Raw genomic sequence first — 57,671 nt, forward strand, 5'->3', positions numbered from 1 at the left:
TTTATATTTCGTTGTGCTATATTTCAATCTGTAATATTACAACTTGAAATATAAAGGAGAAATAACCATGTCAAATCCATTAATCATACGCTTCCTCAAGCAGCCTGCTACCATCATTGGAATTATAACTGCACTGTTGTTCCAAGTTTTTTTCAGCTTAATTTGGATTACAGGGTACGATCATGTAACGGATCGGGTAGATCAGTTGCCCATTGCTATTGTTAATGAGGATGGTACAAATGCCCAGCCTATAGTCGATGGGATTGCAGGATCACTTCAGTTCGTAACCAGACAGGATCTCCAACTAGAAAATGCAAAAGAAGCACTTGAGCATAGAGAAATCCGCATGATTATCAATATTCCCCAAGGGTTCACTGGACAGATCAGTAATCCATCTGCAAAGACTGAACTCCACTACTTCTTAAATGAATCTAATCCGCAGATGGTCAGCAATGTCATGCAGACGGTAGCACTTAAAGTCACGGCTGCAATGAACACTCAAAGCAGTAATTCAGCACTAAGCCACACCTTGGATGCTATGAATCTGCCGCAGGCACAAGCGGAGATCATCAAAAGTGCTGCAAGCAGCCGCATTTCCGCCAACGTCGAAATCATTAACCCTACAACTAATTTTGCACAAACTATGGTTCCCTTAATGATCGTTACCGCCTCATTTACCGGTGCTATGTTACTCGCGATGAATCTCCATAAAGCTTCCTCCAACTTGTCTGGACAATTTAGTAAATGGAATCGCTTTGCAGCCCGATTTGTCATAATGGGTGGAACGGCTGTGCTTATCTCACTAGTGGGAACTATCATGGTTAACTCACTCGGTATCCACTCTAATCGTGGCTTTCTGCTTATGTGGCTGTTCGAGTTCACGGTAATTCTCTCCTGTATGATCCTTGCTCAGTTTAGTCTGCTGCTCCTCGGGGATGCTGGCGGCTGGCTAAATATTGCCCTTCTCTCCATGCAAATGTTAGCGTCCGGAGCAACTATTCCACGCGATGTGCTTTCACCTTTTTATAACTGGATCGGTCCCTTTTCGCCCGCTTACTATGCAGTTAATGGTATGCTCGACCTGGTTATCGGGGGTAACGGGGTATGGAAAGATATGTTCTATTTACTCTGTATTGGGGCAACAATTGCTGTATTAAGCGTACTTGTCACTTTCCTTCGTAAAGAAACTCGGATCTCACGAGAACAAGAGCCCGTGTCAGTAAATGCGTAATTATACAGTTTGCCACTCCGGCTATGCCATTTCAAATTGAGAGCGATATGCAGTTGTGATATGGTAGGAAGTGAAAGAAAGGAGCGGCAATGATTTATGAACATACAAGATGTTATTCTGGGGATTTTAAGCGAAAAACCTCATTCTGGTTACGAGATAAAACGACATTTCGAGGAATACTTCTCATTTTTCTTCGATGCCAGCTATGGCACGATCTATCCTACCCTAAGCAAGATGGAAAAGCTGAATCTGATCACTAAAGAATCTGTGCGACAGGAAGGCAAACCCGACAAAAATGTATTCACCATTACCTCTGCCGGCTTGGATCAGTTCCACGCTTATCTACAATCACCAGCCGAAAAAGATGTTCTGCGTTCTGACTTTTTTATGCACCTGTATTTTGGGGAAAAGACGGACAAAGAGAACATAGATAATCTGCTTCGGCAAGCATTGATAGAAAAGCAGGCAATGTACGACGATCTGGAACAGAAGTTGAACCAGCTAGATTACAAGTTATCTTCCTACCAGAAGTTGTGCATGGAGCTAGGCCTCGTACAATATGATGCTTTTATCAAAAAAATCCAAAGTGTGCTAGAGTCTAAATAAAACCCGCTTTCGAAAGTACACCATAAAAAAAAGAACCGGTATTACAGGCACATCTTGTGCTTGTAATACCGGTTCTTTTTTTTGGAATCATATGTGGTATATGGATTATGCTCTATCAAAGCTTGCAATAAGTTCATCAAGAACATCTTTGCTTACCATTTTACCTTTGAAATTGATCAGGTTTTCTGAGCTTCCGGAGAAGATACAAGTTGGCTCATATTTTCTAAGGATAATCTTTTCAGCGTCTACAAAAATTTCGAGCGGGTCTTTTATGTCGATTCCCATTGTTCTACGCAGTTCAATAGGAATTACGATACGTCCCAATTCATCCACTTTTCTTACTATGCCTGTTGCTTTCATCATCGTACATCCTCCCTTGAAGTCACATTTATAATCATTCTTGCTAAAAGCTATGTACGCTTCTATATGATAGTAATGATTACGCTACTACCTAATTCTAAAGTTCTATTCATTTCCTGTCAATTATTTTTCTACATTATATGATATTATTCGACAAAATTTCGACAATGTATGATATCTGTTGAGCACCAAGATATGAAGCCGTGTCAGAACACAAAAAAATAGGGGCTTCTCTGGAATGTCGAAATCCACCCAGAATGTAACCCTACTTGATGACAATTCTACCCTAAAATACCTTCGTTAATCTATTTGTAAATCTTGTCACTCCGCTTATCCGCAATCACAAGTAGGAAATTGTCGAAAACTAGCAAGAACGCTACTCCGTCATTTACCCAGATGTTTAGTAAGTCAAACTTAAATAGGATCTATCATTGGAATAATAATTTCGCTATGAGTAGTGTGTGTATCGAATCCTCATGTAAATACAAGGCTGATGATATCACTGTAGTGTAAATACGATGAATCCGGAAGTCGACTAACGAGGGGCTAGCAAAGAAGTTATTAATGCAGGGTATTCTAAGTGTTTGATGATTTTTGTCCCCCATTAAGAGAGTAAATAAACTATAGAATTATAAAGTTCTCCGATAAAGGTTTCATCAATCTGTTTAATATTGATAATACGTTCCTGGCATAAGCCATTTACAGCAAAAGTTGCTTGAAAGTAACCGTTTAATGGTTCAATGTCTATTTCAATATCCGTTTCTATTTTATCCGAAATATCATAGCCATATAAGACATATATCGCGATATCGTAAGATTTCTTATTCAGAATTAAGGAAAAATAGGAAGATGTCTGCGCTGAGTTTGTCTCAGGAACATAGTCTATTCCGTATAAAACTCCGATAGGGTGATTCGATGCAAAATAACTGTTATAGTTATTATTTTTAAATTGCCCTTTTAACCAGAGAATAACTTCAAAGTCAGTGTCAGCAGGGATGTAAATAGAAACCATTGGCTCTTCGATCAGCAACGGGGTGCTGTTAAGTGTGTAAATGTTGTGTATTTTGAATAAGCTATGCCATAACTTAATGTTAGTACACTGATTGTTAACTATCTTGTTCATATCTTTTCCTTGGTAATTGTCAATAAACACTACATTTTTATTGTATTTCGAAGCAATCCACTGTAATTCAACATAAGCATCAGGGTAAAGATCTCTGCTGATCACAACGAGAGTCTCAATATTTTCATTGTAAGCCAATAGGGCTGCATCAACAGCATCATAAGCCGACTCAGCGGGAACGACAATTTCACCGTGTATGTTAACGCAAAGATTCCGATTGTCCAATTTGCATTTTCCGTTCACATAGCATACTAATATATCACTTATCCAATCAGGGTCAGCATAGCAAATAAACAAGTGTTTATCGTCCCTATAGTTATTTGCCATTTTCGACAACATGAGTTTTATTTGCTGCAAGTTAGTTAGGTGAGATTTACCAATGAGTTCACATACTTTGGCTGTAATCATGGGCGCGGCAAAGCTGTTCGAGTTGCTGCACTCTTTACCATTCAAATGATGTCTAGCAAAAGCCGTAAATTCTATACCGTCGATGATATTATCATTGAGATAAAACTCCCCTTCGTGCAGCGTGTTGCTTACCTCTCTCTTAACGCCTATAACGTTTGAAAAAGAAGCTGGATATGTAATATAATCATGATTACTTGCGGCACTTACAATAACTAAGCCTTGACCAGCAACCTTGTTTATAACTCTCTGCGTTTCTAATAAATCCGCTGAGCAATGGCTTCCCAAGCTGATATTTACAACTTGGATATCATTTTGAACGCACCATTCTAGTGCACTATACAACTTCTGGATATTTCCCCTTAAGGTATCAGACAATATCTTCAAGCTATACATATAGATTTCCGGATAATAGTGCTTAATTATGCCTGCGCAGATGGTGCCGTGAGTTATTCTTTCGGGACTGTCTATTGTATAAGCGTCTATTGTGAAATCTTCATTGAAGATCAACTGTTGAACAACCGGTTCACCTAGCAAATATTCGTTGATACCATCATCAATCACGGCAATTTTCACTTTAGCTTCGATGTTCATCATCTCCTTTTACAGATCGACAAAAATAAAACCGCCTCATTGGTCACAAATCCATTGACCCAGGCGGTAGTCATGATTAAAAAAGTGATTAATCATTTAATTAAACAGGTTCTTTTTCCGCAGCATCGAATCCAGACTAGCTTGTAGCACACTATTTAAATACATGCTATCTTCTTCACCATTATTGGAGTTGTCAATAAATAACCCGAATTGTGATAGGCTAGAGCTGCTACTTAATTTACTCAACGAGTCTAACTGCTCCGCCTTTCTTTTTTTTTCTGCCTCTACTTCTTTATTAATCTTCTCCCGCTCGGCAGGTGTTAAATAATCACCAATCACCCAAAAAGTAGCTGTTCCATCCGGATGTATAATGACGCCACTGGCATCACCGGGTTTATCATTAGCGCTGGAAGCAAAATGATCCTGAATAATTGCTTCTACCCTTTTTTGCATTTGTGGATCTGTTGCCGACTGATTCAGTATATTTGGAGCAATGGTTACATTCCCTTTGCCAACACTACCAGAGTATACACTTTTCACTGCTTCATTGTTCTTTGGTATGGCTTGAACGTTGATTTTAATGTCGAATTTTTTTTCCAATTCCGTCAAAACCGCTTCCGAACTCGATGTCGATAGCGCGTCTTGAAATGAAATCTCTGAACTCTTATTTTTCTGGATTACCATTGCAGCCCCCGCACGATTCAGGCTACTGAGTGAAGCTACATTCAACAACTTAAACCAACTCCCTTATTCTTTTTTCCTGTAGAATGCGGCAAACTGTATTATTAATTCGATCTAGGCTGTTGAAGCATCCATTTAATATATCGGTTTCCGGAATTTGTATTTTTAGTTTTTCCTCAATATGTACAAATAGAACCAACAAATCCCGTGGTGAGAACTGCATCGCCTCGCCCAATAAATCTTCATAGAAGTAGTTTTCATTAAGCTTGATCTTGTCCATTCCCATTACGTCGAATAATATTTCGTTTATCTGTTCACGCACTTGATCCAGATCCATAAATATCACCCTTCTTTTATACGATTTGCATATTTTCCTGTAACAATAGAGCTTCACAGCATTCTGCTAATTTCAAAGTGTCTGTCCCATTTAACGAATTAAACAGAGGAACCTTTGACTCTAGCGATATTTGTGCAATTTTTTCATCAACCAACTTAGAATCAACCGTAAAAAACTTCAATTCTTTATCCTGTTTGCTTCTGCCCGTATCAAATTTATGATTTGACATATTAAAACAATCAATATCAAAACCTAATTTATGCTTTGTTGACACACATATCTTATCGAGAAACTCTCCATTAAAATCATCATAGGTCAAGTTCATAATACCGACATCCGGATGGATTGCACTAGCCGCCTCGAATGCAGTAATACCAAATCTATTGGTAAACAGATTATTATATACCATTGTCCCGCCTGGAATTCCGATAATCATTACATCAGGTCGTTCGTTCAATTCAATATATTTACAGAAGTGATTAAAAAGAAATATTTTATCTATCTCCGCTTCTTTATGATTAAACATAAAATCAGGAAAAGAATGAAATCCCATAATCTCACAATAAGATTTTGTCCCAATTTGACTTACTTTGTACCCTTCTTTCAAGAAATAATCCCTTAGGCTAAGCTGAACATCAAATTTATTGGATTTTTCCATAAGACTCGCCACGCAGATTATCGGAACATTAATATCCAGCAGTATTTTCTCAACGAGTTCTACTTTCGTTCTGTCAATGTCAATTCCAAAAAAACTTGTGAGTTCCACATTATTTTTCAGGCATACCTTCTTTACCATTTCAACTTCATGATCAGCACATCTGTTAAGCAGAACAATATCTTTCCCCATCTCTGCGGCTTTGATAATTGTCGGGAACACCACTTTTTCAAAACTGCATTCAAATTCACAAATCATTAACACATCAAATTCATCATCTGAAAAAGAATCTTTAACTTTTATACCCACATCCTCACCATAATAGCTGTACGCTGCATCTTTTTCATTCAGTCCAAAACCTAAAGGTGCCATTAATGAAACAAGCTCAAAGTTGCCCAGTAAATTGGAGAATCTGACGACCGGACCGAAATCTGCATGATATGGATAAACAATTGCTCTTTTTTTCACCATTGTCTCCCCCATTACACTTTTTCTTTATCAAAGTCGTAGCCTAACTCTCTTAGTACGCAATAATCTTTAAACAAACTCTCAGTGTTTTCTTTAACTTTATTGCAGATACTTAATTTTTTGGCAGCAGAAAACTCACTGATATCATCGGCGGCCATTGCACAAGAAGTGCAATATCTAAAGGCCCAGCACTCTTTGCATTCTTTCTCCGTTATTGTTCCAATGTTTAGTATGTTCCGGATATTATCCAATTCAAAGCCTGTATCTATATGCCCAATCCTCATTACACTAGATGCTTCACTAACTCTTTCACAGGGATACAGAGCACCGTCAGCATTCACAAACAATCGTTGTACTCCTGGAACACACGGTCCGGAATGATGGTCTTTTTTTACATCATAGAAAGAGATTCTAAGCCTGTTATGGACATTCTCCTGGATTTGATCAAAGCTTTCCATCACCAGCTTGGATACATCATTTTTCTTAAGCCTATCAAATTTATAAAGAAATAATTTGAAAACTTCGTAATTATACATCTTGATAAAACTGTCATTGATTAAGGACTCACTTTTTTTGTAGCTACTTGCTATATCACTTGCCATAACAGCAAAGTCTTTTACGGTCTCATAGTTTGAAAAAAAGTTTGTGGAACAGCTAAAATCTGAATTTGGATCAATTACTGCATTGAACATCACTTTATCAACATAGTCTGGTGTTTTGTTTTTGATATTTTCAATATTATCCATAATAGTCTGAAAACTGCCTTTATTATTTACCGCAAAAACTCGGTTTCTATCATGCGCGACTTCATCGCCGTCCAGGCTGATCGTTAAATTAAAATCATTAGAAGATAAGAACTCTAAGGTTTCGTCGGTAATTAAAGTTGCGTTTGTAGTAAGGTTAAACGTTAGTTCTTTGCCCGCACTTTGTTCTCTGGCATAAGCAACACAAGCTTTTATTAAGTCCATTTCCAGTAAGGGCTCTCCTCCATAAAATCCAATATTAATAATTGGAGAATCTACGGAGTGCTCAATCAAAAACTTAATTGCTTTCAAAGCAACCTCTTTTTTCATTCTCTTATTGGTATGTACTCTGTGTAAGTAGCTCCCTGAATACGCGCAATAGCTGCATCTTAAATTACAGTTTTGCGTGACCTGCAAAGTTATCGAGCCAACGCTTCTGCTTAAATTGTGCTGCAAAGAGTCGCTCATGGGATGAATCATCTCAAAATCCTGTTTCTCCGCCAAAAAACCGGAATCAAATAAGTTTTGAATCTCCGGTTCCACTTGTTCAAAGTTTGAATTTCTATAGTTCAACAAAGCCTGATAAGATCTTTCATTTAATTTAAGAAATGTATTTGCATTCGCATCGAACATATATTTTCCCGTTACCGTGTCAAATAAATGAAATACTGGCACCTGAACTCCCCCCACTCTAAAAGTGAAGCAGGACAGCTTTTTTAATAAAGCCATTTAGCCATCCTGCTCTTAGCTATACTTAAGATTGCACTTACTACCCGATTCCAATAGCAGTCATCTTCATGGAGTTACCAGTATAGGTTACTTGTTTCATGGCTGCTTTGTTTGATCCGCTGGCATTGCATGTACATGCATAACAAGGACATGCACTGCAAGCTGCATATGCCTCCAACGTTTCATAATTTGCATTTGTTCTTTTTACAAGTTGTTTCATATGCCTATTCCTCCTTTCAAATCGTATTTATCTAAATATCAATATTTGATATTTAAATCACTCGAAGGGTAAACCCATTAAACGAATTGATGCTGTTGTGTGATGAGCCGATACCTTTCATTTGTATAAGACAACTTCTCATGAAGTCCAATAGCGGAGACCTGGCCTTTTTCTAAAAAGATTACTCTATCCACATGCTTCAGAATTTCCGGCCTATGACTGACTATAATCACTGTATTGTTACTGAGTGCTGTATCTAATAGATGGTTGATGGCTTGTTCAGAGTGAAGATCAAGGTTGGAGGTCGCTTCATCAAAAATCACCATAGGCCTGCTTTTTACTAATGCTCTGGCTATCGCGATTTTTTGTTTTTGTCCACCGGACAACTTGTTCCCATTAGAACCTACGACATAATCCTCAAACCGGCTTGTATCCTTCTCTAATAATTGGGTAGCCTCAATAGCCTGTCTATACTGCTCCTCATGGTTTTCACTGTAAAGTTTTATGTTATTTTCGATGGTTGTGTCAAAAAGATATATCTCTTGACTAACAGTCGAAATTAATTCCCGATATTCATTCAAATTAATAGCCTTAATATCCACTCCGTCAAATAAAATTTTTCCTGCAAGTGGTTCGTAAAACCTCTGGATTAAATTTAGGATTGTAGACTTCCCCGAACCATTCATTCCTACAATGGCCACTTTCTCATGGCTGCCAATCGTGAAATTCACATTTGACAAGATCAGTTCAGTATCATAAGCAAAGCTTACATTTTCAAACTGAATGCTCCCAAAAGGGTTGAGTCGCTTCATACCAATGTTGGCGGATTCTACATCACAAGCTTCGATTTCTTCCTCGAGCAATGAATAATACCTTCGGGCAGAAGGCATTATTCCCGACAATAAGTATCCAATATTCAACATCGATGAGATAGGAGTGGTCACATAAGCGCTATAGGTAATAAATGCAAATATACTTCCTACCGAAAGCTTTGAATCTAATATCATCGTCGATCCAGAAGCATATATTAGAAGAACTAGTCCTCCAATTAGAAATCTCTCCACAGTAATCCGCCAATTATCCAATAAACTGATTCCCATATGGGAGGTTATTACTTGATTCTGCTTGTCTGCAAATTCTTTTTCTTTGAAAATGAATAAATTAAAAAGCCTTGTTTCCTTCACACCATTCAAGCTATCCTCAAACCAATGCGAATATTCTCCATCCTTCGTGATGTATTTTTCCGCAAGAGACTTTCTTTTTTTAGCAAACGATTTCAAAATTAAATATTCTATAGGGATTAAAATAAGCACAATAAGTGTAAGTTCCCAACTTATGATAAAAAGTCCAATAACTCCTCCTACCAAACTAAAACACTGACTAACAATAAAAAGCATGCTACCATCCGTTATTTGCGAAATATTCGATATATCGGTGCTAACGCGATTTAAAATTTCACTGCAGTTTTTATCAGTGAAATATTTCACTTTCACTTTCATAAGTCGATCAAATGCAGCTTTATGCAAGGAGTAGATAATATTTGAAGCTATTTTTATTCTTCGTTTTTCTTTGAGCAAATCTAAAAAGCTACTGAACATAGACAAAAGAAAGATGTAGATTGCCGTTAAAATAATGGTTCTAACATCTGATTTCATAAATCCTTCATCAATAATAATTTTGTTGAACATCGGCAAAATGGAACTAATCAAAGTAGAAAATATTAAGAGCAGAAAAATAATACATAAATTCTTTTTATGCGCTTTAAATAATCCGATAAGTTTTTCAAGGGTATCCTTATCATTCATAGAATATATCCTCTTCTACTTTCAAGCTTCGGTTTGACATTGATAACGCTATCAATATATCATATAAAAGAATATTTGGGGTAATTTGGTAGCTAATGGTTGGAATAGGAGGCTGAATGACGTTTCGTGTCAGGTTTTGGTATCTCTGAAGATTAACAAATTTAATTATGGGGGGGATGGCTTTGTTACGCATAGCCGTATGCGATGACGAGAAAAAGGAACACGATTTGCTAAAGGAATATCTCCCAAGACTTATGAAAAGCACGGCTTACTCTTTCGAGACTCAATATTTTACCTCCGGTGAGGAATTGCTTCACTATTATAATCAACAGAGTAGTTATCCTTTTCATATACTTCTAATGGATATTGAACTGAGAGGATTAAATGGAATCGAGGTTGCAAAAAAAATCCGTGCACTTCCGGATCGGGAGGTTCAAATTATATTCTTGACAAACTATCCGCAGTACGTAATGAGCAGCTTTGATGTGCAACCCTACCATTATTTGATTAAACCAGTAAACTATGAGTGTTTTGAGGCAAAGATAATAAAGCTATGTAACTATATCATTTCTTCTGTAAATAGGTTTCTAATGATTAAAACTGAAGATGGACATATGGTGATCAAAAATTCTGACATTATTGCGATTGTTAAAATCAAACATTCCTTGGCTAAAAACCGACTAAAGATCATTACCTCTACGCAGCATTACATAATTCCAGGTACAATTTCAGAATATATAAGTAAACTAAACCGTCCATTTATGCTTATTCATCGTTCCGTTATTGTTAATCTGGAACATGTCCATAAGTTTACAGCTACTTCCGTAGTCATGCACAATCAAGAGCAGTTTCCTATTGGCCGTACTCAGGCAAAAGAGGTTAAAGAAGCCTACGCCTATTATATGATTGCACAATTCAAAGAACGAGGATGACTCTTTATCTATCAATGGTCATCATGATGTTGCTTATTCTGCTAATCAGAGAAACCATCCTTTTATTCGGTAAAATTAATGAAAACACCAAACTGACTAAAGAAAATCTGCAATTACATAAACAGATGGATTATCAACACATCAGCTATGAAAAAACCACACATTCCCTTACAAGCATCAAACAAGTTATCCATGATACGAACAAGCATTTGGTATATGTCCGGAATTGTATTCAGAACAATGAGATTCAGGAATCTATCCATCATATCAATTCAATGCTCGGTCAAATTCATCAGCCTTCTCTCAAACTATCAACAGGTAATTTGGTAATTGATTCTTTAATTGGCAACGCGCTAAATATTGCTTGTGAACACAAAATTGCTATTAAGTATGATATTCATATACACGCCGAAGCTATTGATATTGATCGGTTTGACTTATGTACCGTGATCGGGAATGTGCTGGATAATGCTCTAAACGCCGCTGCAAGAGTTCCAAAAAAAGAAGATAGATTTATTCAGCTGCTAATTTTCACTACCGATACTTCATTGTTTATCCAAGTCACCAACTCACGGAACAATTCTAGCACTATAGTGCAGCATAATTTTAAAGAGAATCCCGCTTTTCACGGATTCGGCTTAACAAATATTCAAAGTGTCACCGAAAAATACGGAGGTCATCTAGTTACTAACGCTCAAAATAATGAATTCGAAACAATCATTGTACTACCTTTTCTAAACATACTTTCAGCAGCTAAGCCAAACCTGACCGAATTAGAAAGGCAGTGAAAAAAACTATTTCCCTAGCAAGTACAGCGGCCGCTCCCCAACAGCAGACTGAAGGGGAGCAGGCCCGCCGCAAGCTTTACGAAGTAATCTCAAACAATCTCGCTGTTTTTCCTGGTGGGAGTGCCACCGTCAAAACCCCTGCCGATTGATCCCAATTCCAAGTTGAACTATGCTGCTGAGGATAGGCACAGGCGATCACTGGTTCAAATCCCTTCAGCTCTTCTATCGGCAATTGGACATTTGCAGCTTCTCCGTCAATCCGCCATACCGCGACATACCGTCGTTCGCCGCGCCGCAGGCCAAGGCTGACCCATTCGCCCTCACTGTCCGGCAGGCCGAGCGGCCAGAAAGGTGTGGCGTGTGGGATATCACTGCGAATGGTTTTGTAATAATCCAGCGCTTCTTTAACTAGACTTCTGCGGTGAGGTTCAAGCTCCGCCAAATGACCGCTCTGGTGTACACGAAGCAACAGCGCATTAACCATATTGAAGATGACTTCCTCATCGTCACCCTCGCGCAGCGGATAAGACCAAACTGCGGACTGCTCCGGTGTCAGTGCTGCCGGAGAACCTGCGGCAATGGCCGCATACTGTACATAATCCTCCTGGTCGCTAGTAGACTGGATGCTGTGTCGGCTGAGCATCGCATAATCCATGCGCATTCCCCCGCTGGAACAGTTCTCGATGACAAGGTTCGGATAACGAACAAAGATGCTGTCCAACCAAGCCAGATAAGCGCGGTTATGCTGTAGCAACCCATCTCCGAAGCTGTCCGCATCCGTTTCTGTCCCAATGCCTGCATTGATGTTGTAATCCATTTTAATGTATCCTACACCGTACTGCTTAACCAGACGCGCAATAACACCGTTTGCATGATCAATGACTTTCGGGTTGCGGTAATCTAGCTGATAGCGGCTACGGTCCTTAACCCTTTTACCATGCCGCATGAAAAACCAGCTGTCATCAGTCTCCGCAAGCTTCGGGCTGTTGATGCCCATAACCTCCAGCTCAAGCCATAGTCCGGGAATCATCCCTTTGCTGCGGATATAGTCGAGCACATATTTAATCCCTTCCGGAAACCGATCGCTGGAAGGCTCCCACTGGCCTACGCCATCCCACCACTCTCCGGGTGCATACCAGCCAGCATCAATACAGAAATATTCACAACCTACTTCTGCGGCAGCATCAATTAAAGGCAGTAGTTTCTCAGTCGTTGGGCTTCCCCATAAGCAATTCATATAGTCATTAAAAATAATCCGCAGCAGCTCATTATCCTCATTAGGTCTGCGGATCATCCGGCGATATACCGTAAGCTGTTCTGCCGCGCCCTGAAATCCTCCCTGCACAGCACCTACAGCTGCTGGCACCGAAGTAAACTCTTCACCGGGAGCTAGGTTCAGCCACCAATGGTTGTCATGTTCTGTAGGTCCGCTGACCAGCAGTGTAAGCTGATCGTATTGATCCGTCAGCTCCCAATGCCAAGAGCCGTTATGCTCAATCTGCCAGAACAAGCTTGTCCCGCTCTCCTTATTATGCAAAACCGCCATCGGTAGAAGTTCCGCTGCTGACCAAGAGCCTGTATTGCTTGCGGCAATTCGTTTGGAGCCACGGTCTGCCAAATGATACATCCCAAGCTCAGGCAGGCGGTAGGTCCGCCACTGAAGTTCACTCTGCCATCCACTGTGGGCAAGGGTTACTTCAATCTTATCATTGCGCTCCCCGCTCCCCTCTTTGTCTACACCTGTAAGAGCAAAGGAGGAGATGTATTCCACTGCCACCTCAGCTTCTCCAGCATTCTTTAGCACTGTCCAGCTTCGAACGATTTGCACGCCCTTGTAGAACTGAAAATGCTGCACTGCCTGGATTCCTGTAATCGGATCAGCCAAGCTAAGCTCCAATTTACGCCCGAGTGCATTCACTGTATCGCTGTGTCCCACATATACCATCCGAAGACCCGGAAAGGATGCTCGGTGTGTGCGCCCGTGATATTCGGCGCGGTCTTCGCCCGATAATTGCAGCTCCAGCAGCCGGAAGCCTTGCTTGTTCTTATCCGCTATGGCTGCTTCCAAAGGTGCCGCGCCAAAATGCAATAGCCGAACATCTTGATCTTCCGTAACTTCAATCGTAAGATATAGTCCATTTTCAATGATTTCAATCATTTTGCTATTCACAATAATGTACCTCCTGACTTTGTCTCAGTATCTTCTTATGATTATATAACATATAAAAAAGGGACGGTTCTCCAGTAAGTGAATCTTACCTTGGAGCCCGCCCCCTGATCTCAACCTAGTTATTCTGCCGATCCGAATTGAATCCAAGCTTTTTGAATTTCATCGATGGCTTGATCCTTAGTTTTGCTTCCGCCGATGTAAGCCTGCATGAGCTCACCAAATTTTTGGTGGAAGGTATCCAGAGAGTAGTTCACGGACAGGTCGCCGGATTTCTCTGTTTTGAGGATCTCTTCCATTTCTTTTGGCATTTGCAGGTCAGGCATTGGAGCATCCTTAATTGGAGGAATAACCTTAGCTACTGTAGAGAACCAGTTCTTACCGTATTCAGAAGTATACAGCCAGTTGAAGAATTCAATAGTCTCACCAGCTACAGCAGAATCCTTATTGATACGCAGGGCCTGATCCGCACCAGTAATGATCTGGGACTGTTCAGCCTTGTCGCTGACTGGGTAACCCATAATGCCCAGGTCGAAGTCAGGTGTGATTTTCTTAATGGCTTCTTCATCCCATGCGCCTTTACCAGTCATGAACGCTGTTTTGCCGGATGCAAAGTCGCTGACTTCAGCATTGCTGTCCCGTTCAAGCGGTTTGTCTGTGCCATGTTTAACAGTGGTATCAACGAAGCTGAAGAAGTTATTGTACAGCACCGGGTGATCCTTGATCGTGGTTTTTCCGGCAATAAAATCATTTACTAGTGTCTTAGCATCCGTACCTGCATCTTGGGCTGCCGCATCTACGAAGTGTTGGAAGATGTGTTTCCATACCCACCACTCTTTATAGGCGTTGGCAAAAGGAGTAATGCCTTTAGCTTCAAGCTTAGTAATCGCATCGTCCATTTGGGCTGTTGTCTTAGGAACTTCCGTAATCCCAGCATCAGCCAACAGTTTCTTATTGTACATCAGGACAAATAGATTCCCTTTTACCGGAAGACCGAGCACTTTACCGTCCGTAGAACTCATGTTAGAACGCACTGCATCGGTCATCGCCGCAGCCAGTGGCTCATTAGTTAGGTCAGCACTATACTCCGCAAAGGTATCAATATCTCCACCCGCTGTGGTCTGGAATACGTCAGGTGTACTTCCCGCAGCAATCTTCGATTTGAGCACCGTATTGTAGTCAGCCTGCATAATCTCCAGATTAATCGTCACATTCGGTTTAACTTTCTTGTACTCGGCAATATAAGCGTTAAAAGCATCAGTGTACTCGGGTGATGCGGTGAACATATTAATCGTGACCGGCTTGCCAGAATCTGTGGCAGGAGTATTCCCTGTTCCGCTATTGTCAGCGGCATTGTTGTTTCCGCCGCAACCCGCCAGTAATCCGCCGACGAGCAGCAGACTCGCAGATAAAGCCATAAATCTTTTTAACATGATGTTGCCCCCTTTTCCTCATGCATCTAGTGGTCTTGAGACAATTCTAAAGAAAAAGAAAAAGGATAAGAATGTACATAAGTGAACTTATTAGGGTAAAAAAGTGTGTTCATGTAACCGCTTCACTCATCCCCGTTCAATAGCAGAACCCGATATTCAGAAGGTGAACAGTCATAATAATTCCGGAACGCCTTGCTGAAATAATTTTTGTCCTTGTACCCCAACATCTCGGAAATGTCTTGGATTTTCAAGTCGGGGGTGGATAGCAGCTCCTTTGCCTTGTCCATTCTTACCTTTTGTACATACTCATGTATGCCATAACCATATTGCCCCTTAAAAAGTTTCATCAAGTATTCTCTGCTCAGGAAATATTTATCCGTGAACATCGATATTTTAATATTCTCAAAATAGTGATTATCAATGTATGCTTTAATATTTTCCAATACGCTGGGGCGATTGCCAGCAAGGCTTTTGCTGATTTCATTGCCATAGCAATCTAGAATCCCGCTCAGCACCCGCTCAAATTCGCCAAAGGAAGCAAAATCGCTCCCGATGCCTAGCCCACGCAATCCTTTATCTTTACCGCCACGGATACGTTCGGGGATTGCATCCAGCTCCGTCGCAATATCGTTCAGTAAAATAATAAATTCCTCTATCTGCCGGTCAGCCTCGCCCAGATTAAAACGTCCGGAAGCCTCCCATTTCTTCGTGAATTCGCTTAAAATACTTTTGGCATGATTGATGTTCCCGCTCTCCAGTGCGTTGCGAATCAAGGGCATACGTCCAGTCAAGGAAGGATTATCTTTCCCCTGGGAAGTATCGTTGCTGCTATTTGTGACAATCGCTCCCTTCAGCGTCAGGAGGTCAATCCCGTCGAGAGAGGCTTTGGCAGTCTCATAGGATTGAGCAAGCGCCATGATGTCACCATAGGGCTGTCCAATTCCTCCGGCAACAACAATTCCGAATAGCTCTTTCAGCGTCGAGACTAACTTCTTCATATGATGTAAAGAGCGGAAAGTTGCGTCCTCCTCATAGCCGCCTTTCATCGTGAAGATGGCGATAAACTCGCGTTCTCCCTTATGGCTGGCGAAGCTGAAGGCCTGAAAATGCTCATCGCTATTCTCATTAATCACATTTGTGACGGCAAAATGCAGCAAATCCCGGTCCTCATGGAAGCGATTACGACGCACTTGTTCCAAATTGAGCACCCGCAGTACACCCGCAGCAAAATAGTTTCCGGCCGTATCCGCGCCGATCAACGGCAGAAAAGCCTCGTTGGACTGATTTTTGAAGCTGCGCTCAATGATCGACAGATAGATTTTCTCCTTTAGCTTCGGCAGAGACATGTTGAGCGTAATGTTCCTGTTGATGAACTCACTTTCTTTCTTGCGTTTGGCCTCCAGCACATCTATAGCTTTACGCAAGGCCGCATTCAAATCCGCCCGGTTGACCGGCTTCAGCAAATAATCAACTACCTTAGAACGGATAGCCTGGCGGGTATATTCAAAATCATTGTAGCCGCTGATTACAATCGTCAGCAGTTCCGGGAACTCCTTCTCCACGATCTGCAGCAGCTCACTTCCGTTCAGCTCCGGCATCTTCATGTCAACCAGTACAAGGTCGATCTTTTGCTCACGCAGCATGGCTAGACCCATATTTCCATCCGTAGCCTCCAGTACCTGATCGACACCTAGTCCTTTCCAGTCTCCCAGGATGTTGATCGCCTCACGCAACGGTTCCTCATCATCTATAATCAGTACTTTATACATGGTTAATCCCTCCCCGCGGTAACCGCATGTCCATCTTTGTTCCGCCAGCATCACTGGTAATGGCCAAACCCGCAGCCTCACCATACAAAAGCTTCAGCCGCGTGTTCAAATTTTTCAGTCCAATGCTTTCCGTGTCACTTTCGGCAGCGTTTTCTCCGCCCTGATCCTCCCACTGGATTTGAAGAGAATTTCTCACTTGCTCCAGCCGCTCCCCGCTAAAACCCGGCCCATCATCCGTCACTGAAATAACAGTATGGCTGGGCGTCACATGCGCTTCAATAGTAATTGTGATCGTTGTGGATACTTTTTCCAGCGCATGCTTGATGCAATTTTCTACCAAGGTCTGAATGGACAGCTTCGGAATTTCCAGCTCCAGCAAAGGGTCTTCCCACTGGTAGGCCACCTGCATTCTGTTTCCGAAACGGGCCTTCTGCAGCGCTAAATAACGTTCAATATGCTTTAATTCCTCTCTGGCATGGACCACATCTTTACCGCTAATGCAGTATCTCAACGTCATAGCAAGATTATCGACCATATCGACAATATCATCATTGTTGTTTTTCAGCGCCTTGGTGGAAATGGCTTGCAGGGCATTATATAAGAAATGCGGATTGATCTCAGCTTCCAGTGCTTTGAGTACAGCATTTTTCTCGACAATTTTCATTTTGTACCGTTCATTGATCAGCTCATTCGTCTTTTCCACCATCTTATTGAAGTGGCGAGACAGATAGGCAATTTCATCCTTTCCCTCAACCTGTGCTTCAGCGTCAAAGCTGCCTGTACTGAACCGCTTCATCTGCAGCGACAGATTCTTTAGCGGGCTCGTTATTTTGTTCGAAATAAAGCTGACCAAGATGACCGAAACGATTAAAAATAACAGTCCTATGAAATAGTTCAATTTGCGTGTTGTCGTGGCCGCTTCATAAATTTCTTTGTAGGGAATCGGCTTAATCAGCTTCCAGCCTTCTTTTTTGCTGATGTCATAAATCACTAGATACTTCTCTTCTTTATCCGACCACGTCACGCGTCCTCCTGAGGCTGGTGTCAGCTCCTTAAGCAGTCCCTCTTGTTCGCCCTGTTGATAAAACCCGGGGTCATCCACCACAAAAGGTTCATTATCGGGACTGACGTACATTAGGTGCTGCCCTTTACTGAAGGGAATATCCTTCATAATCTCGTCCGTAACCGAGGAGTTGAAATAAAGGGAGAGCACCGCCTGTGGCTCTCTGGAAACTATGGAGCGCAGCAATCGATGGTAGCCCATGAAGCTTTTATCCTTATTTATAGGGTAGTCGGAGCTATTGATCATCGAGGATTGGTTTTTTACAAAAGACTGGTAAGAACGGTTAAACGGGCTGGCCAGCGCTTTTTTATACCAGGAAAGATTCTCAATCGACGGATGCTCGGCGACCCGCACGGTAATATTGTAGTTCTCTTTGGTGACATAATAATACTTGTGCTCCTTGATCACATACAGGTAGATAGCTTCCAGATCATTGCGGGAGAAGTACAGGTTCTTCAAGTAGTCCTCCACATACATCTTCGAGGCATAATCCTCCGATTCATGCAAAATCGCATAGGTGATCTCGTCATACGATATTTGCGGCAGGGATAATTGCTCGATGCCGTCCAAATAACTCTCCAGATTCCGGCCGACAAGCAACAGATTGTTGCTCGTACTGGCGATGCTGTTATCCACCGATTCTTTTCGCAGCATGCCGTATGAAATGAACGTCAGTGAGGTCACCACCAAAACAATGATGATTGTAAACAGCAAAATAAGCTTGTTCGCCAACCTGCGTGAGACAAGCTCCAGCACGGGTTCAAACCGCTTTATGATCCATTTTTTAATAATGACCGGCAACCTCCCCCACGATTTACAGGCTTAATTATAAATATTTCAGTTCACCTTTTTACCCCTAACTGTACTCTTAAATCCATTTTTGAGTATAGGGCACTGCTCTATAATACACAATATAGACTAACCGGAATGGTTATGTGTGGCAAGCCTAGTCGATATTACCACCCAACAAATCAAGAAGAGGTGCATCCATGTTAAAATCACTCGGCAAAAGATGGCGCGAGAAAACAGAATTCGGATTATTCACTCTCCCAGTCCTAATCTGTATCGCTGTAGCATTCTACATTCCGTTTGCCATGACTATCCGCTATTCGATGACCAAATGGAACGGAATTTCGAAACACCCTAAGTTTGTCGGACTTGATAATTTCAAACAAATCTTTATGGGCGACACCAACTTCGCCAATTCAGCCTGGTTCACCATAAAGTATGCGATTCTGTACATTGTTCTCGTTAACGTGCTGGCCATCTTGCTCGCATTAGTTCTGGACATGAAGCTGAAGAGCACCCCTTGGCTGAGAGCCGCTTTCTTTATTCCTTATATCCTCAGTCTTGTCATTGTCGGTTTTATCTGGAAATTTATCTTTATGCAAGGTTTCAACTCACTCGGAGAAAGTACAGGCTGGTCCATATTTGGTCTAAGCTGGCTAGGGACGCCAGGACTTGCTTTCGTCTCCATACTGGCCGTCTCCATCTGGCAGTCGATTGGTTTTTATCTGGTCATTTATATTGCCGGTCTGCAATCTGTACCTGAGGATCTCAAAGAAGCAGCCACAGTTGATGGCGCTGGTCCCATGAGAAAATTCTTCAGTATTACGCTGCCACTGCTCGCTCCATCCATTACGATTTCTGTGTTCATGGCACTGACCAATTCGATCAAGGTTTTCGATGTCATCCTGTCCTTAACCGGGGGCGGACCTGGCGGAACTACCTACAGTATCGCTTACGATATCTACCGTGATACCTTCCAGAACAATCTGTATGGATACGGTACAGCGAAAGCGCTTATCCTGTTCCTGGCCGTCTTGGTGGTAACCATTCTCCAGTTAGCATTCTTCAAACGAAGAGAGGTTGAGGCATAATGAATACAAACCGCAAAGCAGGACGAATCATTCTAGAGGTTGTTATGGTCATCCTCTCTCTTCTGTTTCTATATCCGCTATTTCTGACAATTATCAACTCGTTAAAAAGCTTTAGCGAAGTCATGACAGATGTCATCGCCCTGCCAAAACATCTGGTATTCGGCAACTATTCCTACGTGTGGAAGTTTATCAACTATCCGAAGCTGTTTCTGAACAACTTTGTCATTACCGGTGTAGGTCTTCTGGGTATTGTGTTCATTTCATCCATAGCAGCCTACAAGCTGGCACGGACGAAATCCAGACTGAGCGGGGTGATTTATTTCCTCTGCATTATGCCGATGCTGATTCCGTTCCAATCGATCATGCTGACCGTTCTGCAAACCGCTAAGACCTTAAATCTCTCTGAGAGTACTTGGGGACTTGGGTTGTTATATTGGGGTTTCGGTGCTCCACTCGCCGTGTTTATCTACCATGGATTCGTCAAGGGTATTCCGGTTGAAATTGATGAGAGTGCCACGATTGATGGAGCTTCCGGCTTCCGCCTGTTCTTCAGTGTCATCTTCCCACTGCTGAAATCGGTCACAACAACCATTGTCATTATCGACGTAATGTGGATTTGGAATGACTTCCTGCTCCCGCTGCTTATGGTCAACGGCTCCCCAGATACCAAAACGCTGACACTGGCTGCCTACACCTTTGTGGGCCAATATACCTCAGATTGGCAATATGCGATGACTGCTATGGTCATGGCGGTGTTGCCATCAATCGTAGTATTCATCTTCTTGCAAAAGTACATCGTTAAGGGTGTTGTTGCGGGGGCGGTGAAGGGCTGATTAACTGATTCCAAACCTAGCTTCTGCATAAAAAGGGGGAGATCCATATGGATCTCCCCCTTTATGCAGACGTTCCAATACTTTGCATACTGCTACAGTCTGCTTTTGATGCAGACGTTCCAATACTCTGCATACTGCTGCGGTCAGCTTTTGATGCAGACGTTCCAATACTAACTAGTAGTTTAACTGTATTTTGTACAACTATAACTCTGCAACTCGCTCGACCGATGGATATAGCTGTATTTCGTACAACTATTCTCTTGATTTAATGCCCTCTAGGCCGATTTTCTAGTTTTTAGTTGCATAGAATACACTTAAAAGCAAAATGGTCCGTTTTACATATAAAATAGGTGTATAGAATGCAGTTATTTCACAATTACAAAGATGATACTTCATGGGCACTCCATACGGACTCCATAAATACTCTCTTCATACTGCTTCAGTCAGCTTTTTATACAGACGTTCCAATACTAACTAGTAGTTTAACTGTATTTTGTACAACTATAACTCTGCAACTCGCTCGGCCGATGGATATAGCTGTATTTCGTACAACTATTCTCTTGATTTAATGCCCTCTAGGCCGATTTTCTAGTTTTTAGTTGTATAGAATACACTTAAAAGCAGAATGGTCCGTTTTACATATAAGATAGGTGTATAGAATGCAGTTATTTCACAAACACAACGGTGATCTTTTATAGGCACTCCATAGGTATTCCATACGCCACATCCTACGTACACCATACGTACTCCATACATACTCCATACATACTCCATACATTCTCCATTCGTACTCCATACGGACTCCATACATACTCCATACGTACTCCATTCGTACTCCATACATACTCCATAAGTACTCCACACATTTCGCATTCCAACGGGATCGGGCGCGATCCGTGAATAGTTAATCAGAGTTTGTATTTATTAAAGCTCCTTCTCCGTGACCCTGCCGTTAGCATCTATGTTGGCATTAAAAGATAGGGTGTTCATGAGCTTAATCGTTTTCCTATTGTAGGAATCATCCATGAAATTAGGCTGTCCGCCAATGATTTTGACAGGTGTAATCTTGCTGGTGATCTTGGAGTCCTTAATCTCAACATTCAACAGCATAGAATTAAGTGTTTTTTCCCCACCACGTGTGGAGCGATTAAACACAAAATTCCCAAGTGAATAATAAATGGGCTTGTGCTTATAGTATTCGATGCCCATAAGGCAGTGACTGTGTGCGCCAAGAATTAAATCCGCCCCGCTATCAATCATCTGTTTAGCTAGTGTGCGAGCGTACTTTTCAGGGAAATCCTTAAACTCTTCATTCCAGTGAATATATACGATCGTGTAATCATTCTCCTTGGACATCTTCTGAATGGCGCTAAGCATAGGCTGCGAGGTGTAAGCTGAAGCGGCTCCCGGTTTGTTTTTGCCGGCATACCACGAAGGATCTGAAAGCACACGGCTAACACCAAGGATGGCGATCTTTTTCCCTTTTACTGTCTTAGTATAAGGCTTGAACGCTTCATCTTCATCTTTGCCAGCTCCTGTATGGCCAATCTTGTTTCGATCCAAATGGATCAGCGTGTCGAGCATAGCGTCTTTTCCATAATCCAAAATATGATTATTCGCCAAGGACACTCCATCAATCCCGGCATAGGTTAAGCCACCTAACGTTGCTGGTTTGGATCTGAAGGCAAAGGTTTTCTCTGCCGCTTTCCCTCGGATAGACACAGGCGTCTCCAGATTGGCGAAGGCGATGTCAGCCTTTTGCAGCGTAGGTGCGACCTTTACAAACGGAAAGTTCACCCCATATTTAGCAATCTGATCGCCAACAAAACCATCCAAAAGGATATCACCCGCAAAAGCAAGCTTTATAGGATCTGAAGATAGTGAAGCTGCACTGGAAGCAGATGTCACAGGAACTATTAGTGATAACATAAGTGTAATAAGTGCTATTCTACGCAAAACCTTCGATCCTAATCTCAAAAAACACAGCCTCCTCTCATCTTTTTATTAGCTATGATCCTAGCATACTGGAAAGAGGTTACTAAATTAAGAGTAGAAAGACCTGTTATTCCTTTGCTTTTTTCAGAACGGCTCTGAAGCAATTTAATCCGCCCCACGCATCCGTATGCACAGCATCCGCAGGCAACTCAAAATCCGTCTCCCCCCAATACTGAAATCCAGTTTGCAGCAGCAGGTCATTCATAAGATTCAGATTTACCGTCGGGTAATCAAATGTCAATACCAATAATCCTTCTTCGTTCAACGTCCGGTGAAATTCCCGTAAAGTACCCACTGTATCCTCAAAGCTCAAATGCTCTAATACTGATATGCAAAAGACAGTGTCAAAGCTCTCATCCTCATAAGGCAGATCCGTCAGATTAGCTTGAGCGAAATGCAGGTTGTTTGTTCTTCTAGCGATAACCTGCTTCGCCGCTTTTTCCCCAATCTCATTCTCAATACATTCTTGGATAGCTTTCGGGTAAATAACCCTACTGTCCTTATCGCAGGCATAGACCTCTGCACAAACCCCTGCCAAATAAAACTTCAAGGGATGAGGAATCCCACAGGCGGCATCCAGCACAACACCATGCGGAGAAATAAAGTTAATACACCACTCATATTCAAAGGGACGGCTCCACCATGATTCCGGCAGATCATAAATCAACTTCTCACGACGTGCATCTGAATTTACGAAAAAACGCGAGACAAAGGGATGGGTTGGCATGGCCAGGACTCCTTTTTCAACGGAATTTTAGGTAGTGAGAGTATATTCATGATTTGCTGATTCATTCCATAACCTTACATTGAACGAGACAAACCCAAAAAAACGGCTGCTCCCTTAGGAACAGACCGTCTTTAAATATAACTGTATAAACCTTATGCGTAGAATGAAAGAGGTTTGGCCTCAATTCCATGTCTCTCGATCAACTTATCAAGTAACGCAGACCATTCCGCATCGACTGTACATTGCTCAGGATGTGCCTCGAACCAAGCAACCGACTGCTTGATCCCTTTGGAGAAAGGCACAGTAGCCTGGAAGTCAGGCACGAAACGTTTGATTTTGCTATTATCAAAAACACTGCTTACCGCTTGATCACCGATCAAGCCATCCGCTGTCCCTGGAGGGGAAAAGGCTGCGATAAAGTCTGTGGAGATATGCACAACTTTAGGTTCCACACCTGCCGCTTGTCCGATGGCCGCGTAAATCTGATTCCAATTTAATACCTCGTCGGAAGTTATATGAATGGCCTCACCTATCGCTTCCGGATGTCCAAGCAATCCAACGAAACCTTTGGCAAAATCCGAATTATGCGTCAGTGTCCACAAAGAGGTTCCATCTCCATGTATGACTAAAGGTAAGCCGCGGCGGATACGATCGATCAGTGACCAAGGATGCTGGCCACTCGTAAGTGCCGCAGGGATGGCTGTATTTCCATAGGTATGGGAAGGACGAACAATCGTAACCGGGAATCCGTTCGCCTTGTAAGCTTCCATCAACAGCTGCTCACACGCAATTTTATTCCTCGAATACTCCCAATAAGGGTTCTCCAGCGGTGTCTCTTCTGTAATTACATAATTACGCTGCGGCTTCTGATAAGCAGAGGCTGAGCTGATGAAAATGTACTGCGTCGTTTTACCAGTGAACAGGTCAATGTCTGCCTGCACATGTTCCGGTGTAAAAGCAATCCAGTCTACCACTACGTCAAATTCGTAATCTCGTAATACTAATGCGGCTTCTGCCGGATTACGAATGTCTCCTTTAATTACTTTTGCACCTTCTGGAACGAATTCATCCCGCTGTCCTCTGTTGAACAAATACAGCTCGATTCCTTGAGCTACAGCCAACGGGGATACAGCCTGACTAATTAATCCCGTACCTCCAATAAATAAGACCTTCATTTTGCACGCTCCTTATAGTGAATCCGGCTCGTTATTTACTGGTTAACATAATCTCGCCATACGTGCTTCGGCTGCCAATTCAGCAGCTTTTTGGCCTTCTCATTACTGAGTAGCGACTCGTGACCCTCCAGCGGCTGGCGGAAATCCGTCACCTCTGGATAACGTGCGGCCATTAGCTCTCTGCTAGGAACAGCCATGCTGGTCTCATCTGCACATATATTAAGAGCAACCGCGCCCAATCCATCCGTTTCGATTGCCAATTGGCAAGCTGTTGCTACATCCCGTGTATCAATATAACTCCATAGAATCCGATCGCGCTGCGCTGGATCATGAATGAAGGAAGGGAAACGTTCATACGCCGATGGATCAATAACATTTCCGATTCTTAGGGAAACGACCTGTATACCCTTTCTGCGATAGAACATCTCAGCGGTTTGCTCATTCACAACCTTAGACAGACCGTAGCTGTCTTCAGGCAACTGTGGATGCTCCTCATCCATAGGCACATACTTCGGCCCCAAAGGATTAACCGCAAAACAGATTCCGTAGGAGGATTCACTGGAAGCAATCACTGCTTTTCGAATCCCGAGACCCGCTGCAGCCTCCAAAATGTTATAGGTAGATACTACATTATTTTGAAAGGTGACCTCACTCGTCTTTATATTTGCAGCTGGGATCGCAGCCAAATGTACAACTGCATCAGCGCCAGCAAGTACACCATATACTTCACCCAAATTATTCAAATCAGCAATCATCGTTGGGCACAAAGAATCTGCGGATTTTTGCGTATCTACATTCACAACCTCATACCCTTGCTCTACAAAATGCCGGACCACCCATCTGCCCAACATCCCACTGCCGCCTGTAACAACTACTTTCGCCATGAGCGTGTCTCCTTTTTTATGAAGCTAACAACTACTCCAGAATCTCCTCAATCTGCTTCAAAATCTCTTCCGAAAGCTCCATACCCGAAGCCTTAACATTCTCTTCGACCTGCTGCGGACGGCTGGCACCCACCAGTGCACTAGCTACATTAGGTTGACGCAAAATCCAAGCCAAAGCCAAATTCCCAACAGAAATATTCAGTTCCGTGGCGATCCCACTCAATTGGCGGACTTTTTCAATCTTTTCTTCTGTAATCGAATCTTTTAATCGATCCAGCTTAGCAGCACGGCTATCCTCAGGGATGTCCGTGTTATACTTTCCAGTTAACAGCCCTTGAGCCAGTGGAGAAAATACCACCTGTCCAATCCCACGGCGCTCACCGAGCGGAATAATCTCTTTCTCAATATAACGGTTAAACATATTATAAATCGGCTGATTAACAACAATATGATCTAGCAAATAGCGGTCTGCTACAGCTAACGCATCGGTCATTTGCGCCGCCGTCCACTCACTAACACCGACATAATATACCTTGCCTTGCCGAACCAGATCATCCAGCGCACGTAAGGTTTCTTCAATTGGAGTTTCCGGATCAAAACGGTGGCAATACATAATATCCACGTATTCTACTCCGAGACGTTTCAAGCTAGCATGACACTGTTCCGTAATATGTTTGCGGGATAGTCCACGGTCGTTAGGTCCCGAGCCCATTTCCCCGTATACTTTAGTAGCTAATACATAGGACTCACGAGAGTAGTTACGTAAAGTCTCACCTAGTACTTTCTCGGCAGCACCTTTTTCATAAACATTTGCAGTATCAAAAAAATTCACGCCTAAGTCGTAAGCGGTTTCAATGGCATTAACAGCATTATCTCTTTCCACATAGCCTCCGTATGTCAGCCAGCTTCCCAAACTAATCTCACTGACTTTTAAACCGGTTCCACCTAATCTGCGATATTTCATAATAACTGCTCCTCTCCATAGTTCCGTGTTTGATTTTGGCAGGTTGCTTAGCACTCATATTCATTCTAGAATAGTTTGTATATAATAGAAAGAAGTGAAAATTAGTTTATTATATGATCTCTAGTGTAGTTACTATACTAGAGTATAGTAGCTTCACAAACAGGAGGAGATACCTTGAAGACAGCTAAATCTACTAATAATTATATCCCCAAAACCCCTGTTACTATTGAATGTAATGTTGAAAAAACACTTGAAGTATTAGGTGGAAAATGGGCCTTTCTTGTCCTCAGAGAGCTATTCGACGGCACGCAGCGTTTTGGGGCACTGCAACGAAAAATCACTAACGTGTCTCCCCGCGCACTGACCACTACGTTGCGCCATCTGGAGGAGCATGGTGTGCTTGAACGTCACGTATTTCCGACTGTTCCTGTTACGGTAGAATATTCGCTTACTCCCAAAGGTGAGGATTTACATCAAATTTTGAAGGAAATGAAGCTGTGGTCCGCGAAATGGACTTAGCTTGAGCTGGTTGTGACTGATGAAAAAAGAAAAGAAGCTGTCCAAAAAGTAGAGAATTCTACTTATAGGGTAGCTTCTTTTTTATAAATTGGCTATACAATGGATGGATTCTTACTTTAACCTAGGGGATATGTGCGGTGTGCGGTGTGCGGTGTGCGGTGTGCGGTGTGCGGTGTGCTGTGTGCTGTGTGCTGTGTGCTGTGTGCTGTGTGCTGTGTGTGATGCGCCGCGGTGTGCGATGTGTGATGTGCGCTTTAGTGTAATTGGGGAAAAACTCCCTAAAAATAGCCGATATTCGCTAAAAAAGAGCATAATGAGGGAATTTCTCCCTAAAAATCGGGTTGATTCCTTTCTTTTTCACCAAATCAGGTAAATTACAGGGAGGTTTTCCCTAATTATAAGTTAGATGACCAAATATCTAAGAATTATAGGGAAAAATTCCCCAATTATAGAGTCGGAATGCGTATTTGGTTAACTGAAAACAACCGGAGATACCAGCGATTTCTGCGTCAAGTCATACACAAATTGCCGTTTGAGGTCAGCAGGCTATGCCTTGCCTTCAATCTACTACTGAAGCAGATCGCGGATAATCAAAAACGCAGAGCAGCGAAGATCCAATAGGAGGATGAATCGCTGCTCTTTTGACCCTTGCATTTTTGAAAATGAAGGAGAGGTCGTCTCTTTTCGTAGAAAATCCACCTGTAGAACAACCCTTCCAGCATTTTCACTATACGGATCTAGTATTTATCCACAATCGCGCCGAGAACTGCCGTATTTACATAGGGTTTTCCTTTGAGGCTTTGCAGCTCTTTCGCAGTTCCTGTAACAACAGCTCCCAATAGCTGTACATCACTGGCATCCGGCGCCGCTTTATCCTTTTTCAAGTAATTCGAGATTCGCTCAAACTCTCCGTAATGCTTGCCCTTCATCTGAAGCCCATAGGCTAGGGATTGTAAAAAATCCTCTGGTTTCGGTTTAAATAACCCTTCCCATTCCCCACCGTAGCCATATACTTGTCTAGCTGATTCCGGTAAGGCATATTTATTCGGACCGCTGTCATTCCTAATAAACTCAAGGTTCCTTTTATCGTCATACGTATCCACCCAATACCATGTCTGTGTCAAACCCGCCGGCAGCATCTTCTCTACCTCTGCCTGAGTGTAGCCTTTATCAAAAGAAACTGCCATTTCTACGAGCTTACCAGGTTCCATTTGTTCGAGTGCAGGCAGGTCATTCAGCACTTTTTCGTTATAATTCACTCCAGGCACATAAAACATCATTTCCCGCTGAGCATTTTGACTGTTATATCCTCGGTAGTATTCATAATTTTGCTGTGTCATTACCGGGTCAGGAACATTTATACTAGAGTACCCCCTATTAAGCAGAGAAAAACGGCTGCCCATATCGAAATACAGTTTTTTTGTATCCCATACGATGGGTACACCCTCAACAACTTTGTAAGTACTCAGTTCGACTTTACCCGATAGAAACCCTAAATCAAGCTCAGTTCTCAACTCCTGAAGGTTAGGACTGCTTATTTTCATCATGATCCTCTCTTCATCCAGACCACGCATTGCCAACCAGCTTGTCAGATGGGCGTTGCCCAGCATCCCGCCGAATAATACTATAACCGTCACCACTAGAGAAATGATCGTATTTCGAATCATTGTTTTTCGTTTTGCCTTCTTAATTACTTTTGAAAGGTTCTGATCATCCTTTTGTTCCCATGGAGCTGTCATTCCGCATCACCTCTATACTTTTTTTGAAATTGCTTGCGGGCACGAAACAATGCCGATTTCACTGTATCTGTCGTAATTCCCAGAAGCTCAGCTATCTCCTGATAGGACAGCTCCAGCTCATATTTCATAATAATTAGTTGTTTATGGAGCGGTAGAAGCTCATCCAACACTCTTTCGATGTCTTCTCGTTTCTCTTTTAACAGCACATGATCCTCTGGCAATTCCATATCCGGCACATCTACATAGTCAATAGGAATGACTATCCGCTTGCGGCGGCGGCACAGATCATAGTAGCGGTTGATCGCTACTTTATATAACCATGCACTGAATTTGTTCTCATCAATGGAATCAATATACAAAAGAGCCTTATACACCGTATCCTGTACGATATCTTCAGCGTCGGCTGCAGGTGCCCCGAGACGAATCAGGTATTTTTGAATTTCTAACATTTTAGGTTGAAGTATCTGATGTAGCTGCCCGGGCTTCATCCTGCACCTCCCTTCGTATGTATAACGATAAAGTTCTCAGAATGTTAGCTTATGAGGTAAAAAAATTATAAAAGAAAAGACGGCTGCCTCAGAAAGACATGCCGTCACATTTTAAAGAATGAATAAGGTTCCAGTACAATTCCTATATATCCGTAGGATTCATTGCCTGCTGAGCTGTAGATATGAGTATGGTTTGAACTTTCAGAGATTGTTTGTCAATAATGAAGCCTATATAGAACCCACCCTCCAGATTATCCATTTCAAAAGGTGACAATCGGGGCTCATACACTCCACCCTTGTTCTCAAACCAGTAACTCACTATAATCCCGTATTCGTTATCCACTGCAACGTATGTACCGTATGCCTTTAGCACATCTTCCAATGTACTTACCCCAGGTCGAATATTGTTCAATGTACCTATGTGGATTGGATCAATGCGCTCATTATCTTTATCTATTTTCCAAGCGTTCAGCCGACCTTCGGTATCATAATGTACAGATACTTCTTTATACATTTCATTATTGAATACATCTTGACCTGTTGAATCCCCGTAATGTTCCTCTACTAACATTCTTGAACTCCCAAAATCAATAAAAAGATTACGTCCACTATCCGCTATTCCGAAATCACTATCAGTTACCGGAGCCGCTATAAAGTCCTTCAAGCCTGTACCCTGTTCCGGTAATGACGGTAATAGACTCCGATCCGATCGTTCTTCTGGACGAGAATTTACAGTATATATTCCCTTAAGCTTGAGCATTCTCATCCATTGTATAGCCTCTGCTCTTGTAAGCGGGAGATTTCCTTTAAAACCGACTAAAGTTGGCTCCCCGGGAAGTGGAAGTAGAGAGTTACCCAGCAAATAAACGACGGAATCCGTGTCGTTGTAATTCATCCCTAGACCAGATACAACTAACCTTGCGGCGGCCATTCTGGTGATTGGAGTCGATCTTGCCACTGGATATTGTAGTCCAGTAACTGGATGATTCCACCACTTAGCCATTCTATACGGTGCTGCTGTCCATTCTTCGCCTATGCTAGTAGCCTTTGGATAGCCGAAAGAAAGATAAAATAATTTCAAAAATTCCGCTTCCGTAATCGGCTGATCCGGTCGAAAGCTCCCATCATCATAACCAACCATCAATTGGTTGCCTAACGCCCAGCGCACCCAAGGTTCAGACCAGTGACCTTGAATGTCAGTGAACAGTGAAGATGCCGGATCCTCCTCACCGTCCTCTTCCACTTCTTCATATGTCCCTGTATTCTCGTACGTTGTCGTTTCAGCATGAACTCTATAACTCACGTTGCCGCATGTCACAATTGTCCCCGAGATAAGACCTAGTACCAATAGCTTCATTATCTTCAATTTAATAATCCCTTTCGTTCTTATCGGTAAGGGGTTCCTGCTCTCTTTGTCAGGTTTATCGTGATTAACCCTTTATCTTAACTATCGGGTAAAAAGTCTGATTCGTAAATATACTGCTCTCCTTTTTCACAAGAAAAGCCAAAAAAGATCGCTCCCCTTCATAGCGGGAACGATCTTAACCTACCTACTACTTAGACCTTTAATCGACGTTCGAAAGCTTTGGGGATAAGCATTATAGCAAGTATACCTATGATTATCACCGAAAGAATTGACAAGGGTAGATGTAATATAGGGATGCCAAAAATGTTATAGGATACATATTTTACGATTAAGGATCTGCTAACCATTACACCTGACGGTAAAAAAGAGATTATTTTGCCCAACATTCCAGGCAAAGAGAAAAGGGGAAGAATAACTACGAATGCTGCCAGTCCAAGACTGCTTAAGCTACTCCGACACAAAGCGGATATCAGCGCCGTCAATAACAATAGACCACATGCAGCCAGCAAGGTTACAGCATATTTCAGGGCAAATCCCTGCAGCTGGGTTAAGGCATATGGAGTCTCATCAAAATAAAAGTAACTATTCAGCGGGGCATTCCAGCCCACGAAGCCGAACGGTAAACAGGCCAGCAATGTGCAAATTCCGTAAAAAAGAGTAACCCAGCTAAACGTAACTATAAATCCAGCTAATAGTTTTGCCGAAACAATCTTCAACCTTCCGTATCTACTAGATAGAATAAGTGCATCCATTCTATAGTTTTCCTCACCAGAGAACAAGGGTGCCAGCGCAAATACTAGAATAAGACCGATCAGAAGATCGCCGACGCCAGGCGAGCTTGAAAAAAATATATGTAATAAGTCCCAGTCCTCCGTTACATAAAACCCCCGTGGTTTTCCCTCCTCCAACATGGAGAGTTTTTTAGTAACATCTCTTAGTGCATATGATCCTGGTTCTTGCTTCTCCAATAAAACCTTCCGCTCTCTCAGCTCTGTTAAATTTCTGTTGAATTGATCTACCATATAAGCTGTACCAGCATAGTGTTGCTCCAGAATTCGTTTCATCTTCTCCTCTTTGGACCAAGCGCTGTCTTCGGCATATTCTTCTTTGAGTCTAGGAGCGTATTTCAAAACTAAATCTGCTTGAATCGGTCCTAGATGAGCGGCGATAGCTTCAGGCTTTTCCTTGTTTACAACCAATAGACTATCCGTACCGGATGGGTAGAAACTAACAAAACAAAAAATGGCTAATGCAGTACTTCCAGCTATAGAAATCCAGACTCTGGGAATCATAATTTTGCGTAATTCAAACATCACCAGACGGTTCATGTGTATCATCCCCTCCGAAAATAATGCATATATACATCTTCTAATGAAGGATTCACCATCACCGCATTCTCAACTGGCGAATCCTTGCTGACTATCCGAACCACTAGTCCAGTATCTGACTGCTGCACATTCACTACAGTTCCCTTCTCTTCGATTTGAGCCAGCAACCGTGCAGGGATATGAACCTCCCAAACCTCTCCTTGCAATTCATCGGTCAACTCCTTAATTGTTCCTTGACGAAGTAACTCTCCTCGCCCCATCAGTAGCACCTGTTTAGCTATATGATCAACATCAGAAACGATATGAGTAGACAAAATAACGATGCGCTCATTTGATATTTCAGAAATTAAATTTCGAAATCTTACGCGTTCCGAGGGGTCAAGTCCTACTGTGGGCTCATCCAATATGAGGATGCTCGGATTATTAAGCAATGCTTGTGCGATACCGAGTCTACGCTTCATCCCGCCGGAGTACTTTCCGCATTTTTTATCCATTTCACCGGATAGATTAACCGTTTGAGCCAGAACCTCTATACGATCACTCGCCTCCTTCTTGGTCAACCCCTTTAGGGCAGCAACATAATACAAGAAATCACGAGCTGAAAAATGATTGTACATCCCCAGTTCCTGTGGTAAATAACCAATCTGAGCCCGGTACTGATCCCCCATGTCATCCTTGTTTTGTCCATCTAAAAGTACATTTCCACGAGTCGGATACAGAACATCTGCGACAATACGCATCAATGTCGTTTTTCCTGTTCCGTTAGGTCCTAGAAGACCATACACACCAGGTGACATAGAAAGGTTAATAGTATTCAAAATTCGCTTTTTGTCGAAATCATGTACGATATTACATAGTTTAAGCTCCAATCAGAAACCCTCCCTTGCTCAATACTCTGGATTGAAACCTCATGGCTAAGACAAATAACACTGCCGACAGAACACCCAATCCCATTAACCAAAATAACTCAACCGACGTCGTCCAGCTCACTGCAAATTCTCCGGAAAATAAAATCATCCAAAAGAGAGGCAAACTGAAGAGTACGGTCGTTAATTGTCTAAAATTACGTATCAGCGTAGATAATACTGACGCTACCGCCGCATTCATTAGGATTGGGATGCACCATAGCAAGGTCATACGCAGCATAAACTCCTTTCCCCCTAAAGGGGTTACCATAGCAGTAACACTAAAGTTAATCATTAGTGAGATCAGCCCTGCCATAAGGAACCGAGCTTGCACATACCGATGCAACGGGATTCTAAAACTACGTGCGAGTTCTCCCATTCCACAGAGCGTATTCCGAGCCGTATGAGAGACGACCACCAGTAAAGGAATACAACCCACGATGGACAGAATAAACATAGGGCTAACAATCTCCGTAACACTCAGCACCAAATATCCTACTACAAACAAGATCACACCAAGCACAACTTCTCTCCACCATCCCTGTGAAAAAAGAATCCTCATCTGTTCCCGTACAAATAGAGGAACTGGTGGGACTGGCGCAGGTAAAGCCCGCTTGGATCTTCTCCACCTGCTCATGGCTTCTTCTGCAAAACCGTCAAGGAGTGGCGGTTCAGGAATGCACTTGATGGAATTCACGATCTCCTCTACAGACTCTGCTGTCATCTCATCCTGTAAATTTAGATTGAGGTAATCTTGATGGTTACGTTTAACCCTCATTTCCCTGCTCCTTTCTTTAGGGGTTGGGATATATCCTCTTGCTTGGAATACCTTAGTAAATCGCGTAATTTTATCAGTGATCGACTTACCCTTGACTTCACAGTTGATTCAGGTTCATGAGTTACGGCAGCTATTTCTGTAAACGTAAATTCATATTTATACCTTAACAAGAGCGCATCCCTCTGTTCCTCTGGCAGTGAGCAAATCGCGGCGTATACCTGCTTAACCTCTTCACGAAGTAATATTCCTTCAAGAAAGTCTCCTTCGACTGTGATTTCATCAGATAAGCTTTGATTCAACTCTGCTTGCCGAGCACTTTTGCTGCGAAAATAGTCAATGCAGACATTTTGCGCGATCGCCATCAACCAAGCTCGAAAACTCCCCTGTTTATTTTGATAGCTGCCAAGCTTGGCCCATGCTTTTTCATACACCGTCTGTGCAAGATCCCAGGCTAATTCGTCATTATGTATTTTCCATCTGATGAATCGATAAATATCGCTATAGGTATACCGAATTAATAATTCCACCGCTGCCTCATTGCCCTGCTGCGCTTCTGTGACCCATTTGTCCTCTCCGATTTAATTCCCCTCCAATCTACCAATCTACTAAATATAACGAAATCGCCTACAAAGTAGACGCATCACATTAAAAAGACCAACCAGAAGGTTCTGGCTGGCCGAATATAAATTTTCCCTAGATTATGTCCCCGGTTCAAATTATGAGTGAACATTCTCAGCTTGTATCTTAGTGAATTATATAACATTGATTCTATTAATTTCCATAGTGTACACTCATTACAAGTGGTCTTTTTGTGAAACTCTTCGGAAAAGGTGGATTATTGTTCGATGAAAAAAATGATGCTGTCTATTCTTTTAATAGTTTCTTTAATAGGTATAAGTGGATGTGCAGAGAGTAATATAGGAGATCTTAAGATAAGCGCAGGAGATCAAGAAATTAAAAGTACAACATTATCTAACACTAAATTAGCTAACGCGAAGAGTGACTTATCCTCAAACGCTGAAGCAAGTGGATTTGAATTCGCCTTTGAGCAGGATGCAGTAAAGAATATTCAATATTTAAAAAATGGAGAAATCATTACTCTAGACTTTGGAGATTCTGAGCCAGATAATGTATCGCTCGAAGATAGCGTACTAAATAAGAGTGGAGCTTATCAATTTTCATCCAGAGAAACACTAGAAGTTCCAATTACAAAAGAAGACGGTAAATATTCCTTTACGATCGAAAAGCATATGGCTTCTTCATTGAGTTCGTTTTACGAAGAGAACAAAAAAGACTATAGAGGCTTTAGCATAACGGCAAGCTGGGGAGAAAAAGAATATAGATATGCTTTTGTTATACAAGCGGATGCCAATTAAAGCTAACATTCTGATTTAAACCCGCTAATCATATTAGGCATTCCATCGAAATATTCAGGGCCCAGAAGTCATCCAGATGGCTTCTGGGTTCCCTTGAATAGAAATCTAACTATCTATTTTTTAAATATACAACAAATTGTTCATGCAACTCTAGTTCGGATCGTTTAAAGATCCCAGCCCTCGGAATTTAATTATTGAAAAGTAGGAATAACAAGATTATGAATTTGCTCTGACCCGAGTTTACTTTCAACAAAAGATATTTATGGATTCTTTCGCGATATTGATTATAAGTGATTTCAAAGCTTTGCTTGTCTCCCTGTGCATCCGGATAAACAGTGGATTTGTCATGAGCTCCAGACATTGTAAGAACCTCCTCTTGACCTTACATTTAATTAGACACCGCAGGTTGATTAAAAGCCACATGTCATTTCAAAAAAATCCACAATAAAAAACTGTCGATTGCTAGACAATTATATAGAGCCAAGTTATAGTATTGATAATACTTTTAATAACTATTTTCAAAAGTCTAGAGGTGAATAAAATAAACCAAATCGCAAACAATTCTATTCGTGTTAAAAAGATAAATCAGGAGCTTATCAAGCAGGCCTTGAAATCGATGAAAGAAGGAACCAAATCCACGATTGCAAGTGCCACCGGATTAAGTATTGCTACCTGCGGAAATATCCTGAATGAACTTCTGGAGACTGGTGAAGTCATTGAGACTGAACTGGAGGCATCAAATGGAGGTCGACCGGCCAGACGATTTATCTATAACGCTGATTTTTCCTATATTGCATGTATCTATGCCAAAATTGAGGATGGCCAGAAATCCATAACCTATGCGGTGACCAATTCAGTTGGTGATCGTGTGGATCATGGATGGATGGAATTAGAGTACATAGATGCTGCAGCCATCGACCATCTGCTGGATACGCTTATCCAACAATATAACAACATCAAGGCAGTCGGGATTGGAATTCCCGGCCTTGCTCACCAAGGTGTCATTAATATCTGTGACATTAAAGAGTTAATTAATGCTCCCTTAGAATCACTGCTCAGAGAAAAATACGAGCTTGAAGTCACGATTGAAAATGATATGAATCTGACCGTTTACGGGTTCTATAAACAGCAGGATTATGAAGAGGATAAAACCATTGTCGTGGTGACCTTTATCAAAGGAGCTTTTCCAGGCGCCGGGATGATGATCGACGGGCATATCCACAAAGGTAATACTAGATTTGCTGGTGAAGTCTCTTTTTTACCGTTTGGAATCTCGCGTGAACAGCAATTGAGTAGCTTGGACCACACGGATACCTTCATCCCTTTGGCGGCTCACACTATATCGTCCCTGATTGCAATTATTAATCCAGAGACCATAGCTCTCACAGGAGAACAAGTCAAACAAGAGAATGTGCGGCCGATTTATCAACGTTGTCTGGAAGTGATTCCAGAGGAGCATATGCCTCACTTAATTGTGCTGGATCAACCTGATGATCATTACATGAACGGATTAATTGCGATCACACTGGAAAGCTTAACCTACTCATTGCAGTTGGTTGAGAAGCGCCGTTAAAAACATAAAACTAACATACACTTCAGGAGGAACTACGAATGGCAACAAACAAAGAAAACATGATCGCAGGAAAGCTATATATGGCAGGCGGTGAAGAATTAGCAAAGGATAACAAAAGATCCAGAATGCTCACTCGTTTATTTAACAATACGACGGAAGAACAAGGTGAATATAGAGTAGAACTACTCAAGCAATTATTTGAGTCTACAGGAGAATCATTATATGTTGAACCTCCCTTCCGTTGTGATTACGGCAGTAATATTACCGTTGGCAATAACTTCTACGCTAATTTTGACTGCATTATCCTTGATGTAGCTAAAGTAACGATTGGTAACAATGTTCTCTTTGGACCTAGAGTAGGCGTATATACTGCTGGTCACCCCATAGATGCGGACGTGCGTATTAGTATGCTTGAATTCGGTACACCGATTACCATTGGAAACAATGTGTGGGTTGGTGGAAACGCGGTAATTAATCCTGGGGTAAAAATCGGCAACAATGTAATCATCGGTGCAGGTTCAGTCGTAACTAAGGATATCCCTGACAATGTAATTGCGGTGGGTAACCCATGCAAGGTATTAAGAGCAATCACCGAAGACGATAAGCAACACTGGGAAAAACTTAAAGAAGAGTATTACAGAGACATTGAGCAATAAAGTAACCCGTTCTGGGAGGATCTTAATTTGAAAAAGCGCTTCGGGGGATTTAACAAGATTTATGCCATGCAATTGGCGACCATCTTTTTAGGATTTATAGTGTTTGGCATATCGGAAAATATTAAAGGACCCGCCATTCCGCGAATCCAATTCGACTTTAATCTGGACGAGAAACAGCTTGGCTCCCTTTTATCCCTAAATGCATTAGGTTATTTGATCGCCTGCTCCTTTACAGCTGTATTGGTTCGGAAGTGGGGGATCAAGGCTGTCAGTATCATTGCTTTTGCATCCATGATATTTTCAGGAGTGTTAATCTATATCTCCCACAGCTACCCCTTTTTCTCAGCTTCTTATTTCCTGATGTACATCGGAAACGGAATGCTGGAGATTGGTCTTGCCATTTTGGGAGCACGCATCTTCGTAAAAAATACCGGGACTATGATGAACTTATCCCATTTTTTCTACGGATTTAGTTCAACCTTAGCTCCACTGCTGGCAACAGGACTCATGTCGGTAAGTATATTTGGCCATCCACTCGACTGGCGCGGAATGTATTTGATTATGCTAAGCTTATCTTTACTGCCTATTCTATCTGCCTTGCGCAGTACATTTCCGGGTGACGATCTTCCGCAAGAGGACCGGATCCCATTAAAAACGCTGGTCCGCGATCCCGCTTTATGGCTGATGGTGCTTATTCTTTCTTTCGGTGTAGTGTCAGAACTTGCAGTAGGTGGATGGCTAGTGAATTTCCTAGAAAAAGCATACTTGTGGGATACAGTTACAGCTTCTGGTATGTTGTCCACCTTTTTTCTCTGCTTCTCGCTAGCAAGGCTCCTGCTGGGGCCGGTTACAGATAAGATTGGTTTCAATCTATCGCTTATCATCTTTTCAGCCTTCTCTGCCTTATGTACGTTTGCTGCTATTTTGGGTGGGGAACAGCTCGCGTTTCTATTTGCAGCAGCAGGCATAGGTATCGCTATGATTTATCCGACCGTCATGGCGTTTATCGCAAAAAGGTATCCGCATGGCAGTGACACTGCCATCACCTTTACAGTTACACTAATGGGAGTCGGTAGCGTGATTGGCAACTATGCCATAGGTGCAGTAATCGAAGGTGTAAAGAGGCTTTACGGAGCAGAATCACAAACTGGCTTGCTACGTGGACTTCAAGCTGGGTATGGTTTTATCGGTTTATGTGCAGCTATATGCGCGATATCCGGTTGTGTTTTATATCGTTATTTAAATCGCCGCCAAGAACTTATATAGAATAGTTATCGCACTTACTTCTGCTCATCCCTGCAACAACCTGCTGATTTCATGGCAGGTTGTTTTGTTGCAAATAGCGACCAACCTCCCACCATCGGACTCAAATGACCTTATTGGCTTCGAAATAGGCAGAAACGAGGTTTTTCGGACCCCAGAGTCGTTATTGAGTTGTTTTTGTGCAAAAACCGCTGTCTTCTGACTTGATAACGCCTCCTGAGTCCGAACACTCCGCCTAATGAAGCTAAATCCTGAAATAGCGACTATACAGTCCGCAACAATGACCTCTGAGCTGGTGATCACCATCCCAACAATTATCGCAGCCCTCCCGCCAGCTCCATTATTTTTCTAACAATCTGCTCTTCACCACTACTAACCTTTTCCGTTGCAACTTCTCCCAAGGTTATATGATCGCCAACACAAACCGAGTGTGCGGAATGTCTGAACATTTCTATATCATTAGCATCGTTACCAAAAGCAATAAATTGCTGCGGTTCTATGCCTAAATTTTTTAGTCCTGTCCATTTGTTTACGCCTTGGGGACTTATATCCATAATATCTTCTTGTCCATGCTGGTAGATCACAATCGGCAGATTTTGCAGCTTATGTATAAGTTGTTCCCCGTTCAGACTGCTCAAAATAACTACCTTCACAATCTCATCCAGCTCCGATGGAGTTACATTTTTGGCGCGTTGTTCTGGATCTACATTTCTCCGCACCATTCCCGCCAACCATAGACCTAAATGCCCCTCATTTAATTGAGGATAAAATGATCGATGTCATCATAACGGATATCGATCTTTTCTCCGTTTCTTTTGACAAGATTTATATACAGAGGAGCTGCATCAACACTTCCGCCACCCACCAGCACATGGTAGTTTTCATTGATTTCATATTTACGGATGTACAAGCCTGAACCGACATCTTCAAAGGGATAACCTTCAAAATCCTTCCACGACAACGCCTCGCCTTGATGAGCTAGATCCTGTATTTCATCCATGGATAATATTGCAGTTTTTTTATCATTACAGGCTGAAAGTATAATCGTCAAAGCAAACAATAACAGCATTATCAAGCTACGCTTACTTCTCATTCATAAACCTCCAAACTCTATATATTGTTATTTATAGGAAAATATAAGGTAATAATAACATAGCTTAGACTTGCTTTGAATGGATTGCGACCAGTTTCTGCTCTGAGTGCTAGAAATTCAAGCTCCCCACATCCTCCTCGGTTTCTTCCTGCAAATCTATTTTAAATTTGACGTTAATTTGTTATGTATGCTCTAATATAAATGAAGGGTGGAGCTGCATGTTATCATTTTTACTAACTTTAAAACGTTTATTCTCGGGCTTATGGAAAGCGCTAAAACGTAAAAATTTCCAAGTATTATTCTTATTAGTTTTGATGACGCTGTTGTCTGGAACCATTTTTTATGTCAAACAGGAAGGTTTGTCTGTCCTGGATGCTATTTATTTCTGTGTTGCAACGCTTAGTACATTAGGTCATCCAACATTTGTTCCCCAGACAGCACTCGGAAAAATATTTACGATCGTTTACATTATTGCAGGCACAGGGTTGTTCTTGGGAATGATGGGGTATATCGCTTATGAACTGATCAAACAAACCGATAAAGATAACAATTAAATAATGGAATCCAGAACTCGTGACATTATTAACAGCCTTGTTAGCCGAAGCTGACATGGCTATTTTTTTCAAATATTCGATTATATCTGTTTCTTTTTCGCAATCACTTTCACTTTCAATCAAAGCAATGTTGATGGATTAACGTGTCTCATCTCCAATGGCTGCAAGAGCTTTACTGCTTTCACCATTACCATTGAAATGACCAAACAAGGCTTGAAAAATGGCTTTATGCATGGCTGGATTGTTGGCCACTCCATATTTTCTAACATTAAAAGCCGTTCTCTTATAGAAGAGAACGGCTTTAAATGTTTTTTTCACAGAAATCCTTAGAACACCCGCTTCTGATTCCGATCATCAATAATAATCTGCACCGCTTCCTTAAACCGTAATGCATGCACAATCTCCCGCTCCCGCAGGAACTTGAGGCTATCCTGCAGATCCACGTCATCCGTCATGTCAATCAGCCACTGATATGTAGCCCGGGCTTTTTCCTCAGCCGCAATGTCTTCATAAAGGTCTGCCAAAGGGTCTCCCTTAGCTTGAATATAGGCTGCGGTGAATGGAACTCCGCTAGCATCCGTGTAGAACAGGGCATGATCATGCGCTACAAAATGTGGCCCTAATCCCGCTTCCTCTAATTCACATACCGAAGCATCCTTCGTCAGCTTGTAGATCATCGTGGCAATCATCTCAAGGTGAGCGAATTCCTCAGTCGAAATATCGTTCAACACGCCAATAACTTTATCTGGAATCGTGTATCTTTGATTCATATAGCGTAGTGCAGCGGCGAGCTCGCCATCTGCTCCTCCGTATTGCTCACTCAAATAACGCGCCATCCGGACATCACATTTACCCACCCGTACCGGATATTGCAGTTTTTTTTCGTATATCCACATTCGGGAACTTCCCTCCTCTAGAAAAATAGTTCCTTACGGTTATACTCCTCTTACACCTGCCAAGGCCAAGGGGGTTGATTCCATTCCCATGGACATTTAGAATAAGCGCGGCCAAAATTCTGCAGCGGACCATATAACTCCTGAAAATGATTCGCTAGCTTGGTTCGTTCCAGCGTAAGCTGATTAAATTGTTCAATACTTCTCAGATCGTCAGGATGCGTATTTAGATATAAGTTCAACTCCACTAAGGCAAAATCAAGGGTCTGCAACTGTTCAAGCAATTCATAATAACGTTGGTCGCAAGGATTTGCCTCCATAGTCTATTTTCCTCCTCCTTTGCACTTGGATTCATACGGACTAAATAGTGCTGGCCAGAGCGTTCCATACTTCAGAGCCTCCTGCAAACTAAACTGTGGCAAATCGGGTGGCTGAAAGGTGATAAATTGATTGGGTGGAACTACATACGTCTTGAACGGCACCGGTGGGCAAGGATCAAACGGGCCCCTAAAGGGGGTATACCTCCGCAGCTGTGATTCCATCTTTTTTGTACCTCCTTTGTTCCTGTTCCTTCTTTAAAGACTCTGAACATTACTCCCTTAGCTAACTTATGACAGCAGGACACAATATAAAACGTTATTTACAAAAAAAGCCCATTAGCAATTTTTTTGAGCAATGTGCACGACAAATAAGCTGTCTCCGGAAAAGTACCGGAAACAGCTTATAACTTGAGTCTTTTAGTATTCAGCTTAGGGGTTCGCTCTTTTGAACGAATCTTCGTGGGTAATCTCAAGGATATCCAACATAAATACAAAGATAGGAATACCAAGAATAAGTCCCCAGACACCTATATAATGCTCAGAGAACAACAACACGCTAAAGGTGAAGAACATCGGCAAATTCATTTTTGTGGACATCAGCTTAGGATTCAAGAAATAACCTTCGATAAAATGCAACACCGCAATAATCGCCAGCACATAAGTAACTGTTATAAGACCGCCGATGTTGTAACCAATTATTAAAAGCGGAATGAGCGAAATCAAAAAACCAACCACCGGAATGAGACTGAGCAGAAAAATCAAAATCGCCAGGGCAAATAAATACGGGAAGTTAAGCAGCCACAAGCCAATAACAGTAAGACAGGTATTGAACATGGCAATGAGAATTTGCGCTTCTATTACTTTCCCAAAGGAAACGATGAATTTTCGGCTGAAATACTCCAGATCTATATAAAACCAGGCAATCCTGCTCTCTCTCATCCTAGAAGTGAAACTGACGACCCGGTTCTTCTCCAGAATAAACACAAAGCTTAAAATGGTTGATAGAACGAAAGTTGCACCCCAGTTGCTAACCTGCAGCACATAATCGATGCCTCTTTTGATATAGGACTGATAGTTAAGGTCCCTGAGCATATCATACAAATATAATGTAATCTTGTTCTGCGGAAGATCCTCTGATTTGAGATTGGTGAGGAAGATCGCCAATTGCTTAATCTGCTCCAATACTTTAGGAAGATATTTTACAAGGGCCAGTACAATCAATGCGATTAAAGCAAGGTATAGAATGACAATAATCACCTTACTGTTAACCTTCATGAATTTACCAATTCGTTTACTGAGCACAATCTGAAAGCTGTTCATGACAAAAGCAATCAGAAACGTCAGCAACACCAGATTAAGCATCCCACGAACCATGTACAGCAGCAACCCGATAAGTGCGAGAATAAAAAAGCGTCTGGTAGTACTATTCGCGTAGAATCGCTTGAATACATTCATTGATCTTGCTCCATTCAATTGCGATTAATAATGTTAAACTTCAATGGCTATAAAAAGGAAAACTTAGCCCCCACAAAAAAGCCGATAGAAACAAAAAGGAGTGACCAGGTTAGCGCTCCTGCAGTCGTTATAAGTATATATTTTTTGAAAGACATAGCACTGATTCCAGAGATATAGCTCGATACATGCCTCAGACCTGGAATAAAATAAGCAATGAAAATCGCCCAGTTTCCGAACCGCAAAAACCATCTTTTCATACTGGCAAAACGCTTGGGTGTAAGGCCAACCCACTTGCCGAATTTTGCTACCACAGGTTGCCCTAGCCTTAGACCAATAGTATAGCTGATAAGCATTCCTGTGATGGATCCCATGAAACAAACCAATACAGAAAGTGAAAAATCCAAAACCATAACGGAGGATAAATAGCCTACAAACAGCATTAACACCTCATCAGGCACAGGAAGTCCGATAATCCCAAGTGCCATAAGGCCAAATATGGCTAAATATCCGTACTGTGAAATAAACTCTATAATCCAAGGCATGGGTGTATCACTTCCTGTTGAAGGATTTTTTAAGGGACGGAAATGGGATACGGCTAATCATCATTACGGACAGCAATGCCATTAATCCGATGACCAGTCCTGGTTTCATACGTTCATCTAGTAAAGAAATCATCGACAGAATGACTCCAGCAGCAGTAATCGGCATCCCCACGAACCCTTTGGAAGGCGCCGACAGATTAAATCTGGCCAAACGAAGTGCGCCACAGATCAAAAAGAAAACTGCAGCTGCAGGTCCAATCCAGTGGGCATCTTCTAACCTATACAACAAGATAAGGAAGGTAGGCGCTAAACCAAATGATATAATATCCGCCAATGAGTCCAATTGTTTACCGAATTCACTAGTACATTGCAATATTCTTGCCAGTAATCCATCCAGTACATCGCATATTGCCGCGAGCAAAATCATTAATAAAGCTAGGCTATATCGTTCTTGAATCGTAAAATATAAGGACAGTGATCCTAGTCCCAAGTTTCCTAGTGTGCACGTTGAAGGCAACCAGTTCAATTTCATACAATCTCACCCCTTTCATAGCAGTATTTCTGTTGATCCGATTTAACCTACAAAGGTCACAGTAAAGCTGACACCGTTCTCCGTATTTTTCACTGTATAAAGACAAGCGTGCATATCTAGTATTCGCTTCGCAATGGAAAGCCCCAGACCCGTACCGCCTGTCATTCGACTGCGGGATGGCTCCAACCGATAGAACCGCTCCCAGATCTGCTCCAGCTGATCTTCAGGGATTGATTCTCCTATATTTTGAATAGTGAATACAATAGTCTGGGCATGACTCTCAATATTGACGGTGATAGAACTTCTTTCTTCCGCATGCCTGATAGCATTGGTCATAAAATTTAGCATAACTTGTTCGATCCAGTTCACATCCGCATAGACCGGTAATTCATTTGCAGGAATAATGATGACTTCCAAATGTTTTTCACTCAGCAAGTGGACCAGCTTGTCCGTCACCTTTTCCGTCAGTTCACTTAACATAAAGGAAGTTTTCCGAAGTTTAATCGTGCCCGACTCCAACCGCGCTAGATCTAGCATATTTTTAACAAGAAACTCCATTTTATCGGCTTCCTCAATAATTACCTTAATGTAGTGATCCTGCTTGCCGGCGCTAACGCCATCTTCCAAGCCTTCAGCAAAACCTTTGATAATACTGAGTGGTGTCTTCAATTCATGGGAGGCGTTGGCAAAAAAGTCCTGCTGCATGATCTCCATTCTTTGTTTCTGCTCCATATCCTCAACTAGCTGCTGATTGGCCTCTCTTAACTCTCGTAAAGCAGAATCCAGACTTAGTGATAAGGTGAACATGCTGTTAGAAAGGCTGCCTAACTCATCCTTCTGCCGAATCGATGTGTCCCCTGTAAAATCCAGAGAAACCATACGTTTGGCTATGTTATTTAATTTAATTAGCGGACGCGTTACCATTTTCGAGAAAAAGAGAGAAAGCACCAGAATCAGGACAAAACCACCCATTCCCAGATATAAAAAGAACCAACGCAACGCATCGTTCGAATCCTTAACTTCCTGTAATGAAGTGACTGTGAATAGTAATTCAATTTCTCCGTTACTTTGCTTCAGGGGCAGAATAACCACAGAATTGCGACTCCCACTCCAGGGAGCAATCCAGTCTTGCTTCTGTATTTTCAAATTTTTGAAGTCTTCTGCCTGCGCCGGTGTCAAAGGAAACCATTCCTCTAGAGCCTCAAACAGTATTCCCTGGCGTGGATTCCATATTTTCAAATCAGGCAGTACAACTTCGGCAACAGTACCAGATGCATGAATCGTCCCAGTCTCTCCCGTCTCCCCTATTGTTCCGCCCCCTTTTTTTGTAATGCTTATGGGGTAGAGTATAACGGGTGAAGCACTGTCTTCGTCCAAAAGTTCGCCTTCCACGCTCAACTGATCATCTACTTTAATGTTTGCTGCTCTCAGTGAATCTCCGTACTGATTCATGAATAGGGATAAAGAAACAACCATACTCTTCCCGTCATCATCGATTAGCTTTATATGAAATGGATCTTCTGAATTCATCTTTCCATCCAGCTTCAAAATAACCATTTGTGTTTTATTCCGCAGCATAAACCGGACAAGCTCCTGAGAGGTTCGAGTGCTTCCCCATGGCTCACTTATATATCTTGCCGCAAAGCTCTTAAGGTGTTTCTCCACGCGGTGCTCTTTTTGCTTCTGATAGAAATTGTCAAACAACAGCAATTGGCTTAGAATCACCATGCCATAGAAGCAAAGGAAAAAGATAACGGTCATCACAAACAGTTTAAAAGTAATTCCCCGTCTTCTCATGCCTCTTCCTCGAACATGTATCCTGTGCCAATTACCGTACGAATAAAACGTGATTCATAACCCAATTTACTTCGCAGCTTTTTAATATGACTGTCCACAACTCTGGAATCTCCTTCAAATTCAATTCCCCAGATCCGACTGAGGATCGTATCCCTTGAAATGACAATCCCTTTATTTCGTATTAAAAGCCATAAAAGATCATATTCCTTAGGGGTAAGCTCCACTTCCGCATCTTCTACCTCCAACCGATGAGCTAAGGTATTAAACATCGCGGAACCAAATTTTATTATGCCAGATTCAGGCTGATGGGTGCCTTCAACCCGCTTCATGAGTGCATTTGCCCGGGCTACCAGCACCTTTGGACTAAATGGTTTTGTAACATAATCATCGGCTCCTAATTCAAATCCATAGATTTTGTCGTCATCTGTAGACTTGGCGGTTAACAAAATAATGGGTACCGCTGATTTCTCACGAACTTCACGGCACACTTCAAAGCCATTCATAGCAGGCATCATGATATCCAGAATCAGCAGATCCGGCAACAGTGAATCAAACCAAACCAATGCATCTCTTCCATTATCCGCTTCAAGTACTTCCCAATCATTCTGTAAGAAATAATCAGATACCAGTTCACGAATACGAATTTCATCCTCAACGAGAAGAAGTTTCTTTTTCAATCTAGACCCCGCTTTCAAACAATTTATAAACATTAGCATAGACGAGCGTTATGTCCTTTATGTGTCCACAAAAAACTCCCCCTGTCGTGAGCCATAAAGCTCTTACAGGAGGAGTTCATTATATCCCTGATCAACCGGAACAATACGTTACAATCTTTAATAGGTTATTCTTTATCCTCGTCCAATTTTGATGAGGTTTCTTCATCCTCAACACGGGGTTCCCGGTGGATATTAATTCTAGTGATACGCAATCTTGTCGATTCCTCGACTTCAAAAATAACATCTTCAACTTTGACACGTTTTCCTTTGGTTGGATTACCCTCCAGCTCCTTAAACAACCAGCCGCCGATGGAATCCACCTCATCATCTTCAATCACAACACCCGTAAGATCGTTGACATCCTCAATCAGCATCCGGCCCTCAACAGAGATATACTCCCCGTTATGTTCCACACTTGGACGCTCATCTTCGAACTCGTCATGCAGATCTCCTACGATTTCTTCCAGAATCTCTTCTGCTGTCAGCAAACCTGCTGTGCCGCCATATTCATCGACAACCAACGTTAGCTGCGCCTTATTCTTCTGCATAAAACGAAGAGTATGACTGATCTCCATCGATTCCGGAACGTTAAGGATAGGCCGAACCAGAGTTGTAAGATCATTCTGCTGCTCCGGTGGAGCAAACAACAGGTCGGTAATATGAATAAAACCGATAATACGGTCCTTATCTTCCAGAGCAACCGGATAACGTGAATGTCTCGTTTCGGTAATAATCTTCATATTTTCTTCTAACGAAAGATTGCTGTAAAGCACATCCATATCTGTACGAGGCAGCATGACTTCACGTGCAAGCAGATCTGAGAATTCAAAGATATTATCCATTAGTTTCATTTCATCTTTGTCAATGACGCCACTCTTGGCGCTCTGATTCATCAGAATACGTATTTCCTCTTCCGAGTGTGCTGCTTCACTTTCATTTGCAGGCTCCACACCGACTAACCGAAGTAACGCGTTGGCTGAAGCATTCAGCACCCAGATAAAAGGCATGAACACATTATAGAAGAACATCAGGGGTGCAGATAACAACAGTGCCGAACCTTCTGTTCTTTGAATCGCGAGCGATTTAGGAGCAAGCTCCCCAAGTACAATATGTAAAAATGTAATGATCGAAAATCCAATAATCACAGATACAGTAGAAATCAGGGTATGATCGGTGATCCCCATCTGGTACATTAAAGGTTCGACCAACAGCTCAGAAATCGCGGGCTCTCCAACCCAACCTAAGCCCAGCGATGCAAGTGTTATCCCAAACTGAGTGGCGGATAAATAGGAGTCCAGTCTCTTATTTACTTTCAGAGCATATCCAGCCATTTTATTACCTTCACTGACAAGTTGGGTCAGGCGGGACTGCCTGACCTTAACTAATGAAAATTCCGCTGCTACAAAAATACCGTTCAATAATACGAGCACCAGAACCAGCAAAAGATTAAGCAATAATCTCCCTACTTCAAATTCCGTATGCACCACTTAACAACGCCTCATTTCTACAGATTGATCGCTTTTCTAGTTTTGAAGTCAACTTCCGGATAATACATATCCGCCACTAACAGATTAGGTCCGCAGCAGCCTGCTGCATCGCAGTGGCAGTTCACCTTTTGGTTCAGCGGGTGTTTAGTCTGCCAATCGATAAATATATCATCCAGCTTTTGGTTCTCGATGTTGCCAAAGGCTGCGATATCAGCGAAATCTGTAACAAAAACATCGCCCGTAAACATGTTTACGTTCACTCGATTCCGGCCATCCGGATCATTGCGAAGGGTAACATTCTTCTCGGCGCGCATTCTGCTTATCAGCTTCTGGTCTTCTTCCAGGAAGCTGCAAGCAAAAAACGGAAGGGTCCCAAACAGCATCCAAATCTCCGGATCACGGGTATCCAGTAGTTCATGGATTGCCGTCCGCATTTCATTCAAGGACAACACTGGCAACGCCGAAGCAAAACTGGAGTCGTACATAGGATGTACCTCATGCCGTTTGGCGCCCATGTCGAGAATCAACTTATGAATTTCAGGCAGCTTAGTATGTGTACGGTAATTAATCATAGTTTCCGCAGAAATTAGCATACCATCCTCACTTAGCCGTCGAGAATTCTCAATCATTGCATTATATAACCGATATGCACTTTCCTTTGAAACAGCATGCCCGCTGTTGGCAAAACCAACTTCATGAAAATCGTCTCCGTTCACATAATTAAAAGAAATATGCATAACGTCCAAATACGGAAGCAGCTTTTCATATCGAGCATACGGCATCGTCAGATTAGAATTAATTTGCGATCTAATCCCCCGCTCTTTGGCATACTTTAAGAGCGGCACTATGATATTATCCACCGTTCCGGCCAAAAACATAGGCTCTCCGCCGGTAATACTAATAGTCTCCAGATGCTCTACTTCATCTAAACGGTCCAACATATTTTTAAGCGGCAGCATATCCCCTTCTCTAGAGGTTAAACTATCACCTACCGCACAGTGTTCACACCGCATATTACATAAATTGGTTACTGTAAATTCCACACTCGTTAGCACATGGCGTCCATGCTTGCGTAAAGAAGTAATGGGATCCCATGGATCGTAGCTTGGCGACAGCTCCTTCGGTGAAGATGTTAATGGTCTTATAACATTCATTTGTACTAGCTCCTTTAAATCTTATTCCTATTATTAACCCATAATCATGAAGATTGAACGGTGTCTTATCCTATATCATACCACGTTAGTCAGAAAAACTGCACTTCGGATGTCTTTCGGACTGTCCTCACAAGCTTTCTCACTGTAAAAAATAATAGCAGCGAGACGAAGAAGAGGCTTCCGCGAGTTATGCGGACAAGCCTATTCTTCTCTCTTCGCTGCTATTATAAATATTTTGGCGTTCCCACAGAATCGCCTTGATCTGCGACGTCAACGATAACAACGGAGAGGGCTTTTCCTAGATCCCTTTCGAACGGTACGACTTTCTCTCCTTCAGGCCCTGTAAGCACACGTACGATCGGTCTGTGAGGCGTACTTGGATCTATTTTGACAACAACTCCACTTTCACCCGTACTGAGCTTCACCGTAAGACCAAGTGGATAGATAGCCACACGATCTCTAAATAACTCTAGCTGCTTCTGCTCATACAATGTACCGGAACCTACATAAAGCGCCTCAACGGCTTGATGTGGCAGCATAGCCTTTTTGTAGACCCGGTTGGAGGTCATGGCATCGTAGGAATCAGCCACGCCCAACCATTTGGCATATTCATGAATTTGAGGTCCTTTTAATCCCCGCGGATATCCGGATCCGTCAATGCGTTCATGATGCTGAAGCGCACAATGAGCCGCGAGCAGCGGGATATTCGGTTCTTCCTTGAGAATCTGATACCCGATCTCGGTGTGTGCCTGCATATGCCGAAATTCATCTTCACTGAGCTTGCCGGGTTTTTGAATGATTTTTATCGGGACTTGGGTCTTGCCAATATCATGCAGCAGCGCACCCAGACCAATCACTCGAAGCTCCTCTTTGCTGTACCCATGCGCAATGCCAAGCACCAAAGTGTACAAGCAGACGTTCAGGGAATGGACGTACAAGTAGTTATCAGCAGTGTGCATATCAAGCAGCATGATCATCGGATCTTCTTGTAAAGACAAATCATCCAGGATGCTATCCATGATTTTTGAGAATTTTTTATCCAGATGGTAGAATCCCTTACTTATTCCTGAAGCGCCTGTCATTTGCTGAAACTGATTACGAATCACCTTCAGTGCCTGATTGCGTGTCTCATCTTGAAGCATACCTATAATCTCAACATCGTCCGTGACAGAGTCCTCTATGTAAATATAACCGATGTCAATTCTTGCAAGCCTCTTGATCAACGCATCAGTAAGCTCCACCCCATCCGCGAGGAGAGTTAGACCTTCATCATTATATATTTTTTTACCTAATTTCATGCCTGCTTGAAGCTGATTCACGGATACTAAACGCACTTAGCTCACTCCTGCCTTTAACGGTAAAATGCTATTCTGTTTTGAAATCCTTGGGTCACACGCTTTGTCTATACCGTTTATGTAGAGATCAGACAGGTGCACCATGAAGAACATCGGGTGTGTCTAGGTCTTTGCCTATGGGCATTAACGCATAATAAACAACCAGAATATAGCAGCAAGAATAAATCTGTAGATCGCGAAATGCGTCAATCTAATCTTTTGAATCAATTTCATAAACAAAATGACCACTACATAAGCCACTACAAAAGAAATCAGAAATCCAATTACAAAATAGCCAATCGTCTCACTAGTGAAGTTCTTATAAGAATCCAACAGTTCATATCCGGAAGCCGCACACATAATAGGAATGGCTATAAGGAAGGAGAAATCCGCAGAAGCTTTATAACTAACTCCACTTAACATCCCTCCGGAGATCGTAGATCCCGAACGGGAAAATCCTGGCCAAAGCACTGAAATAATCTGATACATCCCGATAGCCAGCGCCTGTCCGTAGGAAAGATCGTCTAGCTCATGCGCTGTAACTCTAATTTTGCGTCTATTTACCCATTCTGCGATAATCATTAGAATCCCTCCGGCGACAAGCGCCCAAAGAACAGTCGTGGCCCCAAAGAGACTTTTTATAAAATCGCGGGCAAAAAATGCCACAGCTAGTGCTGGGGCAATCCCAAGTATTACATGGATTAAGTTCAAACGAGACGCCGGCATCACACCGCCTCTTCCTGAGTTCTTACGCCCAATGCCCAGCAAATTAAGCACACGCTCGCGGTAAACAAGCGCAATCGCCAATATTGCCCCTAGCTGAATAACGATTTCATAAGTCTTCATAATCGAATCCTGCTCATCAAAGCCCAGAAGCTTCGAGGTCAAAATCATGTGTCCTGTAGAAGAAACAGGAATAAATTCAGTGATCCCTTCGACAATTGCTAAAATAATAGCTGTAATCGTGTCCATAATTTCCTCCTATTTTTTTGGGAATCTAGCACTGTCTAAATGGAATCAAAAAGTAAATCTTGTAAGCTGCAGGTTTACTCAGACTTGATCTGCCAGCGAGTGAGCATGCATTCATCAAGACTGTCCGGGCGCTGCAATTCCATCCCAAGCAGGTCGCGTAAAAAATGAGGCAGCAAAAATAAAGGATCCTTCCCATTGGCGATCGTCTCATAGCCTGCACGGAAAGTAAACATGTCCAGCGTACCAACATTATACTCTTTATCATCCTCCAGCGGATTTCCTTCGACAAAAACTGCAATATTGTTATCATACGGTATCTGCTGCGGATCGTACAAGATTTTTATCCCATCTACTGCTAAGCTGCCCAGATAATTCCCGCGAAAGCCATACCCAAAAATCACCTTATTATAAAATTCTTCCGTAAGACTCTGCTCCAAAGCTATGCGAATATCTAGGCCTTCCAGCTTGATTACGCATGTATTAATGGGAGAAGGACATAGGGCGTGCAGCATTCCCGTTGTAACCTCCCCTTCAGGCAAAGGTCCTAGAAGCTGACCTGTGTTAACTATCGACAAACTGGCGCCTGTAAATCTACGTACAGCTTGGGCTAAAAGATTGCCAAAAGGGGATTCTCCCTGCAAATTCAAAGGAAGCTCACGATCTGTGATCGCAACGGTCTGCTGAAGAGCCTCACGACCACGCTCCAAATGAATAGTAGCGGCAGGACCTACAACCTCTTCCTTCAGTTCTGGGTCAATCGGAATACATTCACCTACCACCAGACTGAATCCAGTTTGTCCCTCTCTCCGCTCAAATTGAAGCCGCCCGAGGTAACGCCCGAATTTCCCCGCTCCACATACAGCTGTTCCGTTAATCATGAGCGGCTCTTCCAGCATATGATGCGTATGTCCACCAAGAATAGCATGCACACCTTCCAGCCGCTCTGCCAGAATTCGATCTGCGGGAAGTCCCAAATGAGAAAGGATGATTAGAATATCCACCTGGGGAGCTAAAAGAAGGCATTGTTCCCGAAGGGTTGTCTCGGGATCCAGGGCATCCCAGCCCAGCAAGGAATAGAACGAACTAAATGCCGCTGTCGCTCCAGTTATTCCTATTCTGATTCCATCCTTCTCCAAGATGGCATGACGCTTCATCCAGTGGGGAGGTTCCCCTGTTGCAGTCTCCACAAAATTACAGCATACCACTGGGCACTGTAACCCGGAGAAAATAGAGGATAACATCTCCTGTGAGAATGTTAACCCCTCATTATTACCGATGGTTACAGCATCATATCCTGTTAAGTTAAGTACATCGATGTTAGCCTGACCCATAGTTCCTTCTGTCTCGACGGCTGCACGATCCATATGATCGCCAATATCCAGCAACAGCACAGGCTCTTCCCCCGCTGCAGCTCTTTGTCTCCCGATTTCTGCTGCCAATGGACTCACCATTTCGAAATGGCTATGTATATCATTGGTATGAAGTATGGTCAGTCTTTGCGGCACATGCCCCATTAGCAACATTCCTCCTACCTGTTGAGCCGCTCTTAAATGAAGCAGCCGATGCATGATCTTATAGAGCCTAGCATAACATTTTCAGGCTCATTATGGTATATTGTAGACATTACAACATATTTCAGAGGTGAATAAGTATGCATATCACAATCCGTCTGTTCGCGGGTTTGGCTGAGATTATCGGCTCATCTTCTCTGACCTTTCATGCGACAGAGAATCCCTTAACCGCTGGGAAGTTAAAAGAACTCCTTTCAACCTCTTATCCGGATGCAGCATCCCTAATTGGAACTTCTTTGGTCGCCATTGACCGGGAATATGCACCTGATGAAGCCCTCATCACCGAGTCTGCCGAAGTTGCATTAATCCCTCCCGTTTCCGGTGGAGAGAATGGTTCTTTATATGAAAGCACTTCTGACGGCCTCTATAGCATAACGGATCTGCCTTTAAATGCTGAGAAGCTTCTGGATGCCGTCCTCGACGCCAATCATGGAGCATCCCTATTATTTGTAGGAACTACACGCGAAATGACCGGAGAACTACGTACAACAGCATTAGACTATGAAGCCTATATTCCTATGGCCTTAAGCAAGCTGAAAGAAATTGGTGACGAGGTGCAGAATCGCTGGAATGCACGCTGCGCGATTTCCCACCGCATTGGGCTTGTAGGCCTGAAGGAAGCAAGCGTTATCATTGCCGTCTCTACCCCTCATCGCGATACCTGTTACGAGGCTAGTCGTCTGGCCATTGAACTGCTGAAACAGACCGTCCCTATCTGGAAAAAAGACATCAATGAATCAGGCCAGCACTGGGTAGGCTCTGAACAAAAGGCTGCCGATTCCCTCCACAATTAATCTTCACTCCTTTTTCATTGAAAAATCTGCACTTTGTTGATATTCTGGATAAAATCGGATAAAAGGTGGCATAGGCATTGAGAGTACACGTCTCGGATCTAAAACCTGGTAATCACCTCAACTCAGACGCTTATAGTTCAAGAGGTCTGCATGTATTACCAAAGGGATCGCTGCTCCAGATAGATGATATCGCCAAGCTGATGCAGCATGGAGTTGATTATGTTGATATCCAGACGTTAGTGGAAGAACCTGCCCCATTAAGCAGACCTTCAATTATTCAGACGGTGACCACTAGTTTTGATACCATGATTGACGGCTTTGAGAATCTTTATATGGAAGCACTATTAAAAGGAAGCTTTAACCAATCCGTGGTTAACGACATTCTTCAGCCTTCGCTTCAATCGTTGGACAAGCAAAAGGATGTAGTCTCCCTGCTGCTTCTGCTCGATCGCGAAGATAATTATACCTACAATCACTCTTTGCAGGTAGGTATGCTCTCTTATTATATTGCAATCTGGCTTGGGTATTCCAAACAAGAATGCTATGAGATTGGACGAGCTGGATATTTAATTGATATTGGAAAATGTAGAATCTCACCTGCACTATTAAATAAGCCTGGGAAATTAACCGCGGAAGAATTCGAAGAAGTTAAACTACATACTAAGTACGGCTACGAAATTATCCGCAATTCTATGGATGACTCACATACAGCCTTGGCAGCCTTGCAGCATCATGAACGTGAGGACGGCTCTGGCTATCCTAATAAGCTAACCAAATCCGATATTCATCCTTATGCGCAAATTGCTGCTGTAGCTGACATCTATAGTGCGATGACTTCTAAACGCGTCTATCAGTCCAAGCAAGAGCTTATTTCTGTCCTACGTGAACTAAATGATCTCAGCTTTGGTAAGCTGAACGGTAGAACGGTTCAAGCCTTTATACAGCATTTAATGCCTAACTTTATCGGCAAGCGAGTATTACTGAACACGGGGGATACAGGTGTGATTATCATGAACAACCCGGTTGATATTTTCCGTCCGCTGGTAAAGATCGATGGATTATTTGTCGATCTAGCCCGCGAACGTAACGTTACGATTGTGGAAATCTACATGGACTAGGGCGTTTCTTGAGGTCCTGCGTTGCTTAGCAAAGGGTTCAGAGCTGCTGTTTGTACACTAAATCCCCCGGTTTGACTACGGGGGATTTTTTAGTTGTACTTTGTGCAACAAAATTCATGTCTACCAGGCTGACTTCTGATTTAGTTGTACTTTGTGCAACAGTATCCACGTCTAACGAGCTGAATTGTGATTTAGTTGTACTTTGTGCAACAGTATCCACGTCTAACGAGCTGAATTGTGATTTAGTTGTACTTTGTGCAACTAAATCCACTTCTAGCGAGCCGATTTCTGATTTTGTTGTACTTTGTGCAACAGTATCCACGTCTAGCGAGCTGAATTGTGATTTAGTTGTACTTTTGCAACTAAATCCACGTCTAGCGAGCTGAATTGTGATTTAGTTGTTCTTTGTGCAACTAAATCCACGTCTAGCGAGCCGATTTCTGATTTAGTTGTACTTTTGCAACTAAATCCACGTCTAGCGAGCCGATTTCTGATTTAGTTGTACTTTGTGCAACTAAATCCACGTCTAGCGAGCCGATTTCTGATTTAGTTGTACTTTGTGCAACTAGAATTAAGGAAAATGCCCTTAATAAGCACATTTCTCGAAAATAGCTGCACAAAGTGCAATTAACAGTATTTTTATAACAAGAATGGCGGTTACTATTGTACAAACTGCAACTAAACGATTCGTTTCCTGATTACTCCTAAACTTCCCTCGATTTTCACCTCTACTTGTTTCCTTCTGACTTCGAAGATAGTTCCTCCTACCCTCAACATAGTAAGGCCCCTCAATTTAATTATCTGACGTAACGTTTGAATTTCTCTTCTCATGGCGAAACTAATATGTGGTTTTAAATTGCTGTAGGAGGAAAAAAGCATGCTTCCTGTCCATGAACGCCTTGCCGAGTTGTTCACCCTGAGCCGTAGACGGCAGCTTACTGCTGCTGAGGAAACGGAACAACAGCAGTGCCTGCAAATAAACGCTACCTACTGCTATGAGTTGGCCCGATTGCAAAATGAAATCCAATTAGCGGAACAGACAGCTGATCTACAATGGCATCAAGATATTTGTGCACAAATGTTTGAGCTGCGTGTGACGGGCAGGGTATCCAAACGTCCTAAGTAACTGAATAGAAATCTAACCCTGCTGTATTATGTTCTGCTGCTCTGCTGTTCTTGCATTCTTCCGTTCTTCCGTTCTGCCGTTCTGCCGTTCTGCCGTTCTGCCGTTCTGCCGTTCTGCCGTTCTGCCGTTCTGCCGTTCTTCCAATCTTCCATTCTGCCGTTCTGCCGTTCTTCCGTGCTTCCGTGCTTCCGTGCTTCCATTCTGCCGTTCTTCCGTTCTTCCGTTCTTCCGTTCTGCCGTTCTTCCATTCTGCCGTTCTGCCGTTCCCCTGTTCTGCTGTTCTGCTGTTCTGCTGTTCTTCCATTCTGCCGTTCTTCCTTTGCCTTGTCCCGTAATACCTATATGCCATATTCCACTCTACTCTGGTCTGCCTGTTCTAACCCCGGACCCATTAATCTCTACATCCTATATCCCTATAAAAAACAGCCCACACCGCAGTTGCCTAAGCAACGGGAATGAGCTGTTGTTGTGTTCTGTTCTGTTCTGTCGGTCTATAGGAAGCGGAATTGCGCTTCGATCAGACCGTTGTATACCCCATCACGGGATGTCAACTCATGATGGTTTCCTTCTTCTTTAATCTCTCCGTGATCGAGGACGACTATTTTATCCGCATGGCGGATGGTAGAAAGTCTGTGCGCTACGATAAAGGAGGTTCGGCCTTGAAGCAGGATTTTGAGTGCCTCCTGGATCTTCAGCTCTGTCTCCGTATCAATGCTGGCAGTTGCCTCATCCAGGATTAGAATACGCGGATTTGCCAAGAGCGCCCGGGCGAAGGAGAGAAGCTGACGTTGTCCCATCGACAACGCGCTGCCGCGCTCTTCCACCTCTGTCTCATACCCACCGGGCAGCTTCATGATGAAGTCGTGGGCATCCACGGCTTTTGCAGCATTTTCCACTTCTTCATCTGTAGCCTCCAGACGGCCAAAACGGATATTATCCCGAATCGTTCCCGAGAAAATAAAGGTATCTTGCAGCACGATTCCGATCTGCCTTCGCAGGCTGTCTAACGTAACCCCGCGGATATCTTCACCGTCTATCGTGATTCGGCCGCTTTTGATATCATAAAACCGGCCAATCAGGTTAATGATCGTACTTTTACCAGAACCTGTATGACCTACGAGCGCGATCGACTGTCCTGCTTTTACATCCAGATCAATACCTTTTAATGCAGCCCGGCCTTTTTCATATTCAAAAATGACCTTCTCAAAGTTAATATCCCCACGAATCGTTCCCATTGGCTTAGCACCAGGATTATCTTGAACCGCAGGTTGCTCATCCAAATATTCAAAGATCCGTTCCGAGGAAGCCATTGCCACAAGCAGCTGATTGTACATCTGCCCAAGGCGATTAATCGGGTCCCAGAAGTTGCTGACATAAGAACTGAATGCTACCAGCATACCTACTGTGAGTTCTCCAGATTGGATCAGATAAGCCCCCAGCCAAAAGAGGATCATTGTTCCAAAACCACCTGTGACCTCAATAATCGGACCGAACGCCTGGTTCATCGCAGAGGCTTTGTTCCAGGATTTTTTGCTGTCGGTATTCATAACATCGAAATAATTCATATTTTCTTGTTCTTGGGTGTAGGCTTGTGTGACTCTGATTCCCTGAATCGATTCATTTAAATGAGAATTAATTCTGGAGTTCTTCATCCG

At 42.6% G+C, this 57,671-nt stretch carries 58 protein-coding genes (1 of these 58 running past the window's edge); 15 read left to right on the plus strand and 43 right to left on the minus strand.

All coding sequences use genetic code 11. The features are described from left to right. Window positions 1-67 precede the first annotated feature (67 nt). A complete protein-coding gene (locus NST45_RS18020; RefSeq protein WP_051491309.1) occupies window positions 68-1,231 on the plus strand; it encodes an ABC transporter permease in 1,164 nt (387 codons plus the stop codon). A gap of 96 nt (window positions 1,232-1,327) precedes the next feature. Continuing rightward, complete coding sequence (locus NST45_RS18025) at window positions 1,328-1,837, plus strand: PadR family transcriptional regulator (RefSeq protein ID WP_036684013.1); 510 nt, start codon at window positions 1,328-1,330, stop codon at window positions 1,835-1,837. A 105-nt stretch (window positions 1,838-1,942) separates the two neighbouring features. Here the strand turns inward: NST45_RS18025 and NST45_RS18030 are convergent, their stop codons facing one another. From NST45_RS18030 to NST45_RS18065, 8 genes are all read right to left on the minus strand, one after another. Beyond that, entirely contained in the window at window positions 1,943-2,200 is a 258-nt protein-coding gene (locus tag NST45_RS18030; protein ID WP_036684015.1) for an AbrB/MazE/SpoVT family DNA-binding domain-containing protein, read from the minus strand. A gap of 601 nt (window positions 2,201-2,801) precedes the next feature. Then, entirely contained in the window at window positions 2,802-4,322 is a 1,521-nt protein-coding gene (locus NST45_RS18035) for a S8 family serine peptidase (protein ID WP_080742448.1), read from the minus strand. A gap of 93 nt (window positions 4,323-4,415) precedes the next feature. Then, window positions 4,416-5,051, minus strand: a complete 636-nt coding sequence (locus NST45_RS18040; protein ID WP_036684019.1) for a DUF6033 family protein — start codon at window positions 5,049-5,051, stop codon at window positions 4,416-4,418. A gap of 1 nt (window position 5,052) precedes the next feature. Further along, window positions 5,053-5,337, minus strand: coding sequence for a hypothetical protein (locus NST45_RS18045; RefSeq protein ID WP_036684022.1), 285 nt, complete (start codon window positions 5,335-5,337; stop codon window positions 5,053-5,055). A gap of 16 nt (window positions 5,338-5,353) precedes the next feature. Then, window positions 5,354-6,463, minus strand: a complete 1,110-nt coding sequence (locus NST45_RS18050) for a TIGR04066 family peptide maturation system protein (protein ID WP_179087771.1) — start codon at window positions 6,461-6,463, stop codon at window positions 5,354-5,356. An 11-nt stretch (window positions 6,464-6,474) separates the two neighbouring features. Further along, entirely contained in the window at window positions 6,475-7,932 is a 1,458-nt protein-coding gene (gene ccpM / locus NST45_RS18055) for a Cys-rich peptide radical SAM maturase CcpM (protein WP_212592198.1), read from the minus strand. 40 nt (window positions 7,933-7,972) lie between these two features. Further along, on the minus strand, window positions 7,973-8,152 hold the full coding sequence (locus NST45_RS18060; protein WP_036684027.1) for a CLI_3235 family bacteriocin precursor: 180 nt from the start codon (window positions 8,150-8,152) through the stop codon (window positions 7,973-7,975). A 77-nt stretch (window positions 8,153-8,229) separates the two neighbouring features. Then, window positions 8,230-9,957, minus strand: a complete 1,728-nt coding sequence (locus NST45_RS18065; protein WP_036684028.1) for an ABC transporter ATP-binding protein — start codon at window positions 9,955-9,957, stop codon at window positions 8,230-8,232. A gap of 182 nt (window positions 9,958-10,139) precedes the next feature. Between NST45_RS18065 and NST45_RS18070 the strand changes: the two genes are divergently transcribed. Beyond that, on the plus strand, window positions 10,140-10,889 hold the full coding sequence (locus tag NST45_RS18070; RefSeq protein ID WP_076104094.1) for a LytTR family DNA-binding domain-containing protein: 750 nt from the start codon (window positions 10,140-10,142) through the stop codon (window positions 10,887-10,889). Next, window positions 10,886-11,677: a GHKL domain-containing protein gene (locus tag NST45_RS18075; protein WP_080742445.1), complete on the plus strand. Its 792-nt coding sequence runs from the start codon at window positions 10,886-10,888 to the stop codon at window positions 11,675-11,677. Before NST45_RS18070 ends, NST45_RS18075 begins: the two co-directional genes overlap by 4 nt. Window positions 11,678-11,753: 76 nt before the next feature. Here the strand turns inward: NST45_RS18075 and NST45_RS18080 are convergent, their stop codons facing one another. The 4 genes from NST45_RS18080 to NST45_RS18095 form a co-directional block, all read right to left on the minus strand. Continuing rightward, entirely contained in the window at window positions 11,754-13,835 is a 2,082-nt protein-coding gene (locus tag NST45_RS18080; protein ID WP_076315809.1) for a glycoside hydrolase family 36 protein, read from the minus strand. A 131-nt stretch (window positions 13,836-13,966) separates the two neighbouring features. Beyond that, on the minus strand, window positions 13,967-15,277 hold the full coding sequence (locus tag NST45_RS18085) for an extracellular solute-binding protein (RefSeq protein WP_036684033.1): 1,311 nt from the start codon (window positions 15,275-15,277) through the stop codon (window positions 13,967-13,969). Between the two features lie 122 nt (window positions 15,278-15,399). Next, a complete protein-coding gene (locus tag NST45_RS18090; RefSeq protein ID WP_076144395.1) occupies window positions 15,400-17,046 on the minus strand; it encodes a response regulator in 1,647 nt (548 codons plus the stop codon). Beyond that, window positions 17,039-18,901 (minus strand): histidine kinase, encoded by a 1,863-nt coding sequence (locus tag NST45_RS18095; protein ID WP_076275066.1) that lies wholly within the window; start codon window positions 18,899-18,901, stop codon window positions 17,039-17,041. The genes NST45_RS18090 and NST45_RS18095 overlap by 8 nt, the downstream gene beginning before the upstream one ends. Window positions 18,902-19,098: 197 nt before the next feature. On the opposite strand from NST45_RS18095, the gene NST45_RS18100 reads away from it, so the two are divergent. Next, entirely contained in the window at window positions 19,099-19,989 is an 891-nt protein-coding gene (locus tag NST45_RS18100; RefSeq protein ID WP_036684044.1) for a sugar ABC transporter permease, read from the plus strand. Then, the gene (locus NST45_RS18105) at window positions 19,989-20,822 is read left to right on the plus strand and encodes a carbohydrate ABC transporter permease (protein WP_036684045.1); all 834 of its coding nucleotides are present in this window, start codon (window positions 19,989-19,991) and stop codon (window positions 20,820-20,822) included. The genes NST45_RS18100 and NST45_RS18105 overlap by 1 nt, the downstream gene beginning before the upstream one ends. 588 nt (window positions 20,823-21,410) lie before the next feature. Here the strand turns inward: NST45_RS18105 and NST45_RS18110 are convergent. The 6 genes from NST45_RS18110 to NST45_RS18135 form a co-directional block, all read right to left on the minus strand. Further along, complete coding sequence (locus NST45_RS18110) at window positions 21,411-21,662, minus strand: hypothetical protein (protein ID WP_339823381.1); 252 nt, start codon at window positions 21,660-21,662, stop codon at window positions 21,411-21,413. A gap of 84 nt (window positions 21,663-21,746) precedes the next feature. Next, the gene (locus tag NST45_RS18115) at window positions 21,747-22,799 is read right to left on the minus strand and encodes a CapA family protein (RefSeq protein ID WP_249267797.1); all 1,053 of its coding nucleotides are present in this window, start codon (window positions 22,797-22,799) and stop codon (window positions 21,747-21,749) included. A gap of 85 nt (window positions 22,800-22,884) precedes the next feature. Continuing rightward, window positions 22,885-23,544 carry a class I SAM-dependent methyltransferase gene (locus NST45_RS18120; RefSeq protein ID WP_339823383.1) on the minus strand — a complete coding sequence of 220 codons (660 nt, stop codon included), beginning with the start codon at window positions 23,542-23,544 and terminating at the stop codon, window positions 22,885-22,887. Window positions 23,545-23,696: 152 nt separating this feature from the next. After that, on the minus strand, window positions 23,697-24,719 hold the full coding sequence (locus NST45_RS18125; RefSeq protein ID WP_076100000.1) for an SDR family oxidoreductase: 1,023 nt from the start codon (window positions 24,717-24,719) through the stop codon (window positions 23,697-23,699). Window positions 24,720-24,754: 35 nt separating this feature from the next. Further along, window positions 24,755-25,603 carry an NAD(P)-dependent oxidoreductase gene (locus NST45_RS18130; RefSeq protein ID WP_036684049.1) on the minus strand — a complete coding sequence of 283 codons (849 nt, stop codon included), beginning with the start codon at window positions 25,601-25,603 and terminating at the stop codon, window positions 24,755-24,757. Window positions 25,604-25,634: 31 nt separating this feature from the next. Continuing rightward, entirely contained in the window at window positions 25,635-26,567 is a 933-nt protein-coding gene (locus NST45_RS18135) for an aldo/keto reductase family protein (protein ID WP_036684051.1), read from the minus strand. 174 nt (window positions 26,568-26,741) lie between these two features. Here NST45_RS18135 and NST45_RS18140 point away from each other — a divergent pair, with 174 nt between their 5' ends. After that, on the plus strand, window positions 26,742-27,086 hold the full coding sequence (locus NST45_RS18140) for a helix-turn-helix domain-containing protein (protein ID WP_036684053.1): 345 nt from the start codon (window positions 26,742-26,744) through the stop codon (window positions 27,084-27,086). Between the two features lie 737 nt (window positions 27,087-27,823). Here the strand turns inward: NST45_RS18140 and NST45_RS18145 are convergent. The 7 genes from NST45_RS18145 to NST45_RS18175 all read right to left on the minus strand — a co-directional run bounded on the left by NST45_RS18145 (window position 27,824) and on the right by NST45_RS18175 (window position 34,217). After that, window positions 27,824-28,825 carry an anti sigma factor C-terminal domain-containing protein gene (locus NST45_RS18145; protein WP_076100002.1) on the minus strand — a complete coding sequence of 334 codons (1,002 nt, stop codon included), beginning with the start codon at window positions 28,823-28,825 and terminating at the stop codon, window positions 27,824-27,826. Continuing rightward, window positions 28,822-29,313 (minus strand): RNA polymerase sigma factor, encoded by a 492-nt coding sequence (locus NST45_RS18150; protein ID WP_076100003.1) that lies wholly within the window; start codon window positions 29,311-29,313, stop codon window positions 28,822-28,824. The genes NST45_RS18145 and NST45_RS18150 overlap by 4 nt, the downstream gene beginning before the upstream one ends. A gap of 142 nt (window positions 29,314-29,455) precedes the next feature. After that, a complete protein-coding gene (locus NST45_RS18155; protein WP_143758644.1) occupies window positions 29,456-30,670 on the minus strand; it encodes an S-layer homology domain-containing protein in 1,215 nt (404 codons plus the stop codon). A gap of 200 nt (window positions 30,671-30,870) precedes the next feature. Beyond that, window positions 30,871-32,007 (minus strand): ABC transporter permease subunit, encoded by a 1,137-nt coding sequence (locus NST45_RS18160; RefSeq protein ID WP_076100006.1) that lies wholly within the window; start codon window positions 32,005-32,007, stop codon window positions 30,871-30,873. Window positions 32,008-32,012: 5 nt separating this feature from the next. Continuing rightward, the gene (locus tag NST45_RS18165) at window positions 32,013-32,876 is read right to left on the minus strand and encodes an ABC transporter ATP-binding protein (protein ID WP_076100008.1); all 864 of its coding nucleotides are present in this window, start codon (window positions 32,874-32,876) and stop codon (window positions 32,013-32,015) included. Further along, entirely contained in the window at window positions 32,866-33,690 is an 825-nt protein-coding gene (locus NST45_RS18170; RefSeq protein WP_038569608.1) for a hypothetical protein, read from the minus strand. Before NST45_RS18170 ends, NST45_RS18165 begins: the two co-directional genes overlap by 11 nt. Continuing rightward, window positions 33,687-34,217 (minus strand): RNA polymerase sigma factor, encoded by a 531-nt coding sequence (locus NST45_RS18175; protein ID WP_051491311.1) that lies wholly within the window; start codon window positions 34,215-34,217, stop codon window positions 33,687-33,689. Before NST45_RS18175 ends, NST45_RS18170 begins: the two co-directional genes overlap by 4 nt. A 318-nt stretch (window positions 34,218-34,535) precedes the next feature. On the opposite strand from NST45_RS18175, the gene NST45_RS18180 reads away from it, so the two are divergent. From NST45_RS18180 to NST45_RS18195, 4 genes are all read left to right on the plus strand, one after another. Next, window positions 34,536-35,066, plus strand: coding sequence for a hypothetical protein (locus NST45_RS18180; protein WP_076100009.1), 531 nt, complete (start codon window positions 34,536-34,538; stop codon window positions 35,064-35,066). Window positions 35,067-35,730: 664 nt separating this feature from the next. Continuing rightward, window positions 35,731-36,639, plus strand: coding sequence for an ROK family protein (locus NST45_RS18185; protein WP_051491321.1), 909 nt, complete (start codon window positions 35,731-35,733; stop codon window positions 36,637-36,639). A gap of 38 nt (window positions 36,640-36,677) precedes the next feature. After that, a complete protein-coding gene (locus NST45_RS18190) occupies window positions 36,678-37,295 on the plus strand; it encodes a sugar O-acetyltransferase (RefSeq protein WP_038569607.1) in 618 nt (205 codons plus the stop codon). 66 nt (window positions 37,296-37,361) lie between these two features. Next, on the plus strand, window positions 37,362-38,561 hold the full coding sequence (locus NST45_RS18195) for an MFS transporter (RefSeq protein WP_076100029.1): 1,200 nt from the start codon (window positions 37,362-37,364) through the stop codon (window positions 38,559-38,561). 311 nt (window positions 38,562-38,872) lie between these two features. On the opposite strand, the gene NST45_RS18200 is transcribed toward NST45_RS18195, so the two are convergent. Then, window positions 38,873-39,280, minus strand: a complete 408-nt coding sequence (locus tag NST45_RS18200) for an HAD hydrolase family protein (protein WP_081382534.1) — start codon at window positions 39,278-39,280, stop codon at window positions 38,873-38,875. Window positions 39,281-39,312: 32 nt separating this feature from the next. Then, window positions 39,313-39,651 carry a hypothetical protein gene (locus NST45_RS18205; RefSeq protein ID WP_038569602.1) on the minus strand — a complete coding sequence of 113 codons (339 nt, stop codon included), beginning with the start codon at window positions 39,649-39,651 and terminating at the stop codon, window positions 39,313-39,315. 218 nt (window positions 39,652-39,869) lie between these two features. Here NST45_RS18205 and NST45_RS18210 point away from each other — a divergent pair, with 218 nt between their 5' ends. Continuing rightward, entirely contained in the window at window positions 39,870-40,205 is a 336-nt protein-coding gene (locus NST45_RS18210) for a potassium channel family protein (RefSeq protein ID WP_036684066.1), read from the plus strand. Window positions 40,206-40,343: 138 nt separating this feature from the next. Here the strand turns inward: NST45_RS18210 and NST45_RS18215 are convergent, their stop codons facing one another. The 14 genes from NST45_RS18215 to NST45_RS18280 form a co-directional block, all read right to left on the minus strand. Next, a complete protein-coding gene (locus NST45_RS18215) occupies window positions 40,344-40,523 on the minus strand; it encodes a hypothetical protein (protein ID WP_076100014.1) in 180 nt (59 codons plus the stop codon). A gap of 8 nt (window positions 40,524-40,531) precedes the next feature. Next, a complete protein-coding gene (locus NST45_RS18220; RefSeq protein WP_036684067.1) occupies window positions 40,532-41,101 on the minus strand; it encodes a manganese catalase family protein in 570 nt (189 codons plus the stop codon). 50 nt (window positions 41,102-41,151) lie between these two features. Beyond that, complete coding sequence (locus NST45_RS18225) at window positions 41,152-41,418, minus strand: spore coat protein CotJB (protein WP_036684069.1); 267 nt, start codon at window positions 41,416-41,418, stop codon at window positions 41,152-41,154. A gap of 3 nt (window positions 41,419-41,421) precedes the next feature. After that, window positions 41,422-41,640, minus strand: coding sequence for a spore coat associated protein CotJA (locus tag NST45_RS18230; RefSeq protein WP_036684070.1), 219 nt, complete (start codon window positions 41,638-41,640; stop codon window positions 41,422-41,424). A 207-nt stretch (window positions 41,641-41,847) separates the two neighbouring features. Beyond that, window positions 41,848-42,873 (minus strand): AI-2E family transporter, encoded by a 1,026-nt coding sequence (locus tag NST45_RS18235; RefSeq protein ID WP_076100015.1) that lies wholly within the window; start codon window positions 42,871-42,873, stop codon window positions 41,848-41,850. 47 nt (window positions 42,874-42,920) lie between these two features. After that, window positions 42,921-43,415 (minus strand): DedA family protein, encoded by a 495-nt coding sequence (locus NST45_RS18240; RefSeq protein ID WP_076100017.1) that lies wholly within the window; start codon window positions 43,413-43,415, stop codon window positions 42,921-42,923. 7 nt (window positions 43,416-43,422) lie between these two features. Further along, window positions 43,423-43,947, minus strand: coding sequence for a CDP-diacylglycerol--serine O-phosphatidyltransferase (gene pssA / locus NST45_RS18245; protein ID WP_036684073.1), 525 nt, complete (start codon window positions 43,945-43,947; stop codon window positions 43,423-43,425). A gap of 42 nt (window positions 43,948-43,989) precedes the next feature. Then, a complete protein-coding gene (locus NST45_RS18250) occupies window positions 43,990-45,744 on the minus strand; it encodes a HAMP domain-containing sensor histidine kinase (protein ID WP_076100019.1) in 1,755 nt (584 codons plus the stop codon). Beyond that, window positions 45,741-46,421 (minus strand): response regulator transcription factor, encoded by a 681-nt coding sequence (locus tag NST45_RS18255; protein ID WP_076100020.1) that lies wholly within the window; start codon window positions 46,419-46,421, stop codon window positions 45,741-45,743. The genes NST45_RS18250 and NST45_RS18255 overlap by 4 nt, the downstream gene beginning before the upstream one ends. A 164-nt stretch (window positions 46,422-46,585) precedes the next feature. Next, a complete protein-coding gene (locus NST45_RS18260; RefSeq protein WP_036684171.1) occupies window positions 46,586-47,944 on the minus strand; it encodes a hemolysin family protein in 1,359 nt (452 codons plus the stop codon). 20 nt (window positions 47,945-47,964) lie between these two features. Further along, entirely contained in the window at window positions 47,965-49,101 is a 1,137-nt protein-coding gene (gene yfkAB, locus NST45_RS18265; RefSeq protein WP_076179731.1) for a radical SAM/CxCxxxxC motif protein YfkAB, read from the minus strand. A 224-nt stretch (window positions 49,102-49,325) separates the two neighbouring features. Beyond that, window positions 49,326-50,435, minus strand: coding sequence for an HD-GYP domain-containing protein (locus NST45_RS18270; protein WP_076100022.1), 1,110 nt, complete (start codon window positions 50,433-50,435; stop codon window positions 49,326-49,328). Window positions 50,436-50,579: 144 nt separating this feature from the next. Next, a complete protein-coding gene (locus NST45_RS18275) occupies window positions 50,580-51,407 on the minus strand; it encodes an undecaprenyl-diphosphate phosphatase (RefSeq protein WP_036684081.1) in 828 nt (275 codons plus the stop codon). A gap of 74 nt (window positions 51,408-51,481) precedes the next feature. Then, window positions 51,482-52,921 carry a bifunctional UDP-sugar hydrolase/5'-nucleotidase gene (locus NST45_RS18280; RefSeq protein ID WP_076179732.1) on the minus strand — a complete coding sequence of 480 codons (1,440 nt, stop codon included), beginning with the start codon at window positions 52,919-52,921 and terminating at the stop codon, window positions 51,482-51,484. A gap of 137 nt (window positions 52,922-53,058) precedes the next feature. On the opposite strand from NST45_RS18280, the gene NST45_RS18285 reads away from it, so the two are divergent. The 3 genes from NST45_RS18285 (at window position 53,059) to NST45_RS18295 (ending at window position 56,016) form a co-directional block, all read left to right on the plus strand. Further along, window positions 53,059-53,772 (plus strand): molybdenum cofactor biosynthesis protein MoaE, encoded by a 714-nt coding sequence (locus tag NST45_RS18285; RefSeq protein ID WP_036684088.1) that lies wholly within the window; start codon window positions 53,059-53,061, stop codon window positions 53,770-53,772. Window positions 53,773-53,849: 77 nt separating this feature from the next. Further along, complete coding sequence (locus NST45_RS18290) at window positions 53,850-54,890, plus strand: HD-GYP domain-containing protein (protein ID WP_036684091.1); 1,041 nt, start codon at window positions 53,850-53,852, stop codon at window positions 54,888-54,890. An 877-nt stretch (window positions 54,891-55,767) separates the two neighbouring features. Next, complete coding sequence (locus NST45_RS18295) at window positions 55,768-56,016, plus strand: hypothetical protein (protein ID WP_051491314.1); 249 nt, start codon at window positions 55,768-55,770, stop codon at window positions 56,014-56,016. On the opposite strand, the gene NST45_RS18300 is transcribed toward NST45_RS18295, so the two are convergent. Together NST45_RS18300 and NST45_RS18305 are read right to left on the minus strand one after the other, a co-directional pair. Continuing rightward, window positions 56,009-56,320 carry a hypothetical protein gene (locus NST45_RS18300; protein ID WP_339823392.1) on the minus strand — a complete coding sequence of 104 codons (312 nt, stop codon included), beginning with the start codon at window positions 56,318-56,320 and terminating at the stop codon, window positions 56,009-56,011. The two genes, NST45_RS18295 and NST45_RS18300, sit on opposite strands and share 8 nt — an antisense overlap. 187 nt (window positions 56,321-56,507) lie before the next feature. After that, window positions 56,508-57,671: the 3' portion of an ABC transporter ATP-binding protein gene (locus tag NST45_RS18305; RefSeq protein WP_036684176.1), read on the minus strand. Its footprint extends 675 nt past the window's final position; the window shows 1,164 of its 1,839 coding nt (coding positions 676-1,839); its start codon lies off the right edge, out of view — the gene reads right to left on this strand; the stop codon is at window positions 56,508-56,510.

The sequence above is a fragment of the Paenibacillus sp. FSL R7-0163 genome (assembly GCF_037969975.1).
GTDB lineage: Bacteria > Bacillota > Bacilli > Paenibacillales > Paenibacillaceae > Paenibacillus_AQ > Paenibacillus_AQ odorifer.

Coding starts and splice junctions, on each gene's coding strand:
- NST45_RS18020 (WP_051491309.1), top strand. CDS start 68: ATGTCAAATCCATTAATCATACGCTTCCTCAAGCAGCCTGCTACCATC.
- NST45_RS18025 (WP_036684013.1), top strand. CDS start 1,328: ATGAACATACAAGATGTTATTCTGGGGATTTTAAGCGAAAAACCTCAT.
- NST45_RS18030 (WP_036684015.1), bottom strand. CDS start 2,200: ATGATGAAAGCAACAGGCATAGTAAGAAAAGTGGATGAATTGGGACGT.
- NST45_RS18035 (WP_080742448.1), bottom strand. CDS start 4,322: ATGATGAACATCGAAGCTAAAGTGAAAATTGCCGTGATTGATGATGGT.
- NST45_RS18045 (WP_036684022.1), bottom strand. CDS start 5,337: ATGGATCTGGATCAAGTGCGTGAACAGATAAACGAAATATTATTCGAC.
- NST45_RS18050 (WP_179087771.1), bottom strand. CDS start 6,463: ATGGTGAAAAAAAGAGCAATTGTTTATCCATATCATGCAGATTTCGGT.
- ccpM (WP_212592198.1), bottom strand. CDS start 7,932: ATGGCTTTATTAAAAAAGCTGTCCTGCTTCACTTTTAGAGTGGGGGGA.
- NST45_RS18060 (WP_036684027.1), bottom strand. CDS start 8,152: ATGAAACAACTTGTAAAAAGAACAAATGCAAATTATGAAACGTTGGAG.
- NST45_RS18065 (WP_036684028.1), bottom strand. CDS start 9,957: ATGAATGATAAGGATACCCTTGAAAAACTTATCGGATTATTTAAAGCG.
- NST45_RS18075 (WP_080742445.1), top strand. CDS start 10,886: ATGACTCTTTATCTATCAATGGTCATCATGATGTTGCTTATTCTGCTA.
- NST45_RS18080 (WP_076315809.1), bottom strand. CDS start 13,835: ATGATTGAAATCATTGAAAATGGACTATATCTTACGATTGAAGTTACG.
- NST45_RS18085 (WP_036684033.1), bottom strand. CDS start 15,277: ATGTTAAAAAGATTTATGGCTTTATCTGCGAGTCTGCTGCTCGTCGGC.
- NST45_RS18090 (WP_076144395.1), bottom strand. CDS start 17,046: ATGTATAAAGTACTGATTATAGATGATGAGGAACCGTTGCGTGAGGCG.
- NST45_RS18100 (WP_036684044.1), top strand. CDS start 19,099: ATGTTAAAATCACTCGGCAAAAGATGGCGCGAGAAAACAGAATTCGGA.
- NST45_RS18105 (WP_036684045.1), top strand. CDS start 19,989: ATGAATACAAACCGCAAAGCAGGACGAATCATTCTAGAGGTTGTTATG.
- NST45_RS18110 (WP_339823381.1), bottom strand. CDS start 21,662: ATGGAGTACGAATGGAGTACGTATGGAGTATGTATGGAGTCCGTATGG.
- NST45_RS18120 (WP_339823383.1), bottom strand. CDS start 23,544: ATGCCAACCCATCCCTTTGTCTCGCGTTTTTTCGTAAATTCAGATGCA.
- NST45_RS18125 (WP_076100000.1), bottom strand. CDS start 24,719: ATGAAGGTCTTATTTATTGGAGGTACGGGATTAATTAGTCAGGCTGTA.
- NST45_RS18130 (WP_036684049.1), bottom strand. CDS start 25,603: ATGGCGAAAGTAGTTGTTACAGGCGGCAGTGGGATGTTGGGCAGATGG.
- NST45_RS18135 (WP_036684051.1), bottom strand. CDS start 26,567: ATGAAATATCGCAGATTAGGTGGAACCGGTTTAAAAGTCAGTGAGATT.
- NST45_RS18145 (WP_076100002.1), bottom strand. CDS start 28,825: ATGACAGCTCCATGGGAACAAAAGGATGATCAGAACCTTTCAAAAGTA.
- NST45_RS18150 (WP_076100003.1), bottom strand. CDS start 29,313: ATGAAGCCCGGGCAGCTACATCAGATACTTCAACCTAAAATGTTAGAA.
- NST45_RS18155 (WP_143758644.1), bottom strand. CDS start 30,670: ATGAAGCTATTGGTACTAGGTCTTATCTCGGGGACAATTGTGACATGC.
- NST45_RS18160 (WP_076100006.1), bottom strand. CDS start 32,007: ATGAACCGTCTGGTGATGTTTGAATTACGCAAAATTATGATTCCCAGA.
- NST45_RS18170 (WP_038569608.1), bottom strand. CDS start 33,690: ATGAGGGTTAAACGTAACCATCAAGATTACCTCAATCTAAATTTACAG.
- NST45_RS18180 (WP_076100009.1), top strand. CDS start 34,536: ATGAAAAAAATGATGCTGTCTATTCTTTTAATAGTTTCTTTAATAGGT.
- NST45_RS18190 (WP_038569607.1), top strand. CDS start 36,678: ATGGCAACAAACAAAGAAAACATGATCGCAGGAAAGCTATATATGGCA.
- NST45_RS18195 (WP_076100029.1), top strand. CDS start 37,362: ATGCAATTGGCGACCATCTTTTTAGGATTTATAGTGTTTGGCATATCG.
- NST45_RS18200 (WP_081382534.1), bottom strand. CDS start 39,280: ATGGTGCGGAGAAATGTAGATCCAGAACAACGCGCCAAAAATGTAACT.
- NST45_RS18205 (WP_038569602.1), bottom strand. CDS start 39,651: ATGAGAAGTAAGCGTAGCTTGATAATGCTGTTATTGTTTGCTTTGACG.
- NST45_RS18210 (WP_036684066.1), top strand. CDS start 39,870: ATGTTATCATTTTTACTAACTTTAAAACGTTTATTCTCGGGCTTATGG.
- NST45_RS18220 (WP_036684067.1), bottom strand. CDS start 41,101: ATGTGGATATACGAAAAAAAACTGCAATATCCGGTACGGGTGGGTAAA.
- NST45_RS18225 (WP_036684069.1), bottom strand. CDS start 41,418: ATGGAGGCAAATCCTTGCGACCAACGTTATTATGAATTGCTTGAACAG.
- NST45_RS18230 (WP_036684070.1), bottom strand. CDS start 41,640: ATGGAATCACAGCTGCGGAGGTATACCCCCTTTAGGGGCCCGTTTGAT.
- NST45_RS18235 (WP_076100015.1), bottom strand. CDS start 42,873: ATGAATGTATTCAAGCGATTCTACGCGAATAGTACTACCAGACGCTTT.
- NST45_RS18240 (WP_076100017.1), bottom strand. CDS start 43,415: ATGCCTTGGATTATAGAGTTTATTTCACAGTACGGATATTTAGCCATA.
- pssA (WP_036684073.1), bottom strand. CDS start 43,947: ATGAAATTGAACTGGTTGCCTTCAACGTGCACACTAGGAAACTTGGGA.
- NST45_RS18250 (WP_076100019.1), bottom strand. CDS start 45,744: ATGAGAAGACGGGGAATTACTTTTAAACTGTTTGTGATGACCGTTATC.
- yfkAB (WP_076179731.1), bottom strand. CDS start 49,101: ATGAATGTTATAAGACCATTAACATCTTCACCGAAGGAGCTGTCGCCA.
- NST45_RS18275 (WP_036684081.1), bottom strand. CDS start 51,407: ATGGACACGATTACAGCTATTATTTTAGCAATTGTCGAAGGGATCACT.
- NST45_RS18280 (WP_076179732.1), bottom strand. CDS start 52,921: ATGGGGCATGTGCCGCAAAGACTGACCATACTTCATACCAATGATATA.
- NST45_RS18285 (WP_036684088.1), top strand. CDS start 53,059: ATGCATATCACAATCCGTCTGTTCGCGGGTTTGGCTGAGATTATCGGC.
- NST45_RS18295 (WP_051491314.1), top strand. CDS start 55,768: ATGCTTCCTGTCCATGAACGCCTTGCCGAGTTGTTCACCCTGAGCCGT.
- NST45_RS18300 (WP_339823392.1), bottom strand. CDS start 56,320: ATGGAAGAACAGCAGAACAGCAGAACAGCAGAACAGGGGAACGGCAGA.